At 38.6% G+C, this 57,671-nt stretch carries 54 protein-coding genes, 1 other RNA gene and 1 pseudogene (2 of these 56 cut by a window edge); 32 read left to right on the forward strand and 24 right to left on the reverse strand.

What is annotated here, in order from left to right; translation table 11 throughout:
- Window positions 1-617 carry the 5' portion of an esterase-like activity of phytase family protein gene (locus tag RM539_RS05305; protein WP_311502393.1) on the reverse strand. It extends 475 nt beyond the left edge of the window, so only the first 617 of its 1,092 coding nucleotides appear in the window; its start codon is at window positions 615-617; the stop codon falls past the left edge of the window.
- A gap of 116 nt (window positions 618-733) precedes the next feature.
- Between RM539_RS05305 and RM539_RS05310 the strand changes: the two genes are divergently transcribed.
- The 3 genes from RM539_RS05310 to RM539_RS05320 all read left to right on the forward strand — a co-directional run bounded on the left by RM539_RS05310 (window position 734) and on the right by RM539_RS05320 (window position 2,139).
- Window positions 734-919: a CsbD family protein gene (locus RM539_RS05310; protein WP_311502394.1), complete on the forward strand. Its 186-nt coding sequence runs from the start codon at window positions 734-736 to the stop codon at window positions 917-919.
- 94 nt (window positions 920-1,013) lie between these two features.
- A complete protein-coding gene (locus tag RM539_RS05315; RefSeq protein ID WP_311502395.1) occupies window positions 1,014-1,616 on the forward strand; it encodes a hypothetical protein in 603 nt (200 codons plus the stop codon).
- A gap of 7 nt (window positions 1,617-1,623) precedes the next feature.
- Window positions 1,624-2,139, forward strand: coding sequence for a PRC-barrel domain-containing protein (locus tag RM539_RS05320; RefSeq protein WP_311502396.1), 516 nt, complete (start codon window positions 1,624-1,626; stop codon window positions 2,137-2,139).
- Between the two features lie 74 nt (window positions 2,140-2,213).
- On the opposite strand, the gene clpB is transcribed toward RM539_RS05320, so the two are convergent.
- Entirely contained in the window at window positions 2,214-4,820 is a 2,607-nt protein-coding gene (gene clpB / locus RM539_RS05325; RefSeq protein ID WP_311502397.1) for an ATP-dependent chaperone ClpB, read from the reverse strand.
- 177 nt (window positions 4,821-4,997) lie between these two features.
- On the opposite strand from clpB, the gene ytxJ reads away from it, so the two are divergent.
- Complete coding sequence (gene ytxJ / locus RM539_RS05330) at window positions 4,998-5,393, forward strand: bacillithiol system redox-active protein YtxJ (RefSeq protein WP_311502398.1); 396 nt, start codon at window positions 4,998-5,000, stop codon at window positions 5,391-5,393.
- A gap of 104 nt (window positions 5,394-5,497) precedes the next feature.
- Window positions 5,498-5,707 carry a hypothetical protein gene (locus RM539_RS05335; RefSeq protein ID WP_311502399.1) on the forward strand — a complete coding sequence of 70 codons (210 nt, stop codon included), beginning with the start codon at window positions 5,498-5,500 and terminating at the stop codon, window positions 5,705-5,707.
- A gap of 63 nt (window positions 5,708-5,770) precedes the next feature.
- Here RM539_RS05335 and fahA read toward each other — a convergent pair whose 3' ends face one another.
- The gene (gene fahA / locus RM539_RS05340) at window positions 5,771-7,060 is read right to left on the reverse strand and encodes a fumarylacetoacetase (protein ID WP_311502400.1); all 1,290 of its coding nucleotides are present in this window, start codon (window positions 7,058-7,060) and stop codon (window positions 5,771-5,773) included.
- Window positions 7,061-7,170: 110 nt separating this feature from the next.
- On the opposite strand from fahA, the gene glyA reads away from it, so the two are divergent.
- A complete protein-coding gene (gene glyA, locus RM539_RS05345; protein WP_311502401.1) occupies window positions 7,171-8,445 on the forward strand; it encodes a serine hydroxymethyltransferase in 1,275 nt (424 codons plus the stop codon).
- A 121-nt stretch (window positions 8,446-8,566) separates the two neighbouring features.
- Here glyA and RM539_RS05350 read toward each other — a convergent pair whose 3' ends face one another.
- Both RM539_RS05350 and RM539_RS05355 read right to left on the reverse strand, forming a co-directional pair.
- On the reverse strand, window positions 8,567-8,971 hold the full coding sequence (locus RM539_RS05350) for an acyl-CoA thioesterase (RefSeq protein WP_311502402.1): 405 nt from the start codon (window positions 8,969-8,971) through the stop codon (window positions 8,567-8,569).
- Complete coding sequence (locus tag RM539_RS05355; RefSeq protein ID WP_311502403.1) at window positions 8,971-10,026, reverse strand: glutaminyl-peptide cyclotransferase; 1,056 nt, start codon at window positions 10,024-10,026, stop codon at window positions 8,971-8,973. The genes RM539_RS05350 and RM539_RS05355 overlap by 1 nt, the downstream gene beginning before the upstream one ends.
- An 87-nt stretch (window positions 10,027-10,113) precedes the next feature.
- Here RM539_RS05355 and ffs point away from each other — a divergent pair.
- From ffs to fsa, 3 genes are all read left to right on the forward strand, one after another.
- Window positions 10,114-10,212: signal recognition particle sRNA small type (gene ffs / locus RM539_RS05360), an RNA gene on the forward strand.
- Between the two features lie 43 nt (window positions 10,213-10,255).
- Window positions 10,256-11,077, forward strand: a complete 822-nt coding sequence (locus RM539_RS05365; protein WP_311502404.1) for an SDR family oxidoreductase — start codon at window positions 10,256-10,258, stop codon at window positions 11,075-11,077.
- An 80-nt stretch (window positions 11,078-11,157) separates the two neighbouring features.
- Window positions 11,158-11,820 (forward strand): fructose-6-phosphate aldolase, encoded by a 663-nt coding sequence (fsa, locus tag RM539_RS05370; RefSeq protein WP_311502405.1) that lies wholly within the window; start codon window positions 11,158-11,160, stop codon window positions 11,818-11,820.
- A gap of 154 nt (window positions 11,821-11,974) precedes the next feature.
- Here the strand turns inward: fsa and RM539_RS05375 are convergent, their stop codons facing one another.
- Window positions 11,975-13,387 carry a TlpA family protein disulfide reductase gene (locus RM539_RS05375; protein ID WP_311502406.1) on the reverse strand — a complete coding sequence of 471 codons (1,413 nt, stop codon included), beginning with the start codon at window positions 13,385-13,387 and terminating at the stop codon, window positions 11,975-11,977.
- Window positions 13,388-13,553: 166 nt separating this feature from the next.
- Between RM539_RS05375 and RM539_RS05380 the strand changes: the two genes are divergently transcribed.
- Complete coding sequence (locus RM539_RS05380; RefSeq protein ID WP_311502407.1) at window positions 13,554-15,185, forward strand: ABC-F family ATP-binding cassette domain-containing protein; 1,632 nt, start codon at window positions 13,554-13,556, stop codon at window positions 15,183-15,185.
- Between the two features lie 26 nt (window positions 15,186-15,211).
- Here RM539_RS05380 and RM539_RS05385 read toward each other — a convergent pair.
- Window positions 15,212-16,105, reverse strand: a pseudogene (locus RM539_RS05385) (IS982 family transposase).
- 192 nt (window positions 16,106-16,297) lie between these two features.
- Window positions 16,298-18,655 (reverse strand): TonB-dependent receptor, encoded by a 2,358-nt coding sequence (locus RM539_RS05390; protein ID WP_311502408.1) that lies wholly within the window; start codon window positions 18,653-18,655, stop codon window positions 16,298-16,300.
- A 298-nt stretch (window positions 18,656-18,953) separates the two neighbouring features.
- Here RM539_RS05390 and RM539_RS05395 point away from each other — a divergent pair, with 298 nt between their 5' ends.
- Window positions 18,954-19,316, forward strand: a complete 363-nt coding sequence (locus tag RM539_RS05395) for a CoA-binding protein (protein ID WP_311502409.1) — start codon at window positions 18,954-18,956, stop codon at window positions 19,314-19,316.
- Here RM539_RS05395 and RM539_RS05400 read toward each other — a convergent pair.
- Window positions 19,287-20,732, reverse strand: coding sequence for a sodium:solute symporter (locus tag RM539_RS05400; protein ID WP_311502410.1), 1,446 nt, complete (start codon window positions 20,730-20,732; stop codon window positions 19,287-19,289). The genes RM539_RS05395 and RM539_RS05400 overlap by 30 nt on opposite strands.
- A gap of 122 nt (window positions 20,733-20,854) precedes the next feature.
- Between RM539_RS05400 and recR the strand changes: the two genes are divergently transcribed.
- The 14 genes from recR (at window position 20,855) to rimO (ending at window position 32,444) form a co-directional block, all read left to right on the forward strand.
- A complete protein-coding gene (gene recR / locus RM539_RS05405) occupies window positions 20,855-21,472 on the forward strand; it encodes a recombination mediator RecR (protein WP_311502411.1) in 618 nt (205 codons plus the stop codon).
- A gap of 227 nt (window positions 21,473-21,699) precedes the next feature.
- Window positions 21,700-23,037 carry a dihydrolipoamide acetyltransferase family protein gene (locus RM539_RS05410; protein ID WP_311502412.1) on the forward strand — a complete coding sequence of 446 codons (1,338 nt, stop codon included), beginning with the start codon at window positions 21,700-21,702 and terminating at the stop codon, window positions 23,035-23,037.
- A 257-nt stretch (window positions 23,038-23,294) separates the two neighbouring features.
- A complete protein-coding gene (locus tag RM539_RS05415) occupies window positions 23,295-23,936 on the forward strand; it encodes a fasciclin domain-containing protein (RefSeq protein WP_311502413.1) in 642 nt (213 codons plus the stop codon).
- A 143-nt stretch (window positions 23,937-24,079) separates the two neighbouring features.
- Window positions 24,080-24,856, forward strand: a complete 777-nt coding sequence (locus RM539_RS05420; RefSeq protein WP_311502414.1) for a 3'-5' exonuclease — start codon at window positions 24,080-24,082, stop codon at window positions 24,854-24,856.
- A 40-nt stretch (window positions 24,857-24,896) separates the two neighbouring features.
- Window positions 24,897-25,511 (forward strand): fumarylacetoacetate hydrolase family protein, encoded by a 615-nt coding sequence (locus tag RM539_RS05425; RefSeq protein WP_311502415.1) that lies wholly within the window; start codon window positions 24,897-24,899, stop codon window positions 25,509-25,511.
- 4 nt (window positions 25,512-25,515) lie between these two features.
- A complete protein-coding gene (locus RM539_RS05430) occupies window positions 25,516-25,854 on the forward strand; it encodes an Hpt domain-containing protein (RefSeq protein WP_311502416.1) in 339 nt (112 codons plus the stop codon).
- The gene (locus tag RM539_RS05435) at window positions 25,854-27,104 is read left to right on the forward strand and encodes a competence/damage-inducible protein A (RefSeq protein ID WP_311502417.1); all 1,251 of its coding nucleotides are present in this window, start codon (window positions 25,854-25,856) and stop codon (window positions 27,102-27,104) included. The genes RM539_RS05430 and RM539_RS05435 overlap by 1 nt, the downstream gene beginning before the upstream one ends.
- A gap of 147 nt (window positions 27,105-27,251) precedes the next feature.
- A complete protein-coding gene (rpmB, locus tag RM539_RS05440; RefSeq protein WP_311502418.1) occupies window positions 27,252-27,491 on the forward strand; it encodes a 50S ribosomal protein L28 in 240 nt (79 codons plus the stop codon).
- 25 nt (window positions 27,492-27,516) lie between these two features.
- Entirely contained in the window at window positions 27,517-27,699 is a 183-nt protein-coding gene (gene rpmG / locus RM539_RS05445; RefSeq protein WP_114491684.1) for a 50S ribosomal protein L33, read from the forward strand.
- 7 nt (window positions 27,700-27,706) lie between these two features.
- Window positions 27,707-27,859 carry a DUF4295 domain-containing protein gene (locus RM539_RS05450; RefSeq protein ID WP_311502419.1) on the forward strand — a complete coding sequence of 51 codons (153 nt, stop codon included), beginning with the start codon at window positions 27,707-27,709 and terminating at the stop codon, window positions 27,857-27,859.
- Window positions 27,860-27,994: 135 nt separating this feature from the next.
- Window positions 27,995-28,948 (forward strand): signal recognition particle-docking protein FtsY, encoded by a 954-nt coding sequence (ftsY, locus tag RM539_RS05455; RefSeq protein WP_311502420.1) that lies wholly within the window; start codon window positions 27,995-27,997, stop codon window positions 28,946-28,948.
- Between the two features lie 117 nt (window positions 28,949-29,065).
- On the forward strand, window positions 29,066-30,688 hold the full coding sequence (locus RM539_RS05460; RefSeq protein WP_311502421.1) for an amidase family protein: 1,623 nt from the start codon (window positions 29,066-29,068) through the stop codon (window positions 30,686-30,688).
- Window positions 30,688-30,963, forward strand: coding sequence for a hypothetical protein (locus tag RM539_RS05465; protein WP_311502422.1), 276 nt, complete (start codon window positions 30,688-30,690; stop codon window positions 30,961-30,963). The genes RM539_RS05460 and RM539_RS05465 overlap by 1 nt, the downstream gene beginning before the upstream one ends.
- A 128-nt stretch (window positions 30,964-31,091) precedes the next feature.
- Entirely contained in the window at window positions 31,092-32,444 is a 1,353-nt protein-coding gene (gene rimO / locus RM539_RS05470) for a 30S ribosomal protein S12 methylthiotransferase RimO (protein WP_311502423.1), read from the forward strand.
- A gap of 167 nt (window positions 32,445-32,611) precedes the next feature.
- Here rimO and RM539_RS05475 read toward each other — a convergent pair whose 3' ends face one another.
- From RM539_RS05475 to RM539_RS05490, 4 genes are all read right to left on the reverse strand, one after another.
- Window positions 32,612-33,670: a class I fructose-bisphosphate aldolase gene (locus tag RM539_RS05475; RefSeq protein WP_311502424.1), complete on the reverse strand. Its 1,059-nt coding sequence runs from the start codon at window positions 33,668-33,670 to the stop codon at window positions 32,612-32,614.
- A gap of 41 nt (window positions 33,671-33,711) precedes the next feature.
- Window positions 33,712-35,037, reverse strand: coding sequence for an erythromycin esterase family protein (locus tag RM539_RS05480; RefSeq protein WP_311502425.1), 1,326 nt, complete (start codon window positions 35,035-35,037; stop codon window positions 33,712-33,714).
- Window positions 35,038-35,100: 63 nt separating this feature from the next.
- A complete protein-coding gene (locus RM539_RS05485; RefSeq protein WP_311502426.1) occupies window positions 35,101-35,775 on the reverse strand; it encodes a TIGR02117 family protein in 675 nt (224 codons plus the stop codon).
- Window positions 35,776-35,845: 70 nt separating this feature from the next.
- Complete coding sequence (locus RM539_RS05490; RefSeq protein WP_311502427.1) at window positions 35,846-36,319, reverse strand: TVP38/TMEM64 family protein; 474 nt, start codon at window positions 36,317-36,319, stop codon at window positions 35,846-35,848.
- Between the two features lie 120 nt (window positions 36,320-36,439).
- Here RM539_RS05490 and RM539_RS05495 point away from each other — a divergent pair, with 120 nt between their 5' ends.
- Entirely contained in the window at window positions 36,440-36,682 is a 243-nt protein-coding gene (locus RM539_RS05495) for a hypothetical protein (RefSeq protein WP_311502428.1), read from the forward strand.
- A gap of 67 nt (window positions 36,683-36,749) precedes the next feature.
- Here RM539_RS05495 and RM539_RS05500 read toward each other — a convergent pair whose 3' ends face one another.
- From RM539_RS05500 to RM539_RS05520, 5 genes are all read right to left on the reverse strand, one after another.
- Window positions 36,750-37,232 carry a PIN domain-containing protein gene (locus RM539_RS05500; protein WP_311502429.1) on the reverse strand — a complete coding sequence of 161 codons (483 nt, stop codon included), beginning with the start codon at window positions 37,230-37,232 and terminating at the stop codon, window positions 36,750-36,752.
- On the reverse strand, window positions 37,219-37,995 hold the full coding sequence (locus RM539_RS05505) for a hypothetical protein (RefSeq protein ID WP_311502430.1): 777 nt from the start codon (window positions 37,993-37,995) through the stop codon (window positions 37,219-37,221). The genes RM539_RS05500 and RM539_RS05505 overlap by 14 nt, the downstream gene beginning before the upstream one ends.
- 57 nt (window positions 37,996-38,052) lie before the next feature.
- On the reverse strand, window positions 38,053-40,875 hold the full coding sequence (locus RM539_RS05510) for a M16 family metallopeptidase (protein ID WP_311502431.1): 2,823 nt from the start codon (window positions 40,873-40,875) through the stop codon (window positions 38,053-38,055).
- A gap of 24 nt (window positions 40,876-40,899) precedes the next feature.
- Window positions 40,900-41,856, reverse strand: a complete 957-nt coding sequence (locus tag RM539_RS05515) for a calcium/sodium antiporter (protein ID WP_311502432.1) — start codon at window positions 41,854-41,856, stop codon at window positions 40,900-40,902.
- A gap of 89 nt (window positions 41,857-41,945) precedes the next feature.
- Window positions 41,946-44,417, reverse strand: coding sequence for a M14 family metallopeptidase (locus RM539_RS05520; RefSeq protein WP_311502433.1), 2,472 nt, complete (start codon window positions 44,415-44,417; stop codon window positions 41,946-41,948).
- A 223-nt stretch (window positions 44,418-44,640) separates the two neighbouring features.
- On the opposite strand from RM539_RS05520, the gene bshC reads away from it, so the two are divergent.
- A complete protein-coding gene (bshC, locus tag RM539_RS05525; protein ID WP_311502434.1) occupies window positions 44,641-46,266 on the forward strand; it encodes a bacillithiol biosynthesis cysteine-adding enzyme BshC in 1,626 nt (541 codons plus the stop codon).
- A 1-nt stretch (window position 46,267) separates the two neighbouring features.
- The gene (locus RM539_RS05530; protein WP_311502668.1) at window positions 46,268-47,632 is read left to right on the forward strand and encodes a pyridoxal phosphate-dependent decarboxylase family protein; all 1,365 of its coding nucleotides are present in this window, start codon (window positions 46,268-46,270) and stop codon (window positions 47,630-47,632) included.
- 218 nt (window positions 47,633-47,850) lie between these two features.
- On the opposite strand, the gene RM539_RS05535 is transcribed toward RM539_RS05530, so the two are convergent.
- Together RM539_RS05535 and RM539_RS05540 are read right to left on the reverse strand one after the other, a co-directional pair.
- A complete protein-coding gene (locus tag RM539_RS05535; protein ID WP_311502435.1) occupies window positions 47,851-48,558 on the reverse strand; it encodes a YqjF family protein in 708 nt (235 codons plus the stop codon).
- A gap of 300 nt (window positions 48,559-48,858) precedes the next feature.
- A complete protein-coding gene (locus RM539_RS05540) occupies window positions 48,859-49,584 on the reverse strand; it encodes an SIMPL domain-containing protein (RefSeq protein WP_311502436.1) in 726 nt (241 codons plus the stop codon).
- Between the two features lie 84 nt (window positions 49,585-49,668).
- Between RM539_RS05540 and guaA the strand changes: the two genes are divergently transcribed.
- The 4 genes from guaA to RM539_RS05560 are packed head-to-tail and all read left to right on the forward strand — an operon-like array spanning window position 49,669 to window position 54,130.
- Window positions 49,669-51,198 (forward strand): glutamine-hydrolyzing GMP synthase, encoded by a 1,530-nt coding sequence (gene guaA, locus RM539_RS05545; RefSeq protein ID WP_311502437.1) that lies wholly within the window; start codon window positions 49,669-49,671, stop codon window positions 51,196-51,198.
- Between the two features lie 31 nt (window positions 51,199-51,229).
- Window positions 51,230-53,197 (forward strand): amino acid ABC transporter substrate-binding protein, encoded by a 1,968-nt coding sequence (locus RM539_RS05550; protein WP_311502438.1) that lies wholly within the window; start codon window positions 51,230-51,232, stop codon window positions 53,195-53,197.
- Window positions 53,187-53,588 carry an OsmC family protein gene (locus RM539_RS05555; protein WP_311502439.1) on the forward strand — a complete coding sequence of 134 codons (402 nt, stop codon included), beginning with the start codon at window positions 53,187-53,189 and terminating at the stop codon, window positions 53,586-53,588. The genes RM539_RS05550 and RM539_RS05555 overlap by 11 nt, the downstream gene beginning before the upstream one ends.
- On the forward strand, window positions 53,588-54,130 hold the full coding sequence (locus RM539_RS05560) for a DUF922 domain-containing protein (protein WP_311502440.1): 543 nt from the start codon (window positions 53,588-53,590) through the stop codon (window positions 54,128-54,130). Before RM539_RS05555 ends, RM539_RS05560 begins: the two co-directional genes overlap by 1 nt.
- Here the strand turns inward: RM539_RS05560 and RM539_RS05565 are convergent.
- The 4 genes from RM539_RS05565 to yidC form a co-directional block, all read right to left on the reverse strand.
- A complete protein-coding gene (locus RM539_RS05565) occupies window positions 54,127-55,071 on the reverse strand; it encodes an NAD(P)H-dependent flavin oxidoreductase (protein WP_311502441.1) in 945 nt (314 codons plus the stop codon). The two genes, RM539_RS05560 and RM539_RS05565, sit on opposite strands and share 4 nt — an antisense overlap.
- Window positions 55,072-55,091: 20 nt before the next feature.
- The gene (gene mnmA / locus RM539_RS05570) at window positions 55,092-56,321 is read right to left on the reverse strand and encodes a tRNA 2-thiouridine(34) synthase MnmA (RefSeq protein ID WP_311502669.1); all 1,230 of its coding nucleotides are present in this window, start codon (window positions 56,319-56,321) and stop codon (window positions 55,092-55,094) included.
- Window positions 56,322-56,410: 89 nt separating this feature from the next.
- A complete protein-coding gene (locus tag RM539_RS05575; RefSeq protein ID WP_311502442.1) occupies window positions 56,411-56,842 on the reverse strand; it encodes a lipocalin-like domain-containing protein in 432 nt (143 codons plus the stop codon).
- Window positions 56,843-57,062: 220 nt separating this feature from the next.
- Window positions 57,063-57,671: the 3' end of a membrane protein insertase YidC gene (gene yidC, locus RM539_RS05580; RefSeq protein WP_311502443.1), read on the reverse strand. 1,251 nt of this gene lie beyond the right edge of the window; 609 of the gene's 1,860 nt are visible here — the last part of the coding sequence; its start codon lies off the right edge, out of view; it ends in the stop codon at window positions 57,063-57,065.

A 57,671-nucleotide genomic window follows, 5' to 3' on the forward strand; every position in this document is an offset into this window, starting at 1 on the left:
CTGGCGGGAGATTTTGTAGGAAATAATTTGGGTTTTGGACCATCCTTTTCCAGCGGCAATTCTGTAGCTGCCCAATAGCCATTACCATCAATACTTTTGGCAAGACCTTCAAAAACGCCATTTGTTCGCGGCTTTTGCTCTCCTGAAGCCGAAAAATAATCCGGAAGCTCATAGGCATTAATAAAATCTCCATTTTTTGAAAATTTAAAGATCCCGGGATTTTTTTCATTAGCAATATGACCTTCGCTACTAATAACAACAGATTTCTCTCTAATATTGTAGCGTATTGATTCGGGATCAAGATATACATCTTTTAGAGCTCCGGATTCAGTGAGTTTTACTACCTTTTTTATAGCTACTGTATCAATTTTATACGTGTTCATCCTGATGTCTGCCACATAAAATCTTGGAGTGCCGGGATGGTCACAAATAAGATAATAGTTACCATCGCTGTAATCTATTCCTGAAAGGCCACCGACTTTCGTATCATCTATTTCAAGATTTTCGGGCAGCACAAAATCGTCTAAATATGTTATTTCAGCAATATTTGTACTTAGTTTAGTGGTGGTGGCACAGCTATAACAGATAAGAATGAGCACTAAGAGAATCCTTCGCATAAAGGTTTTTGCTGGTAAAAATAACGAATCATTAAGAGAATAATGTGATTTCATTGAGAGGAACAAATATTAAATTCTGCTAAATTTATTATGTTAACCAATAAATTGTATTAATTATGAATAATGATCAATTAGAAGGAAAGTGGAAACAGGTTAGGGGTAAATTCAAACAAAAATATGGAGATATTACCGACGATGACACAACTTATTCTGAAGGAAAGTTTGATGAAATGCTGGGGAGATTACAGGAAAAAACCGGCAAAAGTAAAGAAGAATTGAAAAAGGAAATAGACAAATTATGATTTTATCGTCATAATATAAAAAGCTGCTACTTGGGCAGCTTTTTTTGTTTAGATAAAAAGAAAATTTTTAACCAACCCTTTAAAATGTAAAATTATGGCAGAAATTGAAATCGAAAAAAAGAAACCTGTTTGGCCCTGGATTTTGCTGGCGGTATTAATTATCGCAGCGATTCTTTACTTCTTTGTCTTCTCAAATGAAGAGGAAGCCAACCCAACAGAAGAAATAACTACCGAACAGGTTACAGAAGAGGAGCCGAATAATATGCAGTCCAATAATACGGGTAATATTTCTGCTGTTGAAGAATACAGTAATTATATTGATGATCCCGATATGGGATTGGATCATGAATACGCTAATGGAGCTTTATTGGAGTTGATTACAGCTGTTCAGGCAACTGCAGATAATGCCAATGTTGATGTGGATGCAGATATTTCTGAAGCAAAATCCAAAGCCCAGGATATAACCGAAGACCCTTTAGAATTAACCCATGCCGATAAGATTAAGAACTCAGGTGAAATTATTGTAAGGGCCTTGCAGACTATTCAAACACAGGAATTTCCTGATCTTCAGGAAGAGTTTAATGAAGTGGAAACTGCTTTGGGGCAGATACAGCCGGGACAGGAAACACTAAATCAAAAAGACGCCGTAAAAGGATTTTTTGATAAAGCCGAAGAATTATTAATCTCAATGAAATAAGGATATTATGAAAAATGATAAAAAGCATTTGTTCTATTTAAACGAACTTTCAGATTATAAAGTAAAAAGTCATGATCCCGATGTACGTGGTTGGAAAATACACGACAAGGAAGATCGTGTTATAGGAAAGGTGGATAACCTGCTGGTAAATAAACAGGCCGAGAGAGTTGTTTATCTTGATGTTGAAGTAGATTCTTCTATAATAGAAGCCAATCATGACCCATACTCAGGCAAAGCCGGAAGTGGAGTGCATGAATTTATAAACAGGGAAGGAGAAAATCATCTGATTTTACCAATAGGACTGGTGAGTTTAGATGAAGACAATAAAGTAGTTCGGACTAATGAAATTGACCACAAAACTTTCGCTGAGACCAAGCGTATGGAACGTGGAAGAACGGTAGACCGGGGCTACGAAATTATGGTATTGGATTCTTACAACCGGGATGAAGAAGTTGAATATCCTGAAGACGAGAGCCTTTATGATCGTAGGGAGTATGACAGGAGTAATTATCGAAATTCTTAAGTTTTAAGGGAGAAATTCAAAAAAACCGGCTGATGATTTTCCAGCCGGTTTTCATTTTATATTTCCGCAAAAAATTAATCAGTCTCTGCCAAATGCTCCTGGTTTCGGAATACCAGGTTGTTATCAAATTCATCAAGTAAAATGATGCTGTCTGTATGAATTTTTCCGGCAAGTATTTCTTTGGAAAGTTTATTTAAAACTTCCCGTTGTACCACTCTTTTTACAGGCCTTGCACCAAACTGAGGATCAAATCCGCGTTTAGCGAGATATTTTATTGCCTCATTAGTTGCATCCAGTACAATATTTTGTTCAGAAAGCATCTTCTTAACTCCTCGCAGCTGGAAATCTACAATTTTGCTGATATCCATTTGATTTAATGGTGTAAACATTACAATATCATCAATCCTGTTTATAAACTCTGGCCTTACACTTTGTTTTAACAATCCTAAAACTTCAGTTTTGGCAGCTTCCATGGCAGTGTCCGGATCTTTTACCGTTTCAAATTTTTCCTGAATGATATGGCTGCCCATATTGGAAGTCATAATAATGATGGTATTTTTAAAATCGGCCAGGCGCCCTTTATTATCAGTAAGCCTTCCTTCATCCAATACCTGTAGCAAGGTATTAAAAGTATCAGGATGGGCTTTTTCTATCTCATCGAGCAAGACAACAGAATATGGTTTTCTTCGAACAGCTTCAGTTAGCTGGCCTCCTTCATCATAGCCAATATACCCGGGAGGTGCTCCTACCAACCTGCTAACAGAATGCCTTTCCTGATATTCACTCATATCTATCCTTGTCATGGCCGATTCATCATCGAACAGATACTCTGCCAGAGCTTTCGCCAGTTCGGTTTTACCAACCCCGGTGGTTCCCAGGAAAAGGAATGACCCAATAGGTCTTTTTTGATCCTGCAATCCAGCACGGCTTCGTCTTACTGCATCGCTCACCGCCTGAATGGCTTCTTCCTGGCCCACAACTCTTTTGTGCAACTCATCTTCCAGTTTTAATAGTTTTTCCCGTTCGCTTTGCAGCATTTTGGTAACAGGAATTCCTGTCCATTTAGCCACAATTTCAGCGATATCATCGTTTGTTACTTCTTCCTGAATTAGTGATTTCCCATCTTGCCTTTCAGCTACCTGCTGCTGAAGTTTCTCCAGTTTTTCCTGGGCTTCCTTAATTTTACCATAGCGAATTTCAGCAACTTTTCCATATTCACCTTCGCGCTCGGCCTTTTCAGCTTCCAGTTTGAAATTCTCTATGTCAGATTTGGTGTTCTGAATATTATCAACTAGTTCTTTTTCATTCTTCCATTGTGCATTTAATTCATTTCGTTCTTCCTTCAAATTTGCCAAATCTGATCGTAAGGTCTTCAGCTTTGTTTCATCTTTCTCACGCTTAATGGCCTCAATCTCGATCTCAAGTTGCATGATCCTGCGATCAAGCACATCAAGCTCTTCGGGCTTAGAATTTATCTCCATCCTTAGTTTTGAAGCTGCTTCATCTATAAGGTCAATAGCCTTATCAGGCAAAAACCGGTTGGTGATGTAGCGCTGTGAAAGTTCTACCGCGGCAATAATGGCTTCGTCTTTAATTCTTACTTTATGATGAGTCTCATACTTTTCCTTTATTCCGCGTAAGATAGAAATTGCACTTTCCACATCTGGTTCTTCAACGGTAACTTTCTGGAAGCGGCGCTCCAGGGCTTTATCTTTTTCAAAATATTTTTGATACTCATCTAAAGTAGTTGCCCCAATAGCGCGAAGTTCTCCCCGGGCGAGTGCGGGTTTTAATATATTGGCCGCGTCCATAGCCCCCTGGCCACCACCTGCACCCACAAGGGTGTGAATTTCATCAATAAAAAGAACAATATTACCGTCACTTCCTGTAACCTCCTTAATAACAGCTTTCAGGCGTTCTTCAAATTCCCCTTTAAATTTGGCCCCGGCAATAAGAGCACCCATGTCAAGGGAGTAAATTCTCTTATCTTTAAGATTTTCTGGCACATCACCATCTACAATACGGTGGGCTAGGCCTTCTGCGATAGCAGTTTTTCCGGTTCCGGGTTCACCTACCAACATGGGATTGTTCTTGGTTCTTCGGGATAATATTTGCAGGATTCGTCTAATTTCTTCATCCCGGCCAATTACCGGATCCAGCTTTCCTTCCTCTGCTAATTTATTCAGGTTATTCGCATATTTGTTGAGGGAGTTGTAGGTTTCCTCCGCGCTTTGGGAAGTAACCCTATCACCTTTACGAAGTTCGTCAATAGCTGTTTTCAAACCTTTCTCAGTTGCCCCCTGATCTTTCAGAATCTGCGCTACCTTACTTGAAGATTTAAAAATAGCCAGGATGAGATGCTCAAGCGAAACAAATTCATCGTTCATCTTCTTGGCAATTGAAGTGGCCTCATTCAACGTTTTACCTGCTTCCCGGGAAAGCATTATATCCCCGCCGCTCACCTTTGGAAAACTCTCCAGGGTATTCTCAAGAATTTGGTTAAACAGGTTTACATTTATGTTCAGTTTTTTTAGCAGAAACGGAGTTACATTTTCATCTACTGCAGTAATAGCTTTGAAAATATGTTCATTTTCAATCTGCTGATGGCCCATCTCCTGCGCAAGCTGTTGTGCCTGCTGGATAGCCTCCTGTGATTTTATTGTGAAATTATTGAAGTTCATCTTTTAGTTTTTTCTACTGAAATAACAATTTATGTACCTAATAGAATTAGCGACAACTTGGCATTAATTTAAGATTAAAATAGGACAATATGGCGTTTTTGTTAAGTTTGATCAAAAGTTCCGACTTAAATGCTCAGTTAAGTTATTAAGAATTATTTTTACAAAAAAGAGAGAATTATGGGATTATTTGATAAAGTCTTTAAAAGTGAGCGGGATGTTGCTAAAAAAGAAGTAGTACAAGTTCCATGGAATGATTTAACATCTGCAGAGCAGCTGGAAGAAATTGAAAGAGAATCTACAGAACGGCCGGTAGCAATTTTAAAACATTCAACCAGGTGCGGTATAAGTCGAATGGTGTTGAAGCAGTTTGAAGGGGATTATAAAGATGATTATGATAATGTAAAACTTTATTTCTTTGACTTACTTAAGCATCGGGATGTTTCTAATGAAATTGCTTCCCGTTTTAATGTACAGCATGAAAGTCCTCAATTAATCATTTTGCAGAATGGTAATGTGGTGCATCATTCTTCTCACCAAAGTATTCAGGTTGATAATTTAAATTCCTATGTTTAAGTGAATTTTATCTTTTCAAACCTTTAATGTTTCATGTTAAAAAATATTAATCCTATAGGTTACATTATAGATGATTTGTATTTTCATGTTGTAAATTAAAAGAAATGGATAAGGAAATTGATATTAAGGAACTGGAAAAGAGATGGGAAGTAATCAAAAATGCTGATAAAAATCGCTCTCAAAAAGAATTTCAGGATGCCACCCAGAAAAAAGAAGATCAGGAAATTGATCGTAATGACGATTCTGCAAAGGTAAAATCTGAAAGGGAAAGTGATTTCGATTTTCAGGATTTAAAGAAGAAGGATAAAAAATAAAATTTTTAAAAGCTGCCGTTTGGCAGCTTTTTTTATTCCAGATTTAGGTAAAAAATAGATTACCTATTTCTTTTTATGTTCGAAAACAGGAAGTAATTGTGTTCGTATTTCCCCAAAACCAATTCGGCGTTCTGCACTTTGACAGTAACCACGCATAATGACGGTATCATTATCTTCAATAAATTTGCGCTCACTACCGTCTTTCAGCTTAATGGGTTCTTTTCCGCTCCAGGTTAGTTCAAGCATGGACCCAAAGGAATTTTTATCAGGTCCGGAAATAGTTCCCGAAGCCATCATATCTCCTGAATTTACAGGGCAGCCGTTAACGGTATGATGTGCCAGCTGCTGACTCATATTCCAGTACAAATATTTAAAATTAGATCTTGTAATGGTGTTTTCTTCTCTTCCTTCGGGCTGCAGGGCAACTTCAAGATTAATATCAAAGCTTTTTTCTCCTTTATACTTTAGATAAGGCAGTAATTCCTTTTCCGGTTCCGGACTTTTTGTTCTAAAAGGTTCCAAAGCATCCATGGTTACAATCCATGGGGAAATAGAGGAGGCAAAGTTTTTTGCAAGGAAAGGTCCCAAAGGTGCGTATTCCCACTTTTGGATATCACGGGCGCTCCAGTCATTAAAAACAACCATTCCGAAAATATACTCTTCAGCTTCGTCTACAGGAATTGGTTCTCCCAACGGATTGGCATCGGTGGTGATAAAAGCCATTTCCAGTTCAAAATCTACCTTTTGTGAAGGTCCGAATACTGGAGCATCAGCTCCCGGTGGCATTGTTTGACCTTTAGGTCGGTGTACCGGTATTCCGCTAGGGATTATAGAAGAACTTCTTCCATGGTAACCTACAGGAATATGGAGCCAGTTTGGTAAAAGTGCATTATCGGGGTCACGGAACATGGTTCCCACATTGGTAGCGTGTTCTTTGCTGGAGTAAAAATCTGTATAATCTCCAACCTGAACCGGCATTTGCATTTCTATTTCATCTAAAGTAAAAAGAACAGTTGAACGGTGGTCTTTATTATTTTTTAAATCTGAATTTTTTTCATCAAAAATATCGGCAATACGATTTCTCACCAATCTCCAGGTTTTCTTACCGTCAGAGATAAAATCGTTAAGTGTGTCCTGTAAAAATATATCATCGGTAAGGGGAATGCCTTCAAAATATCCTAATTGGTGCAGTGCGCCCAGGTCTATGGCATAATCTCCTATTCTGGTCCCGATAGTAATAATGTCATCCCTTGTAAGAAAAACGCCAAAAGGGATATTCTGTATAGGAAAATCGGTATCCTCAGGAATATCAAGCCAGGTTTTTCGCCCCGGATCGTTAGCAGTAATTGACATATGATTTTTTAGTTTTTTGTTAAAATCTAATGTATTCAAATATATTATTTTCCACTAATTAACCGAATGTATTTGTTATTTTTGATGAATATTTAACGTAAAAAATAAAAATGCAACGAGACACAGAACTTTTTAATCTAGTACAACAGGAAAAAGAACGTCAATTAAATGGTTTAGAGCTTATTGCCAGTGAAAATTTTGTAAGTGAACAGGTGCTGGAAGCAGCAGGATCTGTACTTACAAATAAGTATGCGGAAGGTTATCCTGGTAAGAGATATTATGGAGGGTGTGAAGTGGTAGATAAGGTGGAGCAACTTGCCATAGATCGTCTAAAAGAACTTTTTAATGCAGAGTATGCCAATGTGCAACCGCATTCAGGTTCTCAGGCCAATACCGCTGTTTTTGCCACCTGCATGAAACCCGGTGATAAATTTTTAGGGTTTGATCTTTCACATGGCGGTCACTTAACACATGGTTCTCCTGTTAATTTCTCTGGAAGGCTTTACAATCCGGTTTTTTATGGAGTAGACAGGGAAACTGGCCTCATTGATTATGATAAGGTCGCTGAAATTGCTGAAAAAGAGAAGCCTAAGATGATTATTGCAGGTGCTTCGGCATATTCCAGAGAAATAGATTATAAAAGATTCAGGGAAATTGCCGACAGTGTGGGGGCTATTCTTTTTGCTGATATTGCGCATCCTGCCGGTCTTATTGCCAAAGGACTTTTAAGCGATCCTATTCCACATTGCCATATAGTTACATCCACCACTCATAAAACCCTGCGCGGTCCAAGAGGTGGAATTATTATTATGGGTAAAGATTTTGATAATCCTTTCGGGGAAAAGCTGAAGAACGGAAAGCCAAAGAAAATGTCAGCTATGCTTAATAGCGGAATTTTCCCCGGTAATCAGGGTGGTCCCCTGGAACATATTATTGCTGCAAAAGCCGTGGCCTTTGGAGAAGCACTTACAGATGATTTTCTTCATTATGCGGTAAAGGTTAAGAAAAATGCTGCCAAATTAGCCGAAGCTTTTGTTTCAAAAGATTATCAGGTAATTTCCGGCGGAACAGACAATCACATGATGCTTATTGATCTTCGGAATAAAGATGTAAGCGGGAAAGAGGCTGAAGAAGCACTTGTAAAAGCCGATATTACGGTAAATAAGAATATGGTACCGTTTGATGATAAATCACCTTTTGTGACTTCAGGAATAAGAATTGGTACCGCTGCCGTTACTACCCGCGGACTGATAGAAGAGGATATGCCGAAAATTGTGGAATTGATAGATAAAGTTATTTCTAATATTAATGATGAGGCAGAATTAGGAAAAGTGAAAACGGAAGTGAACTCTCTAATGCACGGAAGGCCGCTTTTTAAAGTTTAAAATTTCAGCCTGAAAAATATTTGGAAAGAAAGCAAGCCATGAATTTATGAACTGGATATCATAAATTCATGGCTTTTCTATTCTGATAATTTATCTCCGGAGGCAATAAGCCTAATACTGTTTATTCCAGGAAAACCTGTTTTAGCTCTTCGGAGATTTTAGCTATTTTCTTTGTTTCCTGGCTCATAAGACACCAGGTGGTTTTAGCTTCTACAAGGATTTTACCGGTTTTAGCATTTTTAATGTTAACATACCTTAAAGAGGTGACATGGGTAGCCTTTCCAACATAAGTTTGCAGGATTAATTCTTCACCTAAAAATGCCTGTTGCTTGTACCGAATGGAATGTTCAACCACCACCCAGAAAAAATTCTCCTGTTGCGCGGGAGTAGCTCTGGAAAACCAGTGAGCTTTAGCAATATCCTGCACCCATTGTACATACTGCACATTATTTACATGCTGTTGATCATCCAGGTGCTCAGGCAGTACTATTATTCTTTGCTCAAATACATCAGGATTGTTTTTCATTACTTTTCTACAATTTCAACTTCAAAGATTTTATCCCAGTTTTTACCGGTTACATAAAGTTTATTGGTTTCAGAATTGTAAGCGATTCCATTAAGAACATCAAGCTTGTCGTGCTGGGTTACTTTTTCACGCAATCCACGAAAATCTATTACGCCTTCAATAATTCCATTTTCCGGATTAATGATGGCTACCCCGTCTTTTTGGTAAGTATTTGCATAAATTTTCCCATTCACCCATTCCAGTTCATTTAATCTAGAAGAGAGACCCATATGGTGTGCCGGTTGAATGTAAGTTTCTTCAGCCAGGGTATCAGGGTCTAAAATCCAGATTTTTTCAGTACCATCACTTTTATACAGTTTCTCGCCGTCATTACAGAGTCCCCATCCTTCTTTACTTTCATTATAGGCAAAAGTGCCGGTTTTTTCGAAATCATCCAGATTGTAAACCAATCCCTCTCCTTCGCGCCAGGTGAGCTGATATATTTTATCGTTCAGGATAGTAAGGCCTTCCCCAAAATATTGATCGTCTAAAGAGATTTGGTCCAGCACCTCCCCGGTTTCCAGATCTAATTTTCTTAAACTGGAACTTCCATACTGGCCGGTACTTTCATAGAGAGTACCATTGTGAAATTCTAATCCCTGGGTATATGCATTCTGATCGTGTGGGTATGTATTTACAATATTATAGGTATAGGATACTGGAGCTTTATTACTTAGTACTTTAATTGTTTTGGTCACTTCCTGTTCTTCACCTTCAGTATAGATGATAGCCCTTATTTGCTGATTTCCCACTTTGTATTCTTCCAGGCTAAAACTTATACCTCCCTCATCATCTTCTGCGGAAAATTGTTTGTCTTCAAAATAGAAGGAAACCGAATCTATTTGTTTATTTTTTGAGTTTTTTACTGATACCTGAACTTCTTCTCCCAATTTAAATTCAGCTTTATTTTTAGAAGTAACCAGGGAAAAACCTGAAGTATTTTTATCGGAATTACTTCCGCAGGAAAAAACTAAAAATGATAAGATAAAGAGCGTCAGTATTTTAATATTTTTCATTTCTAAATGCTGTAAAATAATGCTCTAAATTAACCATTTCTACTGAAAAAAGGCTTGTCAGAATACTTAAAGATTGTATATTTGCATCGGCAAGTCCCACACAACCAGCTCCTGCTGAATCCCCCAGGGCGGGAACGCAGCAAGGGTAGGCGGTCGTAGCGGTGTGATGTGGGTCGCTTGCCATTTTTTGTTTCCGCTATTTTCAATTTTTATCGCATCTTTGTGACTTATGAAAACAGATGCTCTTCCTAAAAAAGTAGTACTCATTACCGGCGGATCTTCAGGGATTGGAAAATCTATAGCTGAATACCTTCAGAAAAAAAATTATATGGTTTATGGCACCAGCCGGAATCCTGAAAAATTTACAGATAATTCTGTTCCTCTGGTAGCCTTGGATGTTACCGATAAGGAAACTATTGGTGTAGCCTTAAGTGAGGTGCTGCAGAAAGAAGGCAGAATTGATATTCTTATAAATAATGCAGGAGTGGGAATTACAGGGCCACTGGAGGAAACTCCTGAAGATGAAATAAAAAAGGCTTTTGAAACAAATTATTTTGGTCCTTTAAATCTTATAAAAGCGGTGTTGCCCCAAATGAGAAAACAGAAGGGCGGGCTTATTATCAATATTACCTCTATTGCTGGTTATATGGGTTTACCATATCGCGGAATTTATTCGGCTACCAAAGGTGCGCTGGAAATTACCACTGAAGCTTTTCGAATGGAGCTTAAGGATTTTAATATCCAAATGACCAATGTTGCTCCCGGTGATTTTGCCACAAATATTGCGGCGGGAAGGTATCATGCTCCGGTTAGGGAAGAGAGCCCTTATAACAAGCCTTATAGTGTTACTTTGAAGGTAATGAACGATCATGTTGATGCCGGTAAGGATCCCGAATTAATGGCAAAAGCTGTTTATAAGATAATCAGGACTAAAAATCCAAAAGGGCATTATAGAGTAGGGGAGCAACTTCAAAAATTATCTATAGGATTAAAAAGGATTTTACCTGATAAAGTTTATGAGAAGATGCTTTTAAAATTTTATAAATTGTAAATTTGTGGGATTCACGTTTTTCTCAATCTTTTGAAAAATAGCGAACTAAAACTAATACCAATTTAAACAACTAAAAGAAGATGAAATTTTTTATTGATACTGCCAATCTTGACCAGATTAAAGAAGCTGAGGAATTAGGTGTTCTTGATGGAGTGACCACCAACCCATCACTAATGGCTAAAGAAGGAATTACCGGAAAGGAAAATATTCTAAACCACTATAAAAAGATCTGTGAGATTGCAACCGGGGATGTAAGTGCGGAAGTGATTGCGACAGATTTTGATGAGATTGTAAAAGAAGGGGAAGAACTCGCTGCTTTGCATGAAAGGATTATCGTTAAAGTTCCTATGATAAAAGAAGGAGTGAAAGCGATAAAATATTTTAGCGATAAAGGGATTAAAACAAATTGTACACTCGTATTTTCTGCAGGACAGGCACTACTTGCTGCTAAAGCCGGAGCTACTTATGTCTCTCCGTTTATTGGCCGTTTGGATGATATTTCTACCGATGGGCTTAATCTTATTGGAGAAATAAGGCTTATTTATGATAATTATGGATTTGATACTGAAATCCTTGCTGCTTCTATTAGACATACCATGCATGTTATTGACTGTGCCAAGATTGGTGCTGATGTAATGACTGGTCCTCTTTCAGCTATAGAAGGATTATTAAAGCACCCTCTAACCGATATTGGTTTGGAGAAATTCCTTGCCGATCATAAAAAAGGAATTGATAATGTTTAAGTATTAAACCTTTAGAATAAGAAAAAGCTGCCATTGAGCAGCTTTTTTTGTTTTAATTCCATGAAAACTCTCCTTCAAATTTTATAATCGCTTACCAATATATACTTCGTGAGCTTGCCCCAAAATGGTTTTTGATTATCCTTCAACAGAAGGATCAACGGTTTAAAAATTCAAGAATTTCAGTTTCAAAATTAGGACTTTGTATTTTGGCATCTCCATCTACAATCACTCCGGAAGGGCTAATAAAGAAAATCTTGTAAATGTATTTTCTAAAAACCTTTTTATCAATATTACGCTTACTCGTTTGATACTCAAAGTTTTTATCATAATTATATGCTTCAACTGTTCTTAGCCATTCTTTTGTTTCCCCTTCATCTATATTTACTCCTATAAAGTCTATATCCGGATATTTTTTCCTGAGTTGCTGAATATTTCGGTGCTGCCACATATGGTAGCCCGGCTCATGCATAGACCATACGAAAACTATGGTAGGCTTTTTTATTATAGAATTGTAAGTTGTTTCTTCTCTATTAGTATTTAACAGAACCCTATTGTTTACATCGGTGCCAACAAAATAATTTCGGTGAATATTTGCCAGTTCTCTGGCTTCTTCTAGATAACTGTAGTTAACCTGTTCTAAAACATTAAGGATAGAGTCCACTCCTTCTTTGGTATCCGCCATTGTAATACCCCTGGATGCAAGTCGATCCAGGAATTCATTTTTCATCTGCTTCAGGTTGATGAGAGAATCAACCAACAATATACGCCGCTTAATGTTTTTGTAATTGGCCAGATTGTAACATTCTCTACCTGAATCTGGAATGTTGTCACAGTCTTCTATTGAGCGGGAGCGCAGATAATCATCTATAAGGTTTGTATAAACATAGTAATTCTGCAGGTCTTCATTATTGAAATTGATGTTATCCCGATAATTATAAAAACCTGCAGGCACTTCAGAAGTAAATTCGTGGTAATACTTTTCAATTAAATAGGTATAGCGCTCCCGTAAATCGTAATATTCATAATTTATTACTGTACTTGCTATATTTTTAAATTTTTCTGAAAGCTTGTACTTTTTCTCGAGCTTTTTTAATTTGTCAGCTCTTACCTTTTTAATAGAATCTGTAAGTTTTGCAAATTCCCCGGGTTTTATTTTAGAGTTGGAAATTATGAGGTCATTATCTTTTTGATTGTTCAAAAACATATCAAGAAGAAAACTACTTTTTTCACTGCCTCTTCCGCTAAAATTCATGGAATTGTCAAACTGCAGCGTGTTAAGCCATATCATCAAACTGTCCCCAGGTTCAACATAGAGAATTTGATTTTCCGGCGGATGTTTTAATGTATAAATGCCCGTTTCCAAGCCTTCAAGATGTTTACCAAATTGATTTTTACTATCGAGGGGCAGGGTATCAAGATCATTATTGTTTCTGGACAAAATAACGTACTCCACATTTGGATTTACAATTTGTCCTCCGATATAAATTTTATTGGATGAATCTGATGACCTGTTACAGGCAGAAATTAGTATAATTACTGCAAGGAGAGTAAATAATGTATGTCTCATCTAAGGAAAAGACTTCGGGTTCGGTTAAATAGTGTCTCCAAATATAGAAGCTGAAGCTAAGGAGCAATGTTAATCCAGCGTTAAAAGGAATTTTCAAAACGTTAATTCTTAGAAAAGACTTCTTAATTGGCTACTTTTGCAAAAATTTAGATCTAAAATATAGCTTATGCTCTCAGTTTCAAATCTTTCAGTTCAATTTGGGAAACGTGTGCTTTTTGATGAAGTGAACACAACTTTTACCCAGGGTAACTGTTACGGAATTATTGGTGCCAATGGTGCCGGAAAATCGACATTTCTGAAGATCCTGGCGGGTAAGTCAGATCCTACGTCCGGCCATGTTCATCTGGAACCAGGAAAAAGGATGTCTGTACTGGAACAAAACCACAACCTTTATGATGAATATCCTGTTCTTGAAACTGTTATGAGGGGTAATAAACCGCTTTTTAAGATCAAGATGGAGATGGAAGAAATTTATGCCAGGGAAAATTTTAGTGATGCCGATGGCGAAAAAGTAGGGCTTCTCCAAGCCGAATTTGAAGAAATGGATGGATGGAATGCTGAAAGTGGCGCCGCTTCTTTGTTATCCAGCCTTGGAATTAAGGCAGATTTGCATTATATGCTTATGCAAGACCTGGACGGGCAGCAAAAGGTAAGGGTCCTTTTGGCACAGGCGCTTTTTGGAAACCCCGATGTGCTTATTATGGATGAGCCTACCAACGATTTAGATTATGAGGCGATTACCTGGCTGGAAAATTTTCTTGCTAATTACGACAATACGGTAATTGTGGTTTCTCACGACCGTCACTTCCTGGATTCGGTTTGTACACATATTTCTGATATTGACTTCGGAAAAATAAATAATTATAGCGGTAATTACACCTTTTGGTACGAGTCTTCACAACTTGCCGCAAGGCAGCGGGCCCAGCAGAATAAAAAAGCTGAAGAGAAAAAGAAGGAACTTCAGGAATTTATTCAGCGCTTTAGTGCAAACGTTGCAAAATCGAAACAGGCAACTTCTCGTAAGAAAATGATTGATAAGCTGAATATAGAAGAAATAAAACCTTCCAGCAGAAGATATCCGGCCATTATTTTTGAACGGGAGCGTGAAGCCGGGGATCAGATTCTTAATATTGATAATCTGGAAGCTTCTATTGAAGGAGAAACACTTTTTAAAAATGTAAATGTAAATCTGGCAAAAGGGGATAAAGTTGTTGTTTATTCCAGGGATTCAAGGGCTACCACAGCCTTTTATGAGATTATAAATGGCAGGCAGGAAGCAGTTGCAGGAAAATATTCCTGGGGGGTAACCACCACTCAATCTTATTTGCCCGGAGATAATTCGGAATTTTTTGATAATGACCTCACCCTGGTTGATTGGTTGCGCCAATGGGCGAAAACCGAAGAAGAAAGGGAAGAAGTTTATATTCGCGGATTTCTTGGAAAGATGCTCTTTAGCGGGGAAGAAGCCTTGAAAACCTGCCGGGTACTTTCAGGAGGGGAAAAGGTAAGGTGTATGTTAAGCCGGATGATGATGTTGCGGGCCAATGTTTTAATGCTTGATGAACCTACCAATCACCTGGATCTGGAATCTATTACAGCTTTTAATAATTCCCTCAAAAATTTTAAAGGGACTGTACTTTTCACCACGCATGATCATGAATTTGCGCAAACAGTGGCTAACAGGGTAATTGAATTGACACCTAACGGTGCCATTGACCGTTACCTCACTTTTGATGAGTATATGAGTGATAAGAAGATAAAGGAGCAACGGGACAAGATGTATGGTGTAGAAGTTTAATGCTTATCATGATAACCTGAGTTCGATTAAAAAATAGCCAGCTGTTGTGTCTTGATAGTTTGATATTTGATCGATGGTTTTTTGGGCAGGAAACTGTAGGCTATCAACCCACAGATAAGGTTTGTCATAAAGTTGCCGAAGCTCCTGTGCCTTGAATGCTCAATCTGGCATATGTTCTTTAGTTCATCGTTTACAGTCTCTATAATAGAACGCTTTCTCAGCAGTATTTTGTCCGAGAGTGTCATCAGCGAATTCTTCATATTATTCCTTATCTGGGTGATCAGGTGCACCCCATCAACGAAAAGTGCCTGCATCAGTTCTTTGCCGATATACCCCTTGTCTGCAAACAATTTACCGTATATGTGCTTGAGGAAACTTTTGTCCTTCAGTGGCTCCCGGTCATCCACATTTGCCTGGGTTATGCTGAAGTTGATGATTTCGCCTTTGTCGTTGATAATGATATGTAGCTTGAAACCATGGAACCACCCCATGGTCGATTTTCCGGTGGTGGCTATTCCATCGAATACCTTGTTACGCTTTATGCGCTTGTTCTTACAGACCCTTATCGGGGTGGAGTCAACAAAGGATATACCTGTGCACTGGCCAGGGCAGCAGGTTTTTAGAAAGAGGGCCATAGGCATCAGGTTGCCCTGCATGAGCTCGGTGAACCTGTTATAGGATACCGTTCGGGGAAAATCGTCTTTCATATGCACCTTCACATAATACTGTTAAAAATGCTTGAACGTCCTGAAACCGCTCAACTGGAAGATAATGGAAATGGTAATGATCTCACTTTTGGACATTATCGGTGGACGTTTGGAAGGGTTGCCCAATAGGTGGTTCTCAACGATCTGATCATATTCTTTGCAAAATTCGTCCACAAGACAAAAAATTTCGGTAATTTTAGAGTAGATTATCATAGGTAGTTTATTAGTTAAAATATTGAATATCAACACTTTAATATACTAATAATCTACCTATTTTTACTGCTTTTTATTACTTTTTACTCCAGATTATTAATCGAACTCAGGTTGATAGTTACATAATTGAAAAAGCCCAAATCAAATCTTGATTCGGGCTTTTTACTTTGGCTAATTCAAATAAAAAAACTGCTAAAACATTCCACCGCCTCCGGCTTCATTGTTATCACGGTTTTTGCGTTTAAGGGCTCCGTTTTTTCCTCCTCCAAACCGGTAAGAAAATCCCACGTAAACAGTTTGTGTCTCGCCTTTAAATCTTCCACGCTGTGGGAAAGGTCTACCGTCTGTAAATTGAAATTCCTGCGTGTTGAATATGTCGTTAAAATTCAGGCTAACTGTTGCTTTGTCTTCCAGGAAAGAGTAGCGGCCTCCAAGATTCATAAAATAAATAGGTTTCATCTTCATTTGCAGACTTTCATCTTTTCCGCGATAAAATCCGAATAGCTGGAAAGTTAGATCATCTGTAGCATTAAAAGAGTGACTTGTTCTGAAGTTAAATGTGGTATTATCGGTTTCCAGGTATTCAGTTCCCACTACTCCCTTCAGCTGTTGGCTGTATGCTTCAAAACTGGTGTTTGTGCTCCACCAGTCGGTGAATTTGTAGTTGGCTGAAAGCTCCAGGCCGTAGGAATTATTATCATCAAAATTATCATATTCAAGCAATAAAGAACCGGGATCCTGTGGATCCTCCAGTACTACCTGGTTAATTTCATCATTTATATTTCTGAAGAAAACACCTCCCGTTAAACTTCCCTTATTTATAAAATTCCGGGTATAATTAAACTCTACCGAATTGGTGAACTGTGGTCTTAATTCAGGGTTTCCTGTAACGGTAAGCCTGGGACTACTAACTTCCCGTATAGGATTAACCTGTCCAAAGCCGGGACGGTCAACACGCCTGCTATAGCTTAGCTGATAGGTGTTCTTTTCATCAGGGGTATGGCTTAAAAATCCTGAAGGATAAATGGTGAGGTAATCATCTTCAAAAACCATTTCTCCGTTATAGATGGCATCTACCTGAAAGTTTTCCAGCCGGGCGCCAACCTGGTAAGACCATTTTTCATAATTCTGCCCGAATGTAGTATAGAATGAGTAAATATCGCGGTTGTATTGATAATCGGAATCCTGAAAATTGGCATTGGTGGTATTGTACGCATTATCGGTATCCAGAAGCCGGGCTTCCAGCCCCATTTCGAGCTTTGTCTTATCATTGAGGGGATTTACATAATCTACATTGGTAATAAGATTTTCCCTTTTCTCTTTAACCAGGTCTTCGTAAGCAGAATATCCTTCAGTATCACCTTCAAAACTGAAGAAGGAATTTTCATCTTCATCAAAATTATTATAATTTGCTTCTGCCTGAATAGTATGACCTTCTTTTTTAAATTTCCGGTCGTAAACAAAATTGTAAGTGGCATTCAGGTTATCAAAATTCATATCCAAGTTTTGGATTAAATTTTGTGCGGGATCATTTTCATAAATTACCCTTAATGCGCCTTCAGGCCCACCCTCAAAATAATTCTGGTTTGTGTAGAACGAGAACGTGTTGTTATCATTCAAGTAGAAATCCACCCCAAGTTTATAAAGATAGGATTCCCTCTTATTATCCATATTAAAAGCCTGTAGCAGGTCTTGTTCTGGTAACCAGATGCGGCCAAGATTTGATCTTGTGCCAAGATCGGTTCCAAAATTCCCGTAAAAATTTAGCTTTTCTTTCCTGTAATTCATGTCAAGGGAGCCGTTAAAACGGGCATGTTCCCCTACGGTAAGGCCGGTATTGAGATTCCCGTTAAAGCCGTCGTTGGCATTTTTGTGAAGTATGATATTGATAATCCCGCTCATGCCTTCGGGATTGTATTTTGCTGAAGGGTTAGTAATTAATTCTATGCTTTTAATAGAGGTGGAAGGAATTTGTTTGAGCAGCTGGGCAGGATCCATATTGGTAGGTTTTCCATCTATTAAAATCCGCACATTCGAATTGCCCCTCATAGCTATATTCCCATCCTGGTCCACATTGACTGATGGAATATTATTCATTATTTCTGAAGCGCTGGCCCCTGTGGTGGTAAGGTCTTTCCCTACGTTAATAACTTTGCGATCTATTCGCTGTTCTATAGTTGTTCGTTCGGCTACAACCATAACATCATCTAATTGTGCTACTTCAGGCTCTAGGGCGATAATTCCCAATTCCAGGCTTCTATTTTCCGGGGTTATTGTAATTTTTTTTATAAAGCTTTTATAGCCAATAAACTGAACTTTTAGCTGGTAGGCACCGTCATTAATTTTATTGATTAAAAAGGTTCCGTCGTCTCCGGTGGTAATGCCGGTAATCAGTTTGCCTTCGGAATCATTAATAATTATAGTGGCGTAAGGAATAGGTTCGTGAAGTTCTGCATCTATAACCGCGCCGGAAATTTTTCCGGCGGGTTCATTAAATGCAAGACTAATACTTGAAATAAATAATGTAATGATTAAAAATAACTGTTTCATTTTTTGACTGATTTGATGGTCATTATGTTTAAAAAGATACTTTGTAATGCATAATAGATAAGCGTGATGATATGCAAAAAAGAACCTTCTCTACTATAAAGACGATTGAAAAAATAAAATGTTACACAAAAAAGAAAAAATGCCTGCATTTCTAAAAAGATCTGCAGGCCTTGCAGAATTACCTTCTTAACACTAACCATCACAAGAGTTTATAGATAAGTCTGCAGAACCGGTTCTATTATAAAGACTTTATAATTTCAAATTTGTTACACTAGCAGAGAAGTTCTAAATTAGTATTATGAAGAAGAAAACATTAGTGATAGGGGCATCAACAAATCCTGCAAGATATTCTTTTAAGGCTATAAATCGCCTGGTTTCCCATGGTCAACCCACGGTGGCCATAGGATTAAGAAATGGGGATGTAGCCGGTGTACAAATTGAAAAAGAAATGCTGCCATTTGAAGAAATAGATACTATTACTTTATATATTAACCCTAAAAGGCAGCCGGAATATTATGATTATATGCTTTCTCTGAAGCCAAACCGGGTGATTTTTAATCCCGGCACTGAAAATCCCGAATTGTACAAACTCTTGCAACAGCAAAATATTGAAGTTGAAGCAGCCTGTACTCTAATTATGCTTGGTACGAATCAATACTAATCCTAAAAAGGTAAGCACGCCGTTCAGGATTAGGATAAAAAATCCAAATTCAAACCCAAACCATGCCAGGCTGTTGATACTTATAATATAGGAAAGTATAGGGGAGAGAATGGCTATTAATGGCACTAATTTATCTTTTACCTGCCAATTCGTAAAAAGGCCGTACGTATAGAGCCCAAGTAAAGGCCCGTAGGTGTAGCCGGCAAATTCAAAGAGTTTGTTGATTACACTTTTATCGGCAATGGCATACTTAAAAATTAGCATTACCGCAATGAGTAACAGGGAAATTCCAATATGGATCATTTTCCTGATTTTGACCTGCTTTTCTTCGGAATATTTCTTTTCAATATCCAAAATATCAATGCTGAAGGAAGTGGTAAGTGCAGTTAATGCACTGTCAGCACTGGAATAAGCGGCGGCAATAAGACCCAGTGTGAAAAATATAGCTACTCCTATTCCCAAATCGCCGCTGGTTGCAATCGCCGGAAAAAGATCATCCCGTGTCTCAGTGATTCCGTTTAAATCGGCATAATTTGTTAGCAAAACTCCCAGGGCAAGAAAAAAGAAATTTACAACAGTGAGCACTATGGTAAACCAGAACATGTTTTTTTTGGCATCCTTCAAGGTTCTGCAGGTAAGGTTTTTTTGCATCATATCCTGGTCTAATCCTGTCATCACTATAGCGATAAATGCACCAGAAATAAACTGTTTCCAGAAATAATCCCTGCTTTTCCAATCTTCAAAATAGAACATTTTAGACATATCACTTTCAGCCAGATAATCCATAATATTTCCTGCGGAAAAGCCTAATTCTTCAGAAAGAAATACAATAGTAATCCCCAGGGCCAGCAGCATAAATAAAGTTTGCAGCGTATCTGTCCAGACAATGGTATTAATTCCACTTTTAAAGGTATAAAGCCAGATGAGCAGGATAGTAATGGATACGGTTGCATAAAAAGGGACACCCATAGAATCAAAAACCACGAGCTGCAAAACATTGGCTACTAAAAAAAGCCGAAAACTGGAACCCACCACCCGGGAGAGCAGAAAAAAGGACGCACCAGTTTTATAGGAATATTTTCCGAACCTGTTTTCAAGATAAGAGTAAATAGAAGTAAGGTTTAGACGGTAGTATAGCGGGAGGAGAACGAGTCCGATTACCGCATATCCCAAAGTATAACCCAGTACCACCTGAAAATAGCTGAAGCCCTGGGTTTCTACCGTACCGGGAATGGAAATAAAAGTAACCCCGCTAAGCGAAGCACCAATCATCCCAAATGCTACCAGGTACCAGGGAGACTGGCGATTTGCTTTAAAAAATTCAGCATTGCTGCCGCCGCGGCTGGTCAGGTATGAAATTAAAATTAAAACGCCGAAGTACCCGGCAATAAGAAGCAAAATCTGGTACGGCTGCATGAAATAGTGATTAGACGGCGAATTTACAAATTTAGTGCTAGTTCAGGAAGGAAGAAAATGGAGATAAAGGGTAATTAAAGGAATGATTAAAGCAGAGAACTTAAAATTGAGTAAATTGCGCTATGGATTTTTCTTCAAAATTACTGGAACAGGCGGTAGATGAAATGTCTCAGCTTCCCGGAATAGGAAAAAGAACGGCTTTACGCCTGGTACTGCACCTTCTAAAGCAGCCGGAATCACAAACTGAACAATTGGCAGCTGCCCTTAAAAAATTAAGAACAGAGATTAAACTTTGCAGTAATTGTTTTAATATAAGTGATACCGAACTTTGTGAAATTTGTTCGAATCCGGGTCGCGTGAGTGAAACTGTATGTGTGGTGGAAGATATAAGAGATGTAATGGCAATTGAGAATACCGGGCAATACCGGGGCCACTATCACGTGTTGGGCGGAAAAATAAGTCCTATGGATGGTATTGGACCATCTCAACTCACCATAAAGCCTTTAATCGAAAAAATAAAAGCGGGCAAAGTTGAGGAAATTATTTTTGCACTTAGTAGTACGCTGGAAGGTGATACTACTAATTTCTACATTTTCAAACAACTGGAGGGAACAGCTGTAAAAACTTCTACAATTGCCCGGGGAATTTCGGTAGGGGATGAATTAGAATATGCTGATGAGGTAACTCTGGGAAGGAGCATAACCAATCGTGTACCTTTTGAAAGTTCTCTGAAGAGTTAGGCTGGCGTACTATGATGGGATTTAAAAAGTCTCTTTTGATCCTTAAAAACATGTAATTCTTTTTAGATTCAGCTGTTGAAATTGTAATTTTACTGAGGCTAAAATATTCCTTTCTGAAAATAAGAATTTCATCAGAAACCAATTTTATTGATTTTTTAATATTTGTGATAGCTTATATTTATTAAATTCGCAAACGATTTAAACTAAAACATCTTTTAATTATATATATGGCAAAATTTGAACTGAAGCTACCTAAAATGGGAGAAAGTGTTGCTGAAGCAACAATCACGAGCTGGTTAAAAGAAGTGGGAGACACTATAGAGGCTGATGAGCCGGTTCTTGAAATTGCTACAGACAAAGTAGACAGTGAAGTGCCAAGTGAAGTAGATGGTAAACTTTTAGAGAAGCTTTTTGAAGCCGATGATGTTGTACAGGTAGGGCAAATAATTGCAATAATTGAAACAGAAGCAGAAATTGATAATGATGATTCCTTTGATCTTGAAGAAGATACAGAAGAGGAAGAGGATCTTGTAAATAATTTGGAAGCAAGAGTTGAAAATGCTCAAAATACAGCTTCGGGAGAGGATTATTCAGGTTCTTCCCGCTTTTACTCCCCGCTGGTAAAAAATATTGCTAAAGAAGAAAACATCAGCCTGAAGGAATTGGAAGAACTTGAGGGAACTGGAAAGGATGGCCGCGTCACCAAAAAAGATATTCTTGGTTATTTAGAAAACAGGGGGGAACAAGGTTCAACATCAATTTCAGAAAAATCAAAACAGGAACCTCAAGGAGAAAAGATTGAAACTTCCCGACTGGAGTCTGCGGTGGCAAAACAGGAAACTCCAGTGCATTCTGGTGAAGATGAAGTTATAGAAATGAGCCGTATGGGGAAAATGATAGCCCATCATATGGTGGAAAGCGTCCAAAAGTCGGCTCATGTGCAGTCTTTTATTGAAGTAGACGTTACCAATATTTGGAACTGGAGAAATAAACATAAGGCTGATTTTCAAAAAAGAGAAGGAGAAAAATTAACCTTTACCCCAATTTTTATGGAAGCTGTGGCGAAAGCTATCAGGGATTTTCCAATGATTAATATTTCGCTGGATGGAGATAAGGTGATTAAGAAGAAGAATATTAACCTGGGAATGGCCGCTGCACTTCCTGATGGAAACCTTATCGTTCCGGTAATTAGAAATGCCGACAGATTAAATTTAGTTGGAATGGCGAAGGCAGTGAATGATCTTGCGGCGCGTGCACGCCAGAATAAACTAAAACCAGATGAAATCCAGGGAGGAACTTATACAGTAACTAATGTAGGTACCTTTGGAAGTATAATGGGAACCCCAATTATAAATCAGCCGCAGGTAGGTATCCTGGCATTGGGAGCCATAAGAAAGATTCCTGCAGTAATAGAAACCCCGGAAGGAGATCTAATAGGGATTCGTCATAAAATGTTCCTCTCACACAGTTATGATCATAGGGTGGTGAACGGAGCGTTGGGTGGACAGTTTGTTCAACGTGTTGCCCAATATCTTGAAGATTTTGATAAAGACAGGGAAATTTAAATTCGATTAAAAAATATGAAAAGCCGCGGATAACTTCTGCGGCTTTTTTTATTAGTCTCTGCTACTTACTGTTGATTTACCCCGGTATTTGAAGTTCTTAAAAACCTATAAAGTTTGATTATTTGATGTTAAAATTCTGTTTTTTAACGACTTAAGATTGAGTGTAGTTTGTATCTTAAATTCGAATCCCGAACTAATTCATTATTACAAAAAAGCGGGAAGGAAAAGAAAAACTTTTAACTTAAAACCAAACAAAAATGAAAACTATTTCTTTAAAATCTATCTTAATGGCATTCGTAACTATTCTTGCAACATCCTTTTATGGGTGTGGGGGATCTTCCGGTACGGGTTCTGGAAGTATGTCTGGTAATAATCAGGGCAGAACCACAAATACGCAGGGGGAATTACCTTATGCTGCCACAGATATGGATTATGAAAACCTGTTCGGGAACGTAGATTCAGAAGATTATGACCTAATGACCTTAGCTGGAATGGATCAAAACCTATCTACTTTTGCAGCATTGGCTAAAATGGCAAATATGGATACCAAATTAGATTTTACCGGCCCAGTAACTATGTTTATACCAACAAATGAGGCTTTTCAAAATATGCCTCTGGAGGAGTTCAATATGTTAACTGATCCTAATAATAAGGCGCAACTGGCAAGATTTCTTCAGCGACATATTTTACCAAGTAAGGTTAACGCTATAGATTTTGACAGTTCACAGGCGATAGAGACTGCTTCAGAAGAAGAAATTACTATAGATACCGAAATGAACGGAAATGTAATTTATATAGGAGGAGCACAGGTGGTAAAATCAGATATTGATGCTTCAAATGGAGTAATCCATGTAGTAAACTCAATAATTGAACCTACCACAGATGTTTTTACTGATTAATTTTTTTGAAATTAAATCAATCTGGCAAAAAAGAGAAAGCCGTGGAAAATTTTCCATGGCTTTCGCTTTTAAGGTTTTTAGTAATAGATTTTGAATAAAAATCTCTTGCAGTGATTTTTAGTATCTTTGAAAAAATTTTTTTCATGGAATTAGAACTTACCAAACCTATCTGTTTTTTCGACCTGGAAACAACCGGGACTAATCTGGTAAAAGACAGGATTGTGGAAATTGCCATTTTAAAGGTGTATCCTAATGGAAATAAAGAAAGCAGGAGCTGGCTGGTAAATCCTGAAATGGATATTCCCGGGGAGGTGGTGGCCATTCATGGGATTTCCAATGAAAAAATAGCCAATGAACCTACCTTTAAAGAACTGGCCAATCAAATATATGAGATGATAAAGGGCTGCGATCTGGGAGGATATAATTCCAACAGATTTGATATTCCCATGCTTGCCGAAGAAATGATGCGTGTGGGAGTGGATTTTGAAATGAAGAATATGTATGCTGTAGACGTGCAAACCATCTTTCATAAAAAGGAGCAGCGTACGCTTTCTGCCGCTTATAAGTTTTACTGCGGAAAGAACCTTGAAGATGCACATACTGCTGAAGCAGATACTAATGCAACCTATGAAGTGCTTAAATCTCAGCTGGATAAATATGATGATCTTACCAATGAGATAAAATGGCTTTCCGGCTATAGTGCAAGGAGAAGGTTTGCTGATTTTGCCGGATTTATCTGTTACGACAAAAAAGGGCGTGAAATTTTCTCATTCGGAAAGTACAAAGGTAAATTAGTTGAAAAAGTACTGGAGGAAGAACCCGGCTATTTTGGCTGGATTCAAAATGCTGATTTTCCGTTATACACCAAAAAAATCCTTACCGCCATAAAGTTGCGAAAGCTCAATAATAAATTATCCTGATAATCCCCATTATTCTGTTATTGATTTAACCTGATTTTATATGAAAATTATCTGTATTGGCAGAAATTATACAGAACATATTTCTGAACTAAAAAATGAAAAACCTGGTGAGCCGGTGATTTTTCAAAAGCCCGATACCGCTGTTTTATTAAAGAAGCAGCCTTTTTTTATTCCCGATTTTTCTGAGAATGTACAATATGAAGTAGAAGTTCTGGTAAAAATCAAAAAAGTGGGCAAACACATTCAGCAAAAATTTGCACATAAATATTACGATAAACTTGGTTTAGGCATAGACTTTACAGCGCGGGACCTTCAGCAAAGATTAAAAGAAAAAGGCCTGCCCTGGGAAAAGGCCAAAGCTTTTGACGGAGCTGCTGTAATAGGTGAAAAATGGATGGACAAAAAAGAGATTAAAGACATAAATAATCTTAACTTTAGTCTAATGAAGAACAATGAAACCGCACAAACTGGCAATACTTCCCTAATGCTTTGGAAGATAGATGAATTGATTGCTTATGTATCTACGTTTTTTACACTTAAAATTGGAGATGTAATTTTTACAGGTACTCCGGCAGGTGTCGGAAAAGTGGAAGCAAATGACAGGTTAACCGGTTTCATTGAGCATGAAGAAATATTTTCAATCCAAATCAAATAGTTAAATGAGCAACTATAACCTAGACGAAGTAAAAGAAATGGCAGGAGGAGATGAAGATTTTATGAAGGTGGTGGTACAAACTTTTTTAGAAGAAATTCCGCCTGATGTAGAGGCAATGAATGATGCTATAGAGAATAATAACGCAGGCCTTGCCTACCAGTATGCCCATAAAATGAAACCAAACCTTCAGCTGTTTGGTCTTAACCTAATGAAAGAAATTAGGATAATTGAGGCATGGTCTAAAGAAGGGAAATTAAAGAATAAAGTTCCTGGTGCAGCAGAAACAATTTCCGCAAAAGTAAAATTGGCAGGTACTGCTTTAAAAAATGATTTTAATTTATAATGACTGCGGAAATAATTACCATTGGAGATGAGATCCTTATAGGACAAATTGTTGACACCAATTCTTCACAAATTGCACAGGAGCTAAATCAGATAGGAATTGCTGTTCACCAGATTATTTCTATTGAAGATGAAAAGGAGCATATTCTTAAAACCTTAAAAGATGCAGGTAGCCGCGCAGATGTAGTGATACTTAGCGGGGGCCTTGGGCCAACCAAAGACGATGTGACCAAATACTCTTTGTGTGAATATTTTGACGACACCCTGGTGCTTGATGAAAAAGTGCTACATCATGTAGAGGAAATTTTTAGAAAAATTGAGAATGCCCAAATTTCAGATTTAAACAGGGAGCAGGCAATGGTGCCTTCAAAGGCTACGGTGCTTTATAACAAATTTGGGACCGCACCCGGATTGTGGCTAAAGAAAGATAAAACGGTTTATATAGCAGTTCCTGGAGTTCCGTTCGAAATGAAAAAGCTCATGGAAATGGAAATTATTCCGCGTCTGAAAAAGGAATTCAACCGTCCCTTTATCTATCATAAAACTATTCGTACTTACGGGCTTGGAGAAAGTGCCATTGCAGAGCGTATTAAGGAATGGGAAGAAAGCCTTCCTTCCTTTATAAAACTTGCGTATTTGCCGGACCTGGGAAATGTGAGATTACGTATTTCGGGAAAAGGAGAAAAAGAAGATGAACTAAAACTAGCTATTGAAAAGGAGTTTGAAAAACTTTTTCCCCTTATTGAAGATATTATTGCCGACTCTGTGGAGGAAGATGATAATATTGAAGAGACCATCAGTAAATTGCTTACCTCAAGAAACCAGTTTCTTTCGGCAGCCGAAAGTTGTACAGGAGGTGATCTTGCGGCAGATTTCACGTTGAATCCTGGTGCGTCAACCTGCTTTAAAGGCAGTATCGTATCATATGCCACCCAGGCTAAAGAAGAAATTTTAGGTGTTTCTTCTGAAATAATTGAAAAACATAGTGTGGTAAGTGCCGAAGTAGCTGAAGAAATGGCTAAAAAAGCCAAATCCCTGTTTAAGTCTGATTATGCCATTGGTACCACGGGTAACGCAGGTCCTACTAAAGGAGACAGTGATGCCGATGTGGGCACGGTTTATATTGCACTTGCTACTCCAGAAAGGGTGTTTTCCAAACGTTTTGTTTTTGGTAACAGTCGGGAGCAAGTAGTTAAAAAAACGGTCAATAAGGCTTTTGAAATGATTTTGAGGGAATTAACCCGGGTTTGATGCTGAAATAGCCCGTTAACTACCGTATTTACTGCAGAATAAAATTCAAACCTTCTGCTTTAAATAATTTTAATTTATGTTGGCAGATTGGTAAAAAAACCGTTAATTTGCAGCCTGTTTTAAATAACGAGTTTAAAGAATAGAGCAATGTCAAGAGTTTGTGAACTTACGGGTAAAAAAGCGATGGTCGGGAATAACGTTTCTCATGCAATGAATAAGACCAAGCGCAAGTTTAATGCTAATTTGGTTAAAAAACGTTTTTTTATTCCTGAAGAGGATAGATGGGTTACTTTGAGAGTTTCTACCTCAGCGCTTAAAAATATCAATAAGAAAGGCATCTCTGCTGTAATCAAAGAGGCGAGAGAAAAAGGATTCATGAAGAAATAAATCCTAAGTAAAAAAACAGAACGAAATGGCAAAGAAAGGTAACAGAGTACAGGTTATATTAGAATGTACAGAACATAAGGAGACAGGAAAACCTGGAACCTCAAGATATATTACAACAAAGAATAAAAAGAACACTCCGGACAGGCTGGAGTTGAAGAAATTCAACCCTATCCTTAAAAAGATGACTGTTCATAAAGAAATAAAATAATTGAGTCATGGCAAAGAAATCAGTAGGAACAATTCAGACAGGGTCTAAAAGATTGACCAAAGCTATTAAAATGGTTAAATCTCCAAAGACAGGTGCCTATACATTTGTTGAAGCAATTATGGCTCCTGAGGACGTAAGCGATTTTTTGAGCAAAAAATAATAATCGGCGACTTCCGATAAAAGTTAGTAAAAGCCGTCTTGATGTAATCAGGACGGCTTTTACTTTTTGCTTATATTTGTACTTCAAATTCCGGATAGAATCTCCGGGATTTCGTGATTTTTAAACCTACCAAAGATGAGTTTATTTAAGAAGATTTTTTCAAAGGAAAAAAAGGAAAACCTCGATAAGGGACTTGAAAAATCCAAGAGCAGTTTCTTTTCGAAAATGAGTAAGGCTGTTGCCGGAAAATCCAGGGTTGATGATGAGGTGCTGGATGACCTTGAAGATGTGCTGGTAAGTAGTGATGTAGGTGTTGCCACTACCATTAAAATCATCAACAGGATTGAAGATCGTGTAGCGCGAGATAAATATATGGGGACCGATGATCTGAATAAGATATTGAGGGAAGAAATTGCCGGTTTACTTTCAGAAACCAATAGTGGCGAAGCCGCAGAAATTCAGATTCCCACTACTGCCAAACCACATGTGATCATGGTGGTAGGAGTTAATGGTGTTGGGAAAACCACTACTATAGGTAAACTTGCCCACCAGTTTAAGAATTCCGGTAAAAAAGTTATTCTTGGTGCTGCCGATACTTTTCGTGCCGCCGCGATAGACCAGCTCCAGATATGGGCAGACAGAACAGATGTTCCTATTGTTAAACAACGCATGGGCAGCGATCCCGCTTCTGTCGCTTTTGATACCGTGCAAAATGCCGTGAAACAAAATGCCGATGTGGTGCTGATAGATACTGCAGGAAGATTGCATAATAAAATTAATCTCATGAAGGAGCTTACCAAAGTAAAACGGGTGATGCAAAAAGTTATTCCCGATGCGCCTCATGAAGTTTTACTGGTATTAGATGGCTCAACCGGGCAAAATGCTTTTGAGCAGGCAAAACAGTTTACTGCCGCTACCGAAGTAACTTCCCTTGCGGTTACCAAACTTGACGGAACTGCCAAAGGAGGTGTGGTAATTGGTATTAGTGACCAGTTTCAGATTCCAGTGAAATATATAGGAGTAGGTGAAGGCGTTGAAGATTTACAGGTTTTTAATAAATATGAGTTCGTGGATTCCTTCTTTAAATAGGATCTTTATTCAAGTAACTATTTCCTGTTTTCACACAGGCAATTTGGATAATCTAAGCTTGCAGTAACTCTGCTTTGTCAAAAATTAATTTGAATAGTCTTTAAAAATATACTCCGGATGAAAAAACTTTTACTTTCAGTTTTTCTAGTTGCTATTTTCTCTTGCGCCGATAAAAAGGAAAATCTATCTGAAGGATATGTAGTTCAGGATACCATATCAAAACAGGAAGAAAGGGAGTATAAAGTTTTGGATTCAAAATTTGTAAGCAGGGATTCTGTTATGGCTCCTTTTGCTGAAGCTCTTTTAGAATTTTCAGAAGAACGATATTCAGAAATAAAACCTCTTATTTTCGATAAAAATATTCCTGAAATTCAGAATGCTATTGCTGCAGGAAAACTGTCTTATGAGGACATATCTCTGTTTTATCTGAAGCGTATTCAGAAGTTTGACCGAAACAATGAACTTTCCCTAAATTCGGTAATTTCTCTAAACCCAAACCTTCTAAAGGAAGCCGGGGAAAAGGATATTCAGGAAAACACCCAAAATCATCCAATTTTTGGAATTCCTCTGTTGCTGAAGGATAATATCAATACTGAGAATATGCCTACTACGGCTGGCGCGGTCGCACTTCAGCAGAATAATACCGATGATGCCTTTATCGTTGAAAAACTAAAGGAAAACGGAGCGCTTATTTTGGGAAAAGCCAATTTAAGCGAGTGGGCCTATTTCTTTTGCGGTGATTGCCCCAGTGGCTATTCAGCAGTTGGTGGGCAAACCCTGAATCCTTATGGAAGAAAAATATTGGATACCGGCGGTTCCAGTTCAGGAAGTGCTGTGGCTGTAGCGGCAAATCTTGCCCCTGTAGCGGTTGGATCTGAAACTTCAGGCTCTATTCTTTCTCCCTCAAGTCAGAATTCACTGGTAGGATTAAAACCCACAATAGGGGTGTTAAGTAGGGGTGGGATTATTCCTATTTCAAGTACTTTGGATACTCCGGGCCCTATTACAAAAAGCGTGGTAGATAATGCTATTTTACTATCGGCTATGGCAGGAAATGATGCTAAAGATCCTGTGAGCAAAAATATTGAAGTAATTTCAAATTATGCTGCACCGCTTCAAAGTGCGTCTTTAAATGGGAAACGGTTTGGAGCGATTAAAGCCTTAATGGAAGATTCTCTTTATGTGCGCGCGATCACCGATTTGCGGAATGCCGGGGCCCAGGTGGTGGAGTTTGAAGCTGAGGACCTGGATTTGCCAAATTTTACACGCCTTCTTAATCTGGATATGAAAAAAGATTTGCCGGAATATTTCAGGAACTATGGGGGAGAAGTAGAAGTTACAGATGTTACAAGTGTTTATGGTTATAATGAAAAAGACAGTATACTACGGGCGCCCTATGGGCAGGCATTATTTGAGGGAATTATGAAGGATTCTGCCACTCCTGAAGAATTTACAGCCATAAAGGATACCTTAAAAAGAAACGGAAAGCAATTTTTTGATGTCCCCATGCAGGAGCATAATCTTGACGGAATAATTTCTATTAATAATTATCATGCAGGTTTTGCCGCTGTGGCACATTATCCGGCTATAACTGTGCCTATGGGTTATGCTGAAAATAATGCTCCTGAAGGCCTTACTTTTTTCGCAAAACCTTTTGAAGAACAGGAACTTCTTAAATGGGCCAAAGCCTACGAGGAAACTTCACAACGCCGTGTTACTCCTGAAAATTATAATGATTAATGTCTCACAGAAACCTGGTAATTATTTCGAAAATTATTTTCTTTTACAGCATCTTTTATGTTGTAATGAAGATTACTGTTGTTATTCAGGGTGCATGGTTATGGCCCAACCTGATTTTAAGTCTTCCATTTTTGGCATTTATCACAGTGGGTATTTATATGCTTAAAATCAATAAATATTATTGGGCTTACGTTATTTCGGGAGCTATAGTTATTGGAGTGGTACGGTATTATGAAAGGGAATGGATGCTGGCGCTTCAACAACACCTTAGCTAACATCGTTTCCTTAGAATCTGGATTTCCAATTTTAGATTGTATCTTTGCACCCGCTTTCCAGGAAGAGTACGGAATTGTTTTTGCAATATTCAACTTCTACTAAGCAGGAAGTTATAGAAATTTAAGGTATGAGGACAAAGTCTACTAAGAAGAATAAGATTAATGTGGTTACTCTTGGCTGTAGTAAAAATGTTTATGACAGTGAGGTGTTGATGGGACAATTGCGCGCCAATAAAAAGGAAGTGGTACATGAAGAGGAAGGGAATATTGTAGTGATTAATACCTGTGGATTTATAGACAATGCCAAGGAACAATCTGTAAACACCATCCTGGATTTCGTGGAAAGGAAAGAGCAGGGAGAAGTGGACAAAGTTTTTGTTACCGGTTGCCTGAGCGAAAGGTACAAACCCGATCTTCAAAAGGAAATTCCTAATGTTGACCAGTTTTTTGGAACTACAGAATTACCCGGATTATTGAAAGCTTTGGAAGCAGATTACAAGCATGAGCTTATTGGTGAACGTTTAACAACAACTCCCAAAAATTACGCTTATCTTAAAATTGCTGAAGGTTGTGACCGCCCTTGTTCTTTTTGTGCTATTCCTTTAATGCGCGGCGGGCATAAATCCACCCCAATTGAAAATCTTGTTATTGAAGCAAAAAATCTTGCCGCCCAGGGAGTAAAAGAACTTATTCTTATTGCGCAGGATTTAACTTACTATGGCCTGGATCTTTATAAAAAAAGAAATTTAGCTGAACTTCTTGAAAACCTGGTAAAGGTGGAAGGAATCGAGTGGATTCGTTTGCATTATGCTTTCCCAACCGGTTTTCCTATGGATGTGCTGGAGGTGATGAAGCGGGAGCCTAAAATTTGCAATTATCTGGATATTCCATTACAGCATATTTCCGATGATTTGCTGAAGTCTATGCGACGCGGGACCACGCACGAAAAAACAACAAAATTGCTTAAGGAATTTAGAAAAGCAGTGCCCGAAATGGCAATTAGAACTACACTTATTGTTGGTTATCCCGGTGAAACCGAAGCGCATTTCCAGGAATTGAAGGAATGGGTGCAGGAAATGCGTTTTGAACGCCTGGGCTGTTTTACCTATTCCCACGAGGAAAATACCCATGCTTATAATCTTGAAGATGATGTGCCGCAGGAAGTAAAGCAGGAAAGGGCGAATGAAATTATGGAAATTCAGTCACAGATTTCCTGGGAACTTAATCAGCAGAAAATTGGTAAAACTTTCAAAGTAGTTATAGACCGGAAAGAAGGAAATTATTTTGTAGGAAGAACAGAAGCAGATTCCCCCGATGTTGATAATGAGGTTTTAATTGATGCAACTTCGGTTTATCTGAAAACTGGAGATTTCTATGAGGTGAAAATCATTGAAGCTGCCGATTTTGATCTTTACGGTGAACCTGTCAATATAAAAGCTGAAAAACCTATACGAAAAGAAATTAAAGTAAAGGCGATATAATTTCCACTTGCAAAGTCTTTGGACCTTATAGGTGTTGTGTTTTCAAACCCAAATTGATCTCCAATCTGAACTATTGTAGTATCTTTTCAATCCAAAAAGACCTACAAGGTTTTTGAAACCTTACAGGTCTATATGATGGCTATTCTTTCCATTGCTCATTTACCGTTTCAGGCTACTGTAACTTCATCATTCAAATAAACCTCCTGCACACTTTGCAGAATATCCACACCTTCTTTTAACGGCCGCTGAAAGGCTTTTCGCCCCATTATGAGTCCGCAACCACCGGCACGTTTGTTAATAACTGCAGTTCTTACGGCTTCTTTATAATCTGATTCTCCCTTGGAACCGCCCCCGGAATTAATCAGGCCAATCTTTCCCATATAACAATTGGCCACCTGCAGGCGGCAAAGGTCTATAGGATGATCTGTAGCCAGGCTTTCATACATTTCATCTTCATATTTAGCAAATTTGATCTTTTTAAAGCCGTAGTTGGTGGTGGGTAACTTCTGCTTGATGATATCAGCTTTTATGGTCACTCCAATATGGTTGGCCTGCCCGGTAAGATCGGCGGCGGTATGGTAATCTTCTTCATCGGTTTTAAAATCGTTATTCCGGGTATAACACCAAAGAATAGTTGCCATCCCTAATTGATGTGCTTCTTCAAAGGCCGCGGCTATTTCCTGAATTTGGCGGTTACTCTCCGGCGATCCAAAATAAATTGTTGCACCGATTGCTGTAGCACCCATATTCCATGCTTCTTTAACGGTTCCGTAGGGAATCTGGTCATATTTATTGGGGTAGGTGAGCAGTTCGTTATGATTGATTTTTACAATAAAAGGAATTTTATGGGCGTATTTTCTGGAGTGAAGTGCCAGGGCACCAAAAGTTGATGCTACCCCATTGCATCCCGCTTCCAATGCCAGTTTTATAATATTTTCCGGATCAAAGTAATCCTGATTCTTATAAAATGAAAAAGCTGCGGAATGTTCTATTCCCTGGTCAATAGGCAAAATATTAATATATCCTGTCCCGCCTAAAGCCCCATGATTATAAAGATGGTTTAGGCTCCTAAGTACTTGTGGGTTACGGTCACTTTCCCTGAAGTTATCAACGCTGTTTGGCCCCGGAATTTCCAGTCGGTCTTTGCTGATTTTTTCGCTTTTATAATCAAGATAATGGCCAGCGTCTTCTCCAAGTATTTCTCTTATTTTAGGTATGGTACTCATATAGTTCTGTTTTTGAAATTATGAAATTTAACAAGGTGTCTTTAAATTCCGAAGGGATAAGTTTCGGGAGTAAGTTCTCCTTTTGGTTTTATTTTTAGCGGATGCAAAGCCTTCGTCTTGTCAAAAAAAAGGAAGGCATCATACCTATCAGAAACTTTGGAAGGCACATAATTTCCCCGTTCCCAGTTTGGATCGTAAACTACTCCAATTGCCCGGTGGCCGGTTTTTTCTCTAAAGGCTTCTGCCAATTCCCTGTTTTCATCAAAAATGATAAGCTTATCCTTAGGTTGCGATTCATGCAGAAAATTTTCAAGGCTATGTTCTATACCTTCGGGCACACGCATTTCCTTCATGGGAGCACCCCAACTACTGCCGGCCATTACAGATCCTTTGTAAGATCCAAACCCAACCAGTACTACTCCCTCTTCCTCATGTTGTTCTCTTACCAGTTGACCTACATTCAACAATCCGCTTGAAGCCATGCCTGTAGCCCTGGCATCTCCTACGTGCGTATTATGTTCCCATACAATTACCTTGGCATCGGCATCATGATAATCCATTAAGGTATTAAGAGTTTCCACCATATGCCTGTCACGAACATTCCAGGAATCGTCGCCAAAGCCAGCCATGGCTTCATAATATTTTTCTGCATTTGCCATTACAAGCGCATTAATTTCAGCATTTAGATCAGCTTCTTTTTCAGTATCATATTTATGGGCATTCCTGCGGACTTCCTTAAGCAGTTTTATAACTTCATCCTTACAACCTTCTCTGGCCGATCTAAAGACTGAAGCATAAGAATCCCGTGCTTTATAAGGCTCGAAACACTGGAAGGCATTTTTTGCAAGTTTTGCTGTTTCAGGATCTTCTTTTTCCAGATAATCTACCATTATTTTCATAGAATCCCACAGGCTGTACACATCCAGGCCATAGAATCCTACCTTTTTGTTCTCTTCTTTTTCTTTATTATGTTGCTTTAGCCAAGTCGCAAAAGCGGCAATTTCCCAATTAGCCCACATCCAGTTTGGCCATCGCTCAAATTGTTTAAGCACATCTTGTATATTTTCTTCGGAATTTGGATAGACTTTTATCCATTTGTTGATTTTATAACAATCTGGCCAGTCACCTTCAACGGCAATAAAAGAGAAGCTTTTTTCCTCTATAAGCCGTTTGGAAATTTGTGCCCGCCAGGTATAATATTCATGAGTACCATGGCTGGCTTCACCTAAAAGTACATACTTTGAATCGCCGATTCTCTCCAGCAACGGATCAAGATCTGCTGAGGTTTCCAGTTTATGGTAAAATTTTTCCAGGTCCTTTTTATCAGTCTTCACAGAAATCATATCATCTTCATTTTTTGGTTGCATGCTGAAGTTAAGCATTTTACAAAAAGCGGCAGAACTGAAGAATTATAAAAAAACTATAAAAAGTTAAGGGTATTGATAAAATATACCCTGCGTAAATGGGGTCCAGAGACAGGCTTTCATATTAGCTTTTTTTAGGCCGTTATTTATCCATGTGTTGCATGTTTTAAAGGGATTTAAGGATCCTTTGGCATAGTAAAAAGCATCACGAGAGTTGTAATGAAGATTTGGCACCGGCTGAATATTGCCATCTTCATCCAATTGAAAAGTATTGAGGAAATACTCCACCAGTTCAACATACTGGTCTTTGCTAATGGATAATGCAATTGTACTTTCATTTTTTATTATCGCCTCATGTAATTCCAAGTGCAGGGCTGCCGGTGTTTCAAGAAAAAGGGAAGTATACGCAGTTTTTAAGTTAAGATCATCCCATTGGGGTGTGGTCCTGTAAAATTTCAGATCGCCCCACCCAAATCCAATGTACTGATAATCACTGGAAAAATCATTAAATTGTTCTTCAGTAATGATCTTATTCCAGTCTAAAACACTGGATTTGATTGGAACCACCAAATCGGTATGTGCACCATTGGAAAGAAGAAAAACAGGGATTTCTTTGTCCTTATATATACTTTTTTTATTTACCGGGATAATACTTCCAATAAATGCTGATATCAGGTAAATGAACAGGGGTAATAAAAAAATAAGAATCCCGTTTCTTAGGTAGCGTAGAAATTTCTTCATAAGAAGGAAATTGTTTATTAGAAGATGAATTAGATCTTCCGGAAGAATCAGGCTCCTGCCATACAGAATATCATCCTGTTTTCTTCCTGTTATGATAATCTATATATACATATATTCCATAAGCAATAAATCCTGCCCCTCCAAGCCAGTACATGCCATCTTTAAGGGTTTCTATATCTTCTGAAAAATAAGCAATGGCTATAGAGAGCGGGAACATTCCTGTAAAAGTTGCCCACATAAATTTTTTAAATTTCATATCAAGAATGCCTGCAATAAAGCTGATGGAATCATTGGAGAGAAAAGGTGATACTCTAAAGAGGATAACCGAGACAAATGAATAATTTGAAATCCAGAAGTCCATTTTTTGAAGTTTTTCCTCACCTATAATTTCTCGCACCAGCCTTTCAAGTTTGGCGCCTACAAAATATCCTATTGCTGAAGCTAACATCACTCCGGTCATTCCAATAACAATTCCCCACCAAAAGCCGTACGCCATTACCGCAATAATAATGGGTAACCATGAAGGGAAAAAAATCAAGAACATTTGAAGGATTATAAATACAATAATTGCAAGTGGCCCCCATATCCCGAATTGTTGAAAATAAAGATGTGTTTGTTCCTTATTTCCGCTCAGGATAATATTTGCTGTTTTATCAACAAAACTTTGAAAGGAAGGAAAAATAAAATAGGAAATGACCAGAAAGAGAATGATGATTCCGGAGAAAATAAAGGATATATATGTTGGGATAGCCAGTTTTTTCAAAAGAAAGGCATGATTGTTTTCTCTGTTAAAGCTAAAAAACTCTCTGGTAATTGTTATAAAGAATTGTTTAAACTTCTTTCTGAAAGGCTGGGGGAGGCTTCTAATGTTTATAAGAATTACTACAGACAGGAGCTTCTATTTTGATAAAAAAGAAGAAGCGGAACAGGAGAATATTTCCCGCTCCGCTTCCAGATAATTATTTGGTTGTGATTTAGAACAACCTACCTAACTTATCATTTAGCGGAATAGATAAGTCGATAAATTTGAACTTTAAGTTGTGTGATTTCTCCAAGGGCTCAATCATTTTACCTAATGATTTTCTATCTTTTGTAATGTAAGCGTGAATGCCCCTGTTATGAATTTGAGCGAATAATTTAATATCATTAATTATTACTTTTCGTTGTTCTGTTTCCCTTAAATCTTCATTGCCTTTAAGTTCTGCAAAAAATTCACCTGCAATTTTAGCATCTGTATAATCAAATTCCAATAATCGAAAAACATTTAAGGAAAGTAAATTATCTGGATTATCTCCAACAGCATACTCACTAACTACAATGGTGGATAGATACAATTCTATACCATTCTCTAAAAAATATTCAAAGTAATTAATGGCGTTTTGATGAAAATCAGCATCTGATTTCAATAATCGAATACAAAAAGAACTGTCCATGAGTACACTTTCAACTCCTTTCATACCCTTCTGTTTTTATGTCATCCAACCATGTATCAACATTTGTAATTTTACTTAAATTAACGGATGCTTTCTCAATCACTTTTTCTAAAAGAGACTTATTAAAAACAGGTTTATATTGAATAAATTCAATTAGTTCTAAATCAGTTAGTGAATCTTCTTCAAAACTCTTTTTACCACGAACTTTTATACCATATGGCTTATAAGTTTTTTTCTCACCATCCATAATCTGCTCCTTAGTTGCAGAAATAGTAAGATTTCCATATTTTTTCGTACTAATGTGTACGTTTGGATTTTTACCTCCTTCTTGATAAATTTCTCCATAAAGATAAAATTCACTTTCATAAAAAGTGGGAGCAATCATTTCAAAATTCGTAGTGTAATCAATAATTAGAGATGGTTCCTGGGAAATCGAGTTATTAAACTCAATAATAGAGTCTTCCTTTACAGCTTTCTTTTGAAATTTATCAATTATTGATTGTCTCTTATTGTCTAAAAAATCAAGATTATTTCTATTTTTAATTTCGCTGGTTAACCCATTGAATAAAATAACAGCTGTTATAGGTAGAAAAAATTTATGCTTGGCTGACCCTTCTTCTATGTCATAGGAAATATGTGGTCGATTTTGCTTTTCTCTACGATTAGGATATAAGAATGTCTCGACATCTGATATAAAAGCTTTGACTTCATTTATATCAATATCTTTAGGACTTATGTTATTGTCCTTATTAGTCACTTTCAATTCTATGTATCCCTGTTCTTCCACGTAACTAAAATACAAATTTACAGGATATAAAAATTACTAGAATGTACATAGTAAATTTTATTCCGCAGAAGGATTTAAAAGAACGGGTTCTCCATAGCCTAATTCATTCAGCTTATTCAGCTGGGTTTCGGCATCACCAACAATTACATAGTACATCCTATCCGGGTCTACATATTTTTCAGCAAGATTTTTAATATCCTGTAGTGTCATATTCTGAACCATTTTCTCCCGTTGTTTGATGTAATTATTATCCAGCCCGTAATTGCTGATTTCGCTAAGCATATCCAGTTTAGAGTTAAGGGTTTCAAATTTCCTGGCATTACTTTTAATCATGTAACCTTTGGTGACTTCCAAATCGTTACGGTTAAAGCTTTCAGGGTATGTTTCAAGGATTTCCTTTATAAGTTTGGCAGCATCTCCGGTAATATTTGAACGGACTCCGGTAGAAATCATAAATGGGCCTTTATGCTTATCTCCATAAAACCCGGAACGGATCCCATAAGTGTAACCTTTTCCTTCCCGTAATTCTTGGGTAAGCTGCGAAGCAAAACTGCCACCACCAAGCCTGTAGTTCATGACTTCAGCAAGATAAAATTCTTCATCGCCTGCGGCAAGTGCAGGTGTTCCAAAACGGAAAATCGATTGTTTGGCACCCGGCACGTTATAAAAATAGACCTGGGACTGCTCCGGCATTTTCGGTTCCGGAAGTTCAGGAATCTCAACATTTTTAACCTGCCAGTTGGCAGCAAGTCCTCTTAAAGGAACCACGGCTTCCTGCTGTTCCAACGCTCCCACAACTAAAAAGGAAGAGCTTAAAGGAGAAAGGTAATTGTTGTAATAATCTTTAAGGTCCTGCAGCGTGATCTTTTCTACCGAAGTTTTTGTGCCCAGGGTATTGTGGGAAAGAATGCTGTTTTTTCCATAAATAACTTTTCTGAATTCATTGCTGGCAATGCTATTAGGATCTGCCTGCAGGCGCTGAATTTGATTTAACACCTGTTGTTTGGCTAGTTTGAACTCCTGTTCGTCCCACCTGGGTTCCAGTAAAATTTCCTTTACCAGGTCTATCGTTTGGGCATAATTTTTTGCCAGGGTACTGCCGCTTATGGTGATTTTTTCATCGCCGGCGTTTACCCGAATATCAGATCCTAAAAGTTCTATGGCTTCCTCAAGTTCCTGAGGAGTTTTGTTTGCCGTGCCTTTGGTTATTATCTCGGCCAGTAAATTTGAAACCCCGACTTTATTTTTATTCTCAAGAAGAAGTCCGCCGGGAATTTCCAGTGAAAATTTAACCAGCGGCACTTCAGTATTGCTAATGCCTAAAATTTTTAATCCGGAAGGAAGGTTGGTTTTCCATATTTCGGGTTCAATAAGTTCAGGCTTTTCTCCGTAGGGAGGTTCCATAGTGCGATCAAAAGAAGATGGCGTTTTTTGGTAAGTGACATCTGCATTAAGATTGAAGTCTCCTTCAGCGCCCTCAACAATTTTTTCCTCTTCAATTTTGGCTTCTTCTGAATTTTCCAAAGCCAGTTCCACCCGTCCCTCGGGTACAAAACTTGTCGCTATAAAAGGCTTGCTTTTAATATACTTTTCGTAAACCCGCATCACATCTTCCGTAGTAACAGCAAGGATTTTTTCTACTTCATTGTTGATGTAATTAGGGTCATTTGCAAAAATCTTATACTGGGCAAGCTGAAATCCTTTTCCTAAAACACTTGAAATACTATTGTAGAAGTCGGTTTCCTGCCCGGCTTTTATGCGCTTTAAATCTTTTTGCGGAATCCCTTCTTTTTCAAATATCCTGAAGGTTTCTTCAATAGCGGCTTTAACCGAATCCAAATCTTTCCCGTCATATGCAGTTACCTGAAGCATGAGCTGGCCGGCAAGTTCAGAAGTGTAATTGTACATTTGGACATTTCCGGTTAGTTCCCTATCAGCAACCAAATTCTGATAAAGCGGCGCATTTTTTCCGTCTGAAAGGTATGTGGTGAGCAAATCCAGCGCATAAGAATCTTCAGCATAAGAATAAACTGAAGGCCAGGCTATTGTAAGCTGGGGCAGATTGGCAAAATTATCTTCATAATAAAGCTTTTTAGTTTTTTCCAGCTTTACCGGTTGCTTCTCCTGTCTCTCGATATTATCTCCCTGCGGAATTTCATCAAAATATTTATGCACCCATTCCTTCGCCTGCGCTTTATCAAAATCTCCGGCAATGGTCAAGGTCACATTGTTTGGTACATACCATTTATTATAAAAATCTTTTACGTCCTGCAAGGTAGCATTCTGGAGATCTTCCAGGGACCCAATCACTTGCCAGCTGTAAGGATGGCCTTCAGGATAAAGATTTTGATCAATAACATACATGGTATGGCCGTATGGTTCATTGTCTACACGTTGCCTTTTTTCATTCTTCACCACTTCTTTTTCCTTGGCAAGTACAGGTTCGGTAACCGTATTAATAAAATAGCCCAGTTTATCGGCTTCAGCCCAAATCATTTTTTCAAGGGCATCGTTTGGTACGGTCTGGAAATAATTGGTGCGGTCTCTGCTGGTGGAACCATTTGCGCCGGAACCTCCAATGCGTGCACTCATCTTATCCAAACCGCCTTTTCCCAGATTTTCAGACTCCAGGAAAAGCAAATGTTCAAATAAATGGGCAAAACCGGTACGGCCTTCTTTTTCCCTTGCAGAACCTACATGTGCGGTAAGAGCCACCGCAACAACGGGATCAGATTCATCTACATGAAGAATAACGTTAAGGCCATTCCTTAAGGTGAAACTTTCAAAATTTACATTGAATTCTTCGGTATTTTCCTGAGCGGAAATATTTCCACAGATGAGGAGAATTAAAAGAGTGAAGAGTGATTTTTTTTTGTTCATGTATATAATTTTTGTTACGGAGATCTACGCTGCTACTAGAAAACTTACGTAGGCAATATATAATCCCAATAGTATAATTCCTTCCCAACGTTCCAGTTTTCTTCCTTTTCCTGTAAAAATAAAAATGAAAAGAAGCATACCCGCTGCAATATTGACGAAAATATCAAAAAACGCACCATCTTTAAGGTAAAGCGGAGCAACAGTAGTAGAAATACCAAGGATCAGAAAAATATTAAAAATATTAGATCCTACTACGTTTCCTATTGCGATATCCACGTTCTTTTTTCGTACTGCGATAATAGAGGTTGCAAGTTCCGGCAGCGAAGTTCCTACAGAAACTACAGTAAGTCCAATAATCCTTTCTGAAAGCCCTATAACTTCTGCGATATCTACTGCACTGTCCACTATTAATCTGCCACCAATAATGAGGCCGGCGAGGCCCAGGATTATAAATATAACAGCCTTTCCGGTGGAATAATCTTTTGTTTCCATTTCTTCTTCTTCCCCTCCTGCTTTGGCCACTGTAAGGTTATAAACAAGGAATATTGCAAAAAACAGAAGTAAAACAACCCCTTCAGATCTGGAAATTATGTTACCTGAAGCTCCATCCAGGAATACATCGGCTGCTATTACCAGGACACAAACAGCTGCAAGGAGGCTTAGCGGAATCTCGAGCCAGGTGGTGTTATTTTTAACTGTTAACGGGTAAATGATAGAAGCAATACCCAGAATACCCAGGATATTGAATATATTACTCCCCAGCACATTCCCCAAAACCATTTCAGTACTACCGTTAACTGAAGCAAAAACGTTCACAACCAGTTCTGGCGCAGAAGTACCAAAGGCTACAATAGTTAACCCAATAACGATGTTGGGGATTCCCAGTTTTACTGCCACACTGGAGGCTGCATCTACCAATTTGGTGGCGCCAAAAATAAGGGCTGCAAAGCCACAAATCAAAAGAATAACATCTATAAGCATTACCTGAATTTCTGGAGTAAATATATTACTCAGAAATGTATTTTAAATCAATTAATTTAGGTGTGATTAGTAAAAGATTTATATGCTGATTAATTATTGACAAAGAAGATGGAATTTACAAAAAACAACTTTCCATTTTCCCAGAAGTTCCGGAAAAGCGGATTGTCAACAAGGTAAATAATACTGCCGCTGCCCATTCTTTCTTCTCCAAAAACTACAGAATTTTCCAGGTTCTTGGTAGCCTCACTTCCGGCAAAACCAGCAACAATTTCCGGCTCCTGAATGTAAGCCACGTTATAACCATCGTCCAGCAGGGAATAACTGTCACTGCTCAGCTTCAGGCTAAAATAGGTGTTGTTGTAACCAAACGCCATCGGGTGGGTGTTATCTACTTTTGTTTTAACAATACTTCCTGTAATTAAGTTTTTGATGTCTTCCCGTTCACGCATCTCATACGGGACTAAATTTCCCGTTTTAGTGGTATCTTCAATACTCGAAGTTTTATTCTCCCGGAGGGCAATATTATCCCTGCTGCTAAAATATCCGGTTGCGCTACCTATGGCAATTACTTTGCCGCCGTTTTTCACCCAATCTGTAATTTTATTCAGCACAGGTTCATCAAAAATGCTGCCGTAGTAGCCCTCAGGCATCATAAGTACATCAAAATTGGAGAGATCAACATTTTCGAAATAATCGGTATCCAGGCGGGTAATTGGATATTCCAGGTCCTGTTCAAAAAAATGCCACACTTCTCCCACATTCAGGGAAGAGGTGCCTTCACCTTTTAATACCGCAATTCGCTGTTCATTTACAAGTTTTACCTGTGGCGAACCAAAATCAGGCCCGCTGCCGGCAAAACTGGTAGTGGCGGTGGTTAGCTGCCGGTGATGTTTATTGGCAATTTCAACTACTTTTTGGTCGAAATTTTTAAGTTTCCGGTTATCACTTTTGGTAATAATCAAGCTTCCGCGGTCAAATTCTTTCCCTTCACTGCTAAATGGCACTTCGGAAAAACGCACTTTTACATCAGCCTCTATCAAATCTGCCAGGAAACGTGCATCCTGCATACTTCCCCACTTGGAAATATAGCCGGCTCCTGAAGGATTAACGCTGTTGTTTACCTGATTTGCAGCCGATTTTGAAACAGTAGAAATATTGCGTTCACTGGCAATTGCATCCAAACCGTAAGCATAAGGCAGGCTCCATGCGGTGATATCGTAAGTAAGTGAATCGTTCAGCTTTGTTGCCGGTTCGAACAAAACCTTTACCATTTTTCCCTTTGGCTGATCTGTGTTTACAACCAGGGTGTTTTCTGATGCTGTAAAACTTTCATTTTTGTTGGAAGTGTAGCTATAGCCTTTCACCCGCTGATTCCCGGCGTAAGCATAATCAATTTCATGCCTGTCTAGAAGTTCCTTAACTGCGGCAAGCTGGTCTTCACTTCCGTTTAAGGCATAACTTTTATATCCAAAATCTCCACTCTTAAAATACTGACTGAAGTTACTTGAAAGTTCATTTACATTTTGAGAAGCTACTTCAACGGTAGAAATTCCCGTAGTAAAATGATGGGCAACCCTGTCTTTTAAAGTAAGTACTAATCCCTCATCCGTATTAATTCCCAATCCGGCACGGCCGTGACCAGCTTGCTCAAAAGTCATTCCTATTGCCCCCATATAGGTGGGATACGTATCACCGTAGCTGGGGTAAAGCAAATCAAAACGTTCCTTGGTGAAGAACAACCAGCCCTTTTCATCAAAATACTTCGCGTTGTTTTTCCCGATTTTGTTCTGAAATTCCCTTTGGAAAGGAGTGATGATTTCATGAAATGGCTCTGCCGCAGGCGCAAAATAATATGGTTCGTTAATTCCCTGTTCATGAAAATCTACATGAATATGCGGCATCCATTGATTATAAATTTCAAGCCTTTGCCTGGTTTCTACCTGAGTGGCCCAGGCCCAGTCGCGGTTCAAATCAAATAAATAATGGTTTGGTCTACCTCCCGGCCATGGTTCGTGATGTTCTGTAGCCGATTGCAGAGCATTATAAGGATCTGCTTTTACCTGGTTGTACCAGTTCACGTACCGGTCCCGCCCGTCAGGATTTACGCAGGGATCAATTATGATAATTGTATTTTCCAGCCAGTCTTTATGTTCCGTGATCAGGCTGTAAAGCGTGGCCATGGCAGCCTCTGTACTGGAAGCTTCATTGCCATGCACGTTATAACTCAGCCAGACAATGGCTTTGTCTGTAGCTGCGGAAGCGGAATTTTCAGTTAAACCGGCACTTTTTAGATGATTTTCCCTTATTTCTTCAAGATTCCGTAGATTTTCTTCCGAAGAAATTATTGCATAAGTGAGTGGCCGCCGTTCATTGGTTTTTCCATATTGCTGATATTGCACAAGAGGAGAATTATGTGCTACATCTTCAAAATAATTTACCACATCGGCATGACGGGAAAAATTTGTACCTAATTCATATCCTAAAAATTCTTCAGGAGATTGCTGTGCATGTAAAAATTGAAAAATAAATAGTAAGGCAAGAGAGCGTAAAGTGTTCTTCATTTATGGTAAATCTTGTTAATGACTGCCGTAAATATAGTGCAGCAGGCTTAAATGCAAACCCTATATTTGAAGAAATGGATGAAAATTGCGGGTAGCGGAATTATGTCTGATTTTTTTATTGAATTTGTATTTTTCTTCTTCCTGTTAATAAAGTCCTAAATCAAAGAGAATTTATATTCCTGTCTAAAAGGCCTTATCTTTACCAAAAAATTGTTTCAAGCGCATGCCTTCAGAATGTATACCTTACTCCGAAACTAATTATTTTTCCAGGCTTATTCTTGATTACCTGGACCGTAAAGAAGATTTAAAAAAATTCTATAGCCGCTATCCTGAAATTGATAATTTCGGGCAGCAGATTGAGGAAAAAATGGATTCTTTTTCGGTAGAAAACCGTAAAGTCCTCGTTGAAGTATTGGAAACCCAGTATGAAAATATACACACTTCGGCAGCTACGGAAGCAAATATAAAGGCGCTCGGCAAAACAAGTACTTTTACCGTTACCACAGGCCACCAGCTCAACCTCTTTTCAGGGCCGCTGTATTTCGTTTATAAAATTATTTCTACCATTAATCTTACCCGGATGCTCAAAGAGAAGTATCCTGAGTATGATTTTGTGCCGGTTTACTGGATGGCAACCGAAGACCACGATTTTGAAGAAATCAGTTTTTTTAATTTAAAGGGAAAGAAATTTAAATGGAACAGCACAGAAGAAAGAGCGGGTAAAACTGCTGTGGGTTATCTTTCTACTGAAGGCCTGCAGGAAGTTTTTAATCTTTTTTCCGCAGAAATAGGAGTGGGGGAAGATGCCGACTTTCTGAAGAATTTATTTGAAACAGCCTATCTGAAACATGATAACCTTACCAATGCCACCCGTTTTTTAGCCAATGAATTATTCAGGGCATACGGACTTGTAATACTGGATGCGCAGGATAAAAAGCTGAAGAAATTATTTGTTCCATATGCTAAAAATGAACTTTTTCAGCAGATTTCTCATGAAAAAACTTCTAAAACAGCTGAAGCTCTGGCCGGTTTAGGATATAATATTCAGGTAAATCCGCGGGAGATTAACTTGTTTTATTTAACTGAAGATTTTCGGGAAAGGATTATAGAGCGGGAAGGTGCTTTTTATGTTCATGAAATGGAGAATATCAAGTGGAGCCGGGAAGAACTTTTGGCCGAGCTGGAAGAGCATCCGGAACGTTTTAGCCCAAATGTGGTAATGCGTCCTTTATATGAAGAAGTAATTCTTCCAAATCTCTGTTATATTGGCGGGGGAGGAGAACTGGCTTACTGGTTTGAACTGAAGGCTTATTTTGAAGCTGAAAATGTGACTTTTCCCATACTGCTTCTGCGGAATTCGGTACTGGTGCAAACAGAAAAACAAAAAAGCAAGAGGGAAAACCTCAATATTAGTAATAAAGAGCTTTTTCTGAAGCAATATGAACTCATCAACAGAAAAGTGCGAAAAATATCAGATATAGATATTGATTTCAGTCCGCAAAAGGAACATTTAAAGGAGCAGTTTCAGCAAATGTATGAGTTAGCTGAAAAAACCGATAAAACCTTTCTTGGAGCTGTAAAAGCCCAGGAGGTAAAGCAGCTAAAAGGCCTGGAGCATTTGGAAAAGAGATTGTTAAAAGCCCAGAAGCGTAAATTAAAAGATGAGGTTACCCGTATTTCAAAACTTCAGAATGAGCTTTTTCCCAACGGCGCGTTGCAGGAACGGCAGGCTAATTTCTCTGAATTTTATGCGCAACATGGGGAAGAGTTTATCACAACCTTAATTGAACATCTAAATCCGTTAGACGAAAACTTTAAAATTTTGACTTTTGGACAAGAACAAAAATAAGATGCATACCATAGATATGGACCTGGTGGAAATGACGCTGGACGTCATGAAGTACGCCATAGACCGTATCTCCAACGTAACTCCCGAAATGGGAGCTCCCAAAAAGGAAGATGAATTATTTCAAATTGTGGGCCAGACCATTACTCCCGAAGGAATTGGGGGCGAAAATGCTTTTAAGCTTTTTCGTGATGTACTGGTAAAGGCTACCGTGCCAATAGACCATCCTCGCCACCTTGCTTTTGTGCCGGCAGCCCCAACAAGGGCAGCAATAATGTTTGATTTGGTTACATCGGCCTCCAGTATTCATGGCGCTTACTGGATGGAAGGCGCGGGAGGAATATTTTGTGAAAACCAGGCAATGAAATGGCTGGTTTCACTTACCGGTTTGCCGGAAGGCGCTTTTGGTGTTTTTACCAGTGGCGGTACTGCAGCCAATCTTTCGGCAATGGTTGCCGCGCGGGAAGAATGGCGGGCACGAAATTCGGCCAATGTTGGCGTGAAAGCATTAATGTTAACTTCACACGGGGCGCATAGTTCTATTCAGGCTATGGCTAAAGTTATTGATGCCGATGTGGTGATGATAGATTGTGAAGAAGAGAATCTCACCGGGCGGGAACTGGAAAATGCTATGAATGAACTTGAGGAAAAAGACCGGAAAAGGCTTTTTGCAGTTGTGGCTACCGGTGGGACCACAAATGCCGGTATTATTGATGAGCTGCATAGCATTGCCGATGTATGTGAAAAGGAAAATGTCTGGTTTCATGTAGACTGCGCTTACGGCGGCGGGGCTTTAGCTGCCGACTCTGTAAGGCCTCTTTTTAAAGGAATTGAAAAAGCAGACAGTATTACTATAGACCCTCATAAATGGCTATTTTCACCTTATGATTGTGGTGCGGTAATTTATAAAAATCTGGAGCTGGCAAAAAATGCCCATGCACAGGAAGGTTCTTATCTTGAAATTTTCAGGGATGAAGGTGCACAGGGTTTTAATCCGGCAGATTATCAAATTCAGCTTACCAGAAGGGTTCGCGGAATGCCTTTATGGTTTTCACTGGCCATGCACGGAACAGATAAGTATCGCCAGGCTATTGAAAGGGGAATTGAGCTTGCACAAATTGCTGCCAAAAAAATAGAAGAAAGGGAAAATCTTGAACTGGTAAGGCCTCCAAGCTTATCGGTAGTTTTATTCCGAAGAAAAGACTGGGCTGCGGAAGATTACCGGGACTGGACCTATAAAAATCATAGTGACGGATTTGCCCTGGTGACTCCAACTAAGTGGAAGAAGGAAACCGTATCGCGATTTTGTTTTATCAATCCCGATACTACTGAAGAGGACATAGATTTGATTCTGGAATCTATGGAGTAGAACAGAGTTTGAAGTCGACATTGCGAGCGTAATGTAATGGAGCGAAGCAATCTCATAATCTGAAGTAAGAATGATATTTTGATTCATCTAATGAACAGATTGCTTCTGCTGTTGCCTCGCAATACCGGGTTAGAATTGGTATTGCATTTGTTCCCCTCCTTTTTTAAGGAGGGGTGCCCGAAGGGCGGGGTGGTTTGTAATAGAATCAATTACATATGCTATTTCAACTTTCCACGATACTCTGCGGTGGTTTTAGAGCCTTCGGCTAAAATGATGGAATGTGGTTTTGCATTGTTAAGATGGGAAAAATCATTTCCGAAGAGCTTAAAATCTGCTTTTATAGAGTAGTTTTTTACTTTATAGACTTGCCATAACGGGTGCACAACGTGATATTCATTGGTTACTTTTTCGCTATGTTTGCCGTAGCCCCAGAGACGCTGGATTAAAAATTCAGTTTCAGAATTCTTATCGACGTTTAAAGGATTTTTATCGGCGCTGACTTTAAAGTGCTGCCATTCATTTTCTTTTCTCCAGAAATAACCATATTTGTTAAATTCTGCGAATTTTTCTTCAGTGTGCCGCATCGGCATGTTTTGGTAACTTTCATGTAACAGATTATTAGCCAATATTGTGAGGCTTATTTTGTCGACTATTTCAGAAATAAAAACAACTCCCTGGCGCCATTCTTTTCCGTTGAAATGTTTTACATAAAAGCGTAGATTAACTTCTTCAAAACTAGTATGAAAAGGAATTTTAATCCCGCCAACGGCTACATTTTTAAACTGAAAACCAACTAGGCTCACAAAACATTTTCCGTGGAAAAAATCTATCTCAGTGTATTTTGGCAGGTAGCTTTCCAGAATTTTCGGTGAAACTATATAATTGGCAAATGCCAGTTTTTTCCATTCACAGGTAAGAATCCCCATAGTATTGATCTTTGATGTTTCTTTTAAGAACCTCTTTAAGGTAGGGAAGTAACATTATAGTAAATTCAAATTAAGGATTTTCAGAGATAAATTATGACAAAGTTGTGCAGTTATAGAATGTGATTATCTAACTGTTTAACCCTTCCGTCTTAATCTTCTGCCGATGATTAATCCACCTTCCCTTAAAAATAGGGAAGGAGCTTTTCTACTGTTTTTGTTCCCCTCCTTTTTCCAAGGAAGGGTGCCCAAAGGGCGGGGAGGTTTTAAAACTTGTAGCCTATAGCTTAAAGCTTATCATTCTTAATCTATTTCATACTCCAGTCGCATAGTGATAGAAGCGGTTTTTCGCTTATCGGCTGTATTATAGGCGCCACTCCAGCTGTAATCTTCGCCGCTGTTCTGGCCGGTGATCTGGAAAACGCCCATGTCGGCACGCTTCAGTTCCCCAAGGCTGCCACCGCTGTTTTCAGCAATTCTTTCAGCTCTTAAGCGTGCATCTTCGGTAGCTTTGGAAATCATTTCTATTTTTAAATTGGCTATTTTGGTGTAATAATATCGCGGCGGAGTGGAATTAAACTGGACACCTTTATTGAGAAGTTCAGTAATTTCGCGGGAAACATTTTCAATAAGTTCCACGTTGTTGGATTCTATTTTTACGGTTTGAATAAGTTCGTAGCCTTTAAAAATACTGCCAACAAAATTCCCATTTTGATATTGGTTTTCCTTTTGCTCATTTGTTTGAACGGAGTTAAAGACGATATTTTTCGGTTTAATTCCTTTATCAATTAGGTACTGCCTTACTGTTTCTTTATCATTGTTCAATTCATTATATGCCTCTTCCAGGTTTGGGCTCATTCGGCTAAATTGCCCCTCCCAAACAATCAGGTCAGAAGTGAAATTTTCACTGCCTGAGCCTGTAACCGAAATTGTTCCGTCGGGATTTGCCCGGCTTACATAAGAATTTCCTAAGAATACTGCTGCGACTACAATTGCGATGGAGAATATAATGGCGCTAATGTATTTCATAATCATGGGGATTTTAGAGAGAATTAAAGGTATAAAATAATAAGATTGCTATTTTATTTTTACCTCAAATTCTTACTTTTGCACATGCAACAAAACGTACTTATCCTAGATTTCGGCTCGCAGTATACCCAACTCATCGCGAGACGTGTAAGAGAATTAAATATTTATTGTGAAATACATCCTTTTCATAAGGTTCCTGAGGATCTTTCGGGTTTTAAAGCCGTGATTCTTTCTGGAAGTCCTTTTTCAGTAAGGGCTGAAGATGCGCCGCATCCCGACCTTTCAAAAATAAGGGGAAAATTGCCAATTCTGGCGGTATGCTACGGTGCGCAATATTTTGCGCATTTCCATGGCGGAAAAGTAGAACCTTCAGAAACACGGGAATATGGCCGGGCAAACCTTTCAGTAATAAAGGACAAGGAGCAGCTTTTTGAAAATATTCTTGAAAATTCTCAGGTGTGGATGAGTCATAGCGATACCATCAGGGAGTTACCCGAAAATGCCGTACGCCTTGCCAGTACAAGTGATATACTTAATGCTGCATATCGAATTGAAGGAGAACAAACATTTGCCATTCAGTTTCATCCTGAGGTTTATCACTCTACAGACGGGAAGCGACTTTTGGAGAATTTTCTCGTTAAAATAAGTGGCGTGGAACAAAGCTGGACGCCGGGAGCTTTTGTAGATTTAACAGTTTCGGAATTGCAGGAAAAAGTAGGCGACGGTAAAGTGGTACTGGGCTTGAGCGGAGGAGTTGATTCCACGGTTGCTGCTGTTTTGTTAAATCAGGCAATCGGGAAAAATCTTTATTGCATATTTGTAAATAATGGTTTGCTGCGGAAAGGCGAATTTGAAAGTGTTCTCGATCAATATAAAGATATGGGATTGAACGTGAAGGGAGTAGATGCTTCAGCACGTTTTCTGGATGCCCTTGCAGGAATTAGTGATCCCGAATTAAAGCGAAAGGCGATAGGGAATACTTTTATTGAAGTTTTTGATGATGAGGCTCATGAAATTACTGATGTAACTTATTTAGCGCAGGGCACTATTTATCCCGATGTGATTGAATCTATTTCAGTAAACGGGCCTTCAGTTACCATCAAATCCCATCACAACGTTGGGGGATTGCCCGATTTTATGAAGCTGAAAGTGGTGGAGCCGTTAAGGATGCTCTTTAAAGATGAGGTGAGACGAGTTGGAAAAGAACTTGGGATAGACCCTGAATTACTTGGCAGGCATCCCTTTCCGGGGCCTGGACTTGCTATCAGGATTCTTGGGGATATCACTGCTGAAAAAGTTAAAATTTTACAGGAAGTGGATCATGTCTTCATTCAGGGCCTTAGAGACTGGATGCTTTACGATAAAGTATGGCAGGCAGGAGCAATTCTTTTACCGATACAATCGGTGGGAGTTATGGGAGATGAGCGAACCTACGAACAGGTGGTAGCTTTAAGGGCAGTAGAATCTACGGATGGAATGACGGCTGACTGGGTGAACTTACCTTACGATTTTCTGCAAAAAACATCAAACACAATAATTAACAGGGTGAAGGGCGTTAACAGAGTAGTTTATGATATAAGTTCAAAACCGCCTGCCACCATTGAATGGGAATAAAAGTTGTTTTGAACAATAAAAAATATTGAAGATGAAATACCTTTTCGCGTTGTGTCTAATGTTTCAGATTTTTACTTTTGAAGCTTTAGCCCAGCAATATCAATATCATACTGTGGCACCGGGAGAGACTGTAAGCAGTATAGCACGAACTTATAACATCACGAAAGAGGATATTTATAAATATAATCCTGACGCAAAAAATGGTATAGACGCTTCTGCAAAACTGGTTATTCCTTTATCATCTTCCGGGGAGGCAGTTAGCACACAGGGGGCTGTCTCTTTCAGGACTCATAAAGTTGCTAAAAAAGAAACCCTTTTTGGACTTTCACAACAATATAATGTGGAAATAGATGAAATAAAGCGCTACAATAAACATCTTTATTCTGAAGAGCTGCAAACCGGGGAAGAAATTCGTATTCCTGTAAAAGCGAATCAGGATGCTGCGCAGAATTCTAATGCTGCCGCTGCAACAGCATCACCGGAAACAAATCAGGCAAAGCCACAGGAGACCAGGAACACCCGGGAACATGTAGTGCTCCCGAAGGAAACAAAATACGGAATTGCCCGTAAATATGGCCTTACTGTGCAGGAACTGGAAGAGATGAACCCCAAAGTGGGAGTGCTTCAGCCTGGAATTATGCTGAAAGTAGGAACTAATGTCCTTGATGATTCTGTTATTATTACTGATGAAACTTTTGAATTTTATGAGGTAAAGCCGAAGGAAAATTTCTTCAGGCTTACCCAGAGATTTGGAATAGATAAAGATTCTCTAATAGCTCTTAATCCAGCACTTACAGATGGAGTGAAATCCGGGATGGTATTAAAAATTCCAGCAGATCCAGATACTAATACTACTGATTTGAGTATTGATAATTTTGATGAAGCTTCAGGAAAAAGCATAGATCTAAAAAATGACATTTCAAATTTTGAAACCAAAGAGGTGGTGGTTATGTTGCCTTACAACTTGAATAAAATAGAAAACGATTCCACCAAAACTTATAAAGATGCCATTTTAAATGATAGGGTGCTGCGAATTTCCCTTGATTTTTACAGCGGGGTTCTTATGGCTGTAGAAGAGGCAAAAGATTTGGGGATTTCTACCAATCTTAGGGTTTACGATACTAAGCAGAATGCCCAGCAAGTCAATAATATTATTAATACACATAACTTCAGTAATGTAAATGCGGTTATTGGTCCATTACTGCAGACTACTACAGAAGCCGCTGCGGCACAGCTTTCCGCAGAAAATATTCCGGTAATAAGTCCGCTTTCCAATAAGGCAATGAAGCCTTATATGAATTTATTCCAGTCCCGTCCTACAGATGAAATGTTGGTTGATGCCATGCTAAACTATCTGCAAAAGAACGCCGGGAATAAAAATGTGGTGATTATTGCCGATGGAACAAATTATGAGATAAAGAGCAGGCTGGGTAGAATCCTTTCCAATGCACGGTTTGTTAACCCGTCTGAAGGATATGTTTCAGAAAATGCTATGAATGCGGTCTTAGATCCTAATCGTGAGAACTGGGTGATTTTAGAATCCAACAATGTAGGTATTTTAAACAGTGTAACTTCAGGCCTTAACAGGCTGGCCAGAGATAAAAATATTAGTCTGCTAACTACCAGCAAAGGCAGCGGGTATGATAATGATAATGTTGCAAATGAGCACCTGGCAAGGTTGAAATTTCGTTATCCTTCCGTAGATAAAGAATTTGATGAAAATGTTTCTAAAGAATTTATAGAAGAATATACTGAAAAATATGGGGTGAACCCGAACCAGTATGCGGTAAGAGGATACGATCTAACTTTGGATGTTTTGTTAAGGCTCGCAACTGCTGAAGATTTGTATGATTCTTTTGAGCGCTATAAAGGTTATACGGAGTATAATGAAAATAAATTCCATTACCTGCCACGTTCTGGTGGAGGCTTTCATAACGATGCAGTATATATTATGCGCATAAATCCGGATCTAACTTTAAGTGTAGAAAATGACTTCTAAAGTAGTTTATAAGGGTAATTTAAGGATGGAGGCAGAACATCTTCAAAGTGGTGCAAAAATAATAACAGATGCACCCGTGGATAACCATGGAAAAGGGGAAGCCTTTTCTCCTACCGATACTGTGGCAACGGCATTGGCATCCTGTATGCTTACCGTAATGGGAATTAAAGCTGAAGCTATGAAAATTGATATTTCGGGTGCTACGGCTTCGGTAAACAAGACCATGGCAGCTGATCCACGAAGAATTTCTAAAGTTGAGGTAGTAATAGAATTTACCAGGGAATTTGAAAATAAAGAAAAAAAAATCCTTGAAAATACCGCCAGAAATTGTCCGGTGCTACATAGCCTTCATCCGGATATGGAAAAGAACATCAGCTTTCACTATAAGTAATGGCCAGACTTTTTCTCATTATTTGCCTCTTTTGTAGTATTTGCTGTTTTTCTCAACAAGAAAATGAGAAAATAAAATGGCAGGAAAACCAGCCACTTGTGTGGTCAGATTTTAAAGGAAAACCTGTAGCATTAAGTCCTTTTAAGGCTAATACCAATGCCGGAATCAGCTTTTCCTGGAGCTATAGCAGTAAGAACGGTGTTGCAAAATTAGATTATGTAATTGAGAGTTTTTTCTACCCGCAATCTTCCTGGAAGAAAGAAATTATAAAGAAGGATTACCTGCTGGCGCATGAACAGGTACATTTTGATATTGCCGAACTTCATGCCAGGAAATTTCGAAAAGCAATTTCAGAATATGAAATTGGTGAAAATATAAAGAAAGATTTGATCGCACTTTACAAAAAATTCGAACAACAGCAGAAGGCCATGCAGCAAAAATTTGATTCGGATACTAACCACAGTAAAATTGAGGAAGAAGAATTAAAGTGGAGGGAATTTGTGCAGGAGGAACTTAAAAAATACAAAGCCTACATCGATTAGAGTCTGGCTGCCCCGGCTTTTGCCTTTTCAAAATCTTCAATAATTTCTTTAACAATTTCGGCAGCAGGTTTTATGTTATGAATGAGTCCGGCAATTTGTCCTATTTCGAGTTCTCCTTCTTCAAGGTCTCCTTCAAACATTCCCCTTTTTGCCCGTGCCCGTCCTAACAACTTTATGAGATCTTCTTTTTGTGGATTTTTAAGGTAAAGCTCCTGAATATCCTTATAAAATTTATTTTTTAAAAGACGTACCGGAGCAAGCTCTTTGAGTGTTAGCACCGTATCTCCTTCCTGCGCAGCAACTACAAGATCCTTAAATTTTTGATGGGAAGAGGCCTCGTGGGAAGCAACAAAACGGCTTCCTACCTGTACAGCATCGGCGCCTAAAATCATAGCAGCCAGCATGCTGCGGCCTGTGGCAATTCCTCCCGCAGCAATCAGTGGAATTTCCAGTTTTTCCTTTACCATTGGAATAAGGGTGAAAGTTGTGGTTTCATCCCGGCCATTATGTCCCCCGGCCTCAAAACCTTCAGCAACAATAGCATCAACACCGGCTTCCTGAGACTTTAAAGCAAATTTGAGGCTGCTCACCACATGAGCCACTTTTATTCCATTTTCCTGTAAATGTTTTGTCCAGGTTTTAGGATTTCCTGCTGAAGTGAAAACAATGGGAACTTTTTCTTTAATAATAATTTCCATTATATCTTCTACATTGGGGTAGAGCATGGGAACATTTACTGCAAAGGGATTATCTGTGGCTGCTTTACACTTTATAATATGTTCCTTTAAAACATCAGGATACATAGAGCCGGATCCTATAATTCCAAGTCCGCCGGCGTTGCTAACAGCGCTGGCCAGTTTCCAGCCACTGGCCCAAACCATTCCTGCCTGGATTAAAGGATATTTTATCTTAAAAAGTTCAGTAATTCTGTTACGGGACATGCAGTCAAATTTTTTCGAAGTTAAGAAATAACTCCTGAACCTAACAACTCATCCCCCTCGTACCATGCTACAAACTGGCCTTCAGTAATAGAAGCCTGCGGTTCATTAAAGACAATGTACATTCCGTTTTCTATCTGGTACAGTTTTGCTTCCTGTAAAGGCTGCCGGTAACGGATGCGAGCTTTTATTCCCCATTCTTCATCTGCTTTTAAAGCAAGGTCTTTTCTTACCCAGTGTACTTCATCCTTATTAACAAAAAGTGCTTTCCTGTAGATGCCGGGATGATCTTTTCCCTGGCCGGTGTAAATGATATTTTCCTCTACGTCGGTATCAATTACAAAAAGCGGTTCAGGCGTTCCTCCAACGGCAAGGCCTTTACGCTGGCCCTTAGTAAAGTAATGGGCTCCCTGATGTTTTCCTACCACCTTGCCATCTGCAGAGGCATATTTGTACTTCTGAGACAGGTGCTTTAATTCTTCAGTTTTTGAGGTAAATTCTTTTCTTTTTTCGGAATAACATTCTCTTTCGGCTTCAATTTCTATAATGTTTCCTTCTTTAGGTTGTAATTTCTGCTGAAGAAAATCCGGTAGTCTTACCTTTCCGATGAAACATAAGCCCTGGGAATCTTTTTTATCTGCCGTCACCAGATTTTGCTCTTTGGCAATTTTGCGGACTTCAGATTTTTGCAGTTCCCCGATTGGAAAAAGACTTTTTGCCAATTGCTCCTGTGTGAGTTGACATAAAAAATATGATTGATCTTTGTTATTATCTTTTCCAGCCAGCAATTGATAAATTTTATCTCCATTTTTATCAATTTCAGCTTTGCGGCAATAATGGCCTGTAGCCACATAATCTGCCCCCAGGGAAAGGGCTATTTTCATAAAGACATCAAACTTTATTTCGCGATTGCACAGTACATCGGGATTAGGCGTCCTGCCACGTTCGTATTCGTTGAACATATAATCCACGATACGTTCCTTATATTGTTCACTAAGGTCTACAGTTTGAAAAGGAATACCCAATTTTTCAGCAACCATCATAGCGTCATTACTATCATCCAGCCATGGGCATTCGTCCGAAATAGTCACCGAATCATCATGCCAGTTCTTCATAAAAAGGCCAATCACCTCATAACCCTGCTGCTGCAGCAAATAAGCTGAAACACTGGAATCTACACCTCCGGATAAGCCAACAACTACTTTTTTCATATTTGCTTCTTCAGTTTGCCTCTTTAAAGTCGAAAATTTCAGCGCAAAATTACGAAATAAATAAGGGCGACAAAAGTCATAAATAAGGGCGACAAAAGTCGCCCTACATCTGGAATTTATGTCTAGTACAATTATCTTTTTTCAAAAACAATATAAGGATCGTTATTAGGATCGTCACTGGTTAAATCATCCGGATAGAAAGAGAACTCGGTTTCGCTGGAAAATATTACTGTACCTTCACGGGGCCCTAAGAATGGAATACTAAATGTATATTTTGATTCCTCATCACCTTTACTCCAGTTGCCTTCTTCTTCCTCTGAAATACAGTTGCTACTTGTAGTTACGGTGTAATATTCCGAGTAAGCAGTATTATCGCTGTTAAAGGTAATATTTGAATCTGAAGTACAGTCGTTAACTACAAAAGGAAGATTTCCAGCATTATTGATTTCAGCTAAATACCAGGTGCCCAGAATCTGGTCATCAGAACTTCCGGAGGCATCATCGTCACTGCTACAGGCTGCCATAGCCATCATTGGGATTAATAGGATAAATAATCTTTTCATAATAAGTAGGTTTTATTTGGGATGTAAATATATTGGAATTTTATTTGAATGTCTGCTAAAATTAATATGAATCGTTATTATAAAACTGCCTGTTCCAGTAGAAAAATTTAATTCAGGAGTATTTACCAGTTTAGTTGTTGTTCCGAAGAAATGTCTTAAAAAAAGAAAGGTGCGTAAATATCAATTATTTACACACCTTTAGATTAATAATAAAAGGAATTTATTTTTTTCCTCGTTTTTGCTGTTCTTCAGCCTGCTCCATCATTTCCTGCATTTTTTTAGTGAAGCGGTTTTGCTTTTTAGGCTTTTGCTTGTTCGCCTGAATTTTAGCATGCACTTTTTCATCATCAACAATCACATGTTTAATTACCAGCATGATTCCAATGGTAATAAGATTGGAAACGAAATAATACAAGGAAAGTCCACTGGCATAATTATTAAAGAAGAAAAGCATTAACAATGGCGAGAGGTACATAATAAACTTCATATTAGGCATTCCCGGTTGCTGGCTTGCCTGCATATTCTGTCCCGTGGTCATCATCATATAAATGAATATTGCGATAGAAGCCAGAATAGGGAAGAGACTCACGTGGTCTCCATAGAACGGAATGGTGAAAGGCAAATTGGCAATTACATCATAACTCGAAAGGTCATCTGCCCAAAGGAAACTTTTTTGCCTTAATTGAAATGCACTTGGGAAAAACTGAAACAGTGCATAGAATACCGGGATTTGCATCAGGGCCGGCAAACAACCACTCATTGGGCTGGCACCTGCTTTGCTGTAAAGCTTCATGGTTTCCTGCTGCTTTTTCATTGGGTTGTCCTTGTG

The organism is Autumnicola musiva (assembly GCF_031846585.1).
Taxonomy (GTDB): Bacteria; Bacteroidota; Bacteroidia; order Flavobacteriales; family Flavobacteriaceae; genus Autumnicola; species Autumnicola musiva.

What these genes read in the sequence shown, in the direction of transcription:
- RM539_RS05310 (WP_311502394.1), top strand. Translation starts at nt 734, where the DNA reads ATGAATAATGATCAATTAGAAGGAAAGTGGAAACAGGTTAGGGGTAAA.
- RM539_RS05315 (WP_311502395.1), top strand. Translation starts at nt 1,014, where the DNA reads ATGGCAGAAATTGAAATCGAAAAAAAGAAACCTGTTTGGCCCTGGATT.
- RM539_RS05320 (WP_311502396.1), top strand. Translation starts at nt 1,624, where the DNA reads ATGAAAAATGATAAAAAGCATTTGTTCTATTTAAACGAACTTTCAGAT.
- clpB (WP_311502397.1), bottom strand. Translation starts at nt 4,820, where the DNA reads ATGAACTTCAATAATTTCACAATAAAATCACAGGAGGCTATCCAGCAG.
- ytxJ (WP_311502398.1), top strand. Translation starts at nt 4,998, where the DNA reads ATGGGATTATTTGATAAAGTCTTTAAAAGTGAGCGGGATGTTGCTAAA.
- RM539_RS05335 (WP_311502399.1), top strand. Translation starts at nt 5,498, where the DNA reads ATGGATAAGGAAATTGATATTAAGGAACTGGAAAAGAGATGGGAAGTA.
- fahA (WP_311502400.1), bottom strand. Translation starts at nt 7,060, where the DNA reads ATGTCAATTACTGCTAACGATCCGGGGCGAAAAACCTGGCTTGATATT.
- glyA (WP_311502401.1), top strand. Translation starts at nt 7,171, where the DNA reads ATGCAACGAGACACAGAACTTTTTAATCTAGTACAACAGGAAAAAGAA.
- RM539_RS05350 (WP_311502402.1), bottom strand. Translation starts at nt 8,971, where the DNA reads ATGAAAAACAATCCTGATGTATTTGAGCAAAGAATAATAGTACTGCCT.
- RM539_RS05355 (WP_311502403.1), bottom strand. Translation starts at nt 10,026, where the DNA reads ATGAAAAATATTAAAATACTGACGCTCTTTATCTTATCATTTTTAGTT.
- RM539_RS05365 (WP_311502404.1), top strand. Translation starts at nt 10,256, where the DNA reads ATGAAAACAGATGCTCTTCCTAAAAAAGTAGTACTCATTACCGGCGGA.
- fsa (WP_311502405.1), top strand. Translation starts at nt 11,158, where the DNA reads ATGAAATTTTTTATTGATACTGCCAATCTTGACCAGATTAAAGAAGCT.
- RM539_RS05375 (WP_311502406.1), bottom strand. Translation starts at nt 13,387, where the DNA reads ATGAGACATACATTATTTACTCTCCTTGCAGTAATTATACTAATTTCT.
- RM539_RS05380 (WP_311502407.1), top strand. Translation starts at nt 13,554, where the DNA reads ATGCTCTCAGTTTCAAATCTTTCAGTTCAATTTGGGAAACGTGTGCTT.
- RM539_RS05390 (WP_311502408.1), bottom strand. Translation starts at nt 18,655, where the DNA reads ATGAAACAGTTATTTTTAATCATTACATTATTTATTTCAAGTATTAGT.
- RM539_RS05395 (WP_311502409.1), top strand. Translation starts at nt 18,954, where the DNA reads ATGAAGAAGAAAACATTAGTGATAGGGGCATCAACAAATCCTGCAAGA.
- RM539_RS05400 (WP_311502410.1), bottom strand. Translation starts at nt 20,732, where the DNA reads ATGCAGCCGTACCAGATTTTGCTTCTTATTGCCGGGTACTTCGGCGTT.
- recR (WP_311502411.1), top strand. Translation starts at nt 20,855, where the DNA reads ATGGATTTTTCTTCAAAATTACTGGAACAGGCGGTAGATGAAATGTCT.
- RM539_RS05410 (WP_311502412.1), top strand. Translation starts at nt 21,700, where the DNA reads ATGGCAAAATTTGAACTGAAGCTACCTAAAATGGGAGAAAGTGTTGCT.
- RM539_RS05415 (WP_311502413.1), top strand. Translation starts at nt 23,295, where the DNA reads ATGAAAACTATTTCTTTAAAATCTATCTTAATGGCATTCGTAACTATT.
- RM539_RS05420 (WP_311502414.1), top strand. Translation starts at nt 24,080, where the DNA reads ATGGAATTAGAACTTACCAAACCTATCTGTTTTTTCGACCTGGAAACA.
- RM539_RS05425 (WP_311502415.1), top strand. Translation starts at nt 24,897, where the DNA reads ATGAAAATTATCTGTATTGGCAGAAATTATACAGAACATATTTCTGAA.
- RM539_RS05430 (WP_311502416.1), top strand. Translation starts at nt 25,516, where the DNA reads ATGAGCAACTATAACCTAGACGAAGTAAAAGAAATGGCAGGAGGAGAT.
- RM539_RS05435 (WP_311502417.1), top strand. Translation starts at nt 25,854, where the DNA reads ATGACTGCGGAAATAATTACCATTGGAGATGAGATCCTTATAGGACAA.
- rpmB (WP_311502418.1), top strand. Translation starts at nt 27,252, where the DNA reads ATGTCAAGAGTTTGTGAACTTACGGGTAAAAAAGCGATGGTCGGGAAT.
- rpmG (WP_114491684.1), top strand. Translation starts at nt 27,517, where the DNA reads ATGGCAAAGAAAGGTAACAGAGTACAGGTTATATTAGAATGTACAGAA.
- RM539_RS05450 (WP_311502419.1), top strand. Translation starts at nt 27,707, where the DNA reads ATGGCAAAGAAATCAGTAGGAACAATTCAGACAGGGTCTAAAAGATTG.
- ftsY (WP_311502420.1), top strand. Translation starts at nt 27,995, where the DNA reads ATGAGTTTATTTAAGAAGATTTTTTCAAAGGAAAAAAAGGAAAACCTC.
- RM539_RS05460 (WP_311502421.1), top strand. Translation starts at nt 29,066, where the DNA reads ATGAAAAAACTTTTACTTTCAGTTTTTCTAGTTGCTATTTTCTCTTGC.
- RM539_RS05465 (WP_311502422.1), top strand. Translation starts at nt 30,688, where the DNA reads ATGTCTCACAGAAACCTGGTAATTATTTCGAAAATTATTTTCTTTTAC.
- rimO (WP_311502423.1), top strand. Translation starts at nt 31,092, where the DNA reads ATGAGGACAAAGTCTACTAAGAAGAATAAGATTAATGTGGTTACTCTT.
- RM539_RS05475 (WP_311502424.1), bottom strand. Translation starts at nt 33,670, where the DNA reads ATGAGTACCATACCTAAAATAAGAGAAATACTTGGAGAAGACGCTGGC.
- RM539_RS05480 (WP_311502425.1), bottom strand. Translation starts at nt 35,037, where the DNA reads ATGCAACCAAAAAATGAAGATGATATGATTTCTGTGAAGACTGATAAA.
- RM539_RS05485 (WP_311502426.1), bottom strand. Translation starts at nt 35,775, where the DNA reads ATGAAGAAATTTCTACGCTACCTAAGAAACGGGATTCTTATTTTTTTA.
- RM539_RS05490 (WP_311502427.1), bottom strand. Translation starts at nt 36,319, where the DNA reads ATGTTCTTGATTTTTTTCCCTTCATGGTTACCCATTATTATTGCGGTA.
- RM539_RS05500 (WP_311502429.1), bottom strand. Translation starts at nt 37,232, where the DNA reads ATGAAAGGAGTTGAAAGTGTACTCATGGACAGTTCTTTTTGTATTCGA.
- RM539_RS05510 (WP_311502431.1), bottom strand. Translation starts at nt 40,875, where the DNA reads ATGAACAAAAAAAAATCACTCTTCACTCTTTTAATTCTCCTCATCTGT.
- RM539_RS05515 (WP_311502432.1), bottom strand. Translation starts at nt 41,856, where the DNA reads ATGCTTATAGATGTTATTCTTTTGATTTGTGGCTTTGCAGCCCTTATT.
- RM539_RS05520 (WP_311502433.1), bottom strand. Translation starts at nt 44,417, where the DNA reads ATGAAGAACACTTTACGCTCTCTTGCCTTACTATTTATTTTTCAATTT.
- bshC (WP_311502434.1), top strand. Translation starts at nt 44,641, where the DNA reads ATGCCTTCAGAATGTATACCTTACTCCGAAACTAATTATTTTTCCAGG.
- RM539_RS05530 (WP_311502668.1), top strand. Translation starts at nt 46,268, where the DNA reads ATGCATACCATAGATATGGACCTGGTGGAAATGACGCTGGACGTCATG.
- RM539_RS05535 (WP_311502435.1), bottom strand. Translation starts at nt 48,558, where the DNA reads ATGGGGATTCTTACCTGTGAATGGAAAAAACTGGCATTTGCCAATTAT.
- RM539_RS05540 (WP_311502436.1), bottom strand. Translation starts at nt 49,584, where the DNA reads ATGAAATACATTAGCGCCATTATATTCTCCATCGCAATTGTAGTCGCA.
- guaA (WP_311502437.1), top strand. Translation starts at nt 49,669, where the DNA reads ATGCAACAAAACGTACTTATCCTAGATTTCGGCTCGCAGTATACCCAA.
- RM539_RS05550 (WP_311502438.1), top strand. Translation starts at nt 51,230, where the DNA reads ATGAAATACCTTTTCGCGTTGTGTCTAATGTTTCAGATTTTTACTTTT.
- RM539_RS05555 (WP_311502439.1), top strand. Translation starts at nt 53,187, where the DNA reads ATGACTTCTAAAGTAGTTTATAAGGGTAATTTAAGGATGGAGGCAGAA.
- RM539_RS05560 (WP_311502440.1), top strand. Translation starts at nt 53,588, where the DNA reads ATGGCCAGACTTTTTCTCATTATTTGCCTCTTTTGTAGTATTTGCTGT.
- RM539_RS05565 (WP_311502441.1), bottom strand. Translation starts at nt 55,071, where the DNA reads ATGTCCCGTAACAGAATTACTGAACTTTTTAAGATAAAATATCCTTTA.
- RM539_RS05575 (WP_311502442.1), bottom strand. Translation starts at nt 56,842, where the DNA reads ATGAAAAGATTATTTATCCTATTAATCCCAATGATGGCTATGGCAGCC.